The following is a 57,671-nucleotide window of genomic DNA, read 5'->3' on the forward strand; positions in this document are numbered from 1 at the left end:
ATCATTAATTAATATGACGGATTTAGAAATCAAAAAAAATGTAAGTAAGAAAGCTGTGGATTATGGAATACCCACCAATTACTCATTTTTATATGATGATTTATCCGATGATTTTAAAAAGGAGTTTGAAAGTCAAATAAACCGAACCGAATTTGGAATTCCAATAGTAAAATATGGACATCAAAATGGAAATTGGTTAATAGTCGGAACAAAAAAGCTTGCTATAAAAAACGAAAGGCTTAACTTGATTGGAATTGAACACATTAAAGGGTTTGAAGTACCGAAATCTGAATTAGAAAAAACAAAACGAAATCAACCTGACAAAATGATTAGAAAGTTTGAATACGAAGTATTGACTATTAATAATCATAATCGGAATTCAATAGATGTTTGGTTGAATAAAAAGGTTGACTACTATGGTTTTTGGCACACAATGATACGTCTTCTGAATTTAAAAAAATAATGATAACACGATATATGTGATCATAGCAGTTAAGCGATCAATCGAATGGTTGTTGTATTTTTGGTAAGGCGCAATGCTCGCAGAAAGTAAAAGTTAGCAACCAATGCGCAGAAAAATAGAAAGGCAAGGTAACATTTTGCCCTGCTACAACACATATATTAAACGTTAGGCAATATTAAAAAATGACAAAAGAAGAATTCTTATTTCATCTACAAGGAGCGAGTATAGTAGCTCTTAAGTTTGCCGAAAACTACGTCAAAAATAAACTGACTACTAACTTCAAATATAATGTTATTCTAAACGCATCAACTGACAATCCAAATTTGACACAATTTGACATCTATCCTGAAGACACTGGCAAAATGCAACTTGATTTAACGGATAACGAAGTAGTAGATTTATTATATAGAAAAGGTAAAGTTCCTGTATGGATCGATATAAATGTTCTAAAATCTAGTAGAAAAAGTACAACTTTTAACCTTCTTTGTGCAGGAAGATATTCGGACGATAAAGAAGAATTTTATTATAATCACAATGGATCTGGACCATTCGGAATTAAAAGCCCTAAGTTACCTGTTGGATATAAAGAAGGCGGAAAATTTAAATTATATTGAATAAAAACACACTAAATGGGTGAAAAACTTAAAATATTTGATATATCAGAAAACGAACTTAAAGAATTGTATACCAAATATTCAACAGACTTTTTAGGTTCAAGTCAATCACAAAATGTTAAAAGAGACATTGCTAACTTGGCTCATAATGAATTGGTAAGAAGGTCAAGCAATGAATTCGCAAAAAAATCTAACAGATTATCTAATTATGTCTTAGCTTTATCTATAATCGCAATTATTTTATCAGGTATAGGTATTGTTTTCGCTAGTATCGATTATAGAGGAGATCAAAAATGGCAAAATGATCAAATTGACTTACTGCAAAAGTTAAACGAAAAATTAAATACCAAAAACCAGACTATAAAGGAGCGAAATAATTTGCTTGAAACTCAACTAAATTCATTGAATAAAAAAATAAATTCTGTAGAAAAAAAGTTGGATAAAAAAGTAAAGTAAAACATTGCCTAACACTATGTATGTTTCATTTGGCAAATAGTTTATCTCCGCTAACGCTACGTAAACGATTTATGCCAAACGATAAAAAACATACATCTAACGTTGCCAACAATATGAAAAAACACATTTTAATACTTACAATCTTATTTCTTAATTCAAGTTTTATTTTTTCTCAAGAAGTTATAACTGAACTGAATGGATTTAAGTTAAGACAATTTAAAGATGCTGTTAAAAGTGAATACAAAGAACCTTTTCAAGTAAAAAACTTTGATGATGGATTTATAGCAGAAATCTATTTAATAAAACCTGACAGTACAGCTTATGTCATTTTCGAGTATCCGAGTTGGAATAAAGAAATTATATTTTCAATCCAAATATATGGCGCATTTAAAGATATCGACCCAAGATTTCAAAATCTCAAAATGGGAATTTCAGAAAATGAATTAATTGAAAAAATAGGAAAGCCATCTAATTCTAAAGACATTGGTGAATATGGAAAGGTGCTCGAATATGAAAACACAAATTATTCTTTTGAGATTAACAACAATGGAAAATTAGCGAGTATAAAAATAGTAGATAATTACAACGAATTATTTCCTGACCCAAAAGTCGAAAAAATACCTAGTTTAGAAAAAATCAAAGAAGTATTAAACAGTAAGAACCCAAAAATCATTTCTGAAATATTATCGCCTGAATTAGAAATATATTTAGATAACACAACTTTATTTTTTAAACAATCTTGGGAAGATGAAATTAATTCTGACTCTTCAAAAATGTACAAAACCATAAGTGAAATAATAAAAGGAATTATTGAAATTGATGCTTCTGATGAAAATCAATATGAGGAAAATATAAGACTGACTCATGGAGAAAATCCTAAACACGTCCTGAAGTTTAAAACAGGAATAAAATTAAAAGAGATTGTTATGAAATGGGAGAATGGAAAATACCTAATTTGGGAGATTAAAACATAAAATACTGTTGGCAACAACGTGTATAAAACATAGCTAATAAGTGCTAAATCGAAAGGTTAATGTTTATTTGCAAAAACCGTCAAATTTTTAATTTGGCTTTAAAAATTGAACAATTAAATCAAAATATAAAAAAATGGCTCAGTGCTAAACCCAAAATGTAGTATCTTTTAGCACGCTACGTTTCATACACTAGGCCGTTGTGCCCAATTTCGCTAATGAGAAATATTGAAAAGTTAATAAAGGAAATAATACCACCACCAACTCGCGAAGAACGGGAAGGCTTTACTAATGATAAAATCATTGCTGGACTGAATAATGACGAATTTTTGGCAGTTGAAAAAAGACTGATTCAGGAACTGGATGAAAATGATGACCTCTTAATTGGACAAACACTAGTTGAAATGAAATCCGAAAGTGCTTTGCCAGTTCTTTCAAGAAGACTTAAGAAAAAAGATTCCCATTTTGAAAAAATTACATGGGCAGCACTAATTAATGATTTGAAAAAAGGAGATTCCGAAATGGAAAAAATAGCTTTTGAAGAATTTGAAAAATTGGAGTTCATTTATGCTGTGCAAGGTGTAATTTTTATGGACTTAATAAAGTTCAACAGCCCAAGAATAAATAAACGGATCGAAAATTTTGTTGACCACAAATATGACTTGGTTGCTCACCACGCTAAGATGGTTCTGAATTATAATGGTTATGCAGATTCATATGATAACAGTGAGTACAAAAAATGGTGGGAAATTTGGAAATAAAAACTGGGCACAACAACATATATGTGGCCATAGCAGCTAAGTGATCAATCGAATGGTTGTTGTATTTTTATGAAGGTGCAATGCTTGCAGAAAGTAAAAGTTAGCAACCAATGCGCAGAAATATCGAAAAGTAAGGTAACAATTTGCCCTGCTACGACACATATATTAAACGTTATAAGCAATCCCTCATAATTTTCAAAACCTGTTAGTACTATGCTTACATCAAAAGGCAAGAAAAGTGGGATTTTTAACAAACTTAAAAAAACTGAATATCAATAAAATGACTTGACGTTAGTCAGAATTTCCCAAAAGAATAAGGTAACATTTAATAAAAAATAAACACTTACTTATATAATTAATAAGACAAAAATGAAAAAAATAACGATTTTAGTAACTCTAATTGGGATTAGTTTAGGAGCAAATTCCCAACACAATTACGACAACCAAAACATGATTTATTCGAATATTGGTAAAGTAGGTATTGGTACAAATACACCTTCAGAAAAATTACAAATTTACGATAATGTGAATGGTGCTGTATATCTGGGGGTTTATAACAACAATACATCTAGTAATTCCATTTCGGGGATAAGACTTGGAATGGGCACTTCTTATGATATAGGAACAAATCTATATCATAAAAGAAGTGATAATACTTTTTATTTTGAGAATTTAGGAGCTCCTAATTCTAAATTTGCATTCTTAACAAGAAAAGCTGATGGAACTTATGGAATTTCTTTAAAAATAAATGAAAATGGAAATATTGGAGTTGGAATCTCAAACCCTAATCAAAAATTAGAAATATTTAATCCTAATCCATTTAATTCGAATATGGAGGCTGAATCTCAAGATCATATATCCTTATCATCTAATGACCCTGGAAACGGTAATTATTTTGGAGGAATTACTTGGAAAACAGGAGACAGAAGAAGAGCTTCAATTGTTGCGACAAGAGAACATTCTGACTCTGACTATGTTGGGCTTGCATTTTTCACCAAAGGAACAGATGGACCTGGTCCAATTTACGAAAGTATGAGGATAACTCGATATGGAAACGTTGGAATTGGAACAACAAATCCGGATATGAAATTAACCGTAAAAGGAAATATTCACGCAGAAGAAGTGAAAATTGACCTTAATATTCCTGCTCCGGATTATGTTTTCAAAGAATCTTATAACCTACGAAGTATAGAAGAAGTAGAAAATTTCATTAAAAAGAATAGTCATTTGCCAGAAATTCCTTCTGCAAAAGAGTTTGAACAAAATGGAGTGATGCAAGCCGAAATGGACATGAATCTTCTAAAAAAAATTGAGGAATTAACTCTTTATACTATTGATCAAGAAAAGAAAATTAAAAAACTTGAAAGAAAAAACGAAGAGTTGAACTCCATTAATAAAAAACTTATTGAATTACAATCAAGGCTTGAAAAGCTGGAATCTAAAAAGTAAAAGCTTATAACACTATATAACAAAACATAGCTGCCCTTCGGGACAGCAACGTTTGTTATATTTAACGTTATACCCAATCCAAATGAAGAATGTAATTATTCTAGATTTAGATGGAGTTTTAATATTAACTCCTAACTGGAAATCTGACGAAATGCACTCTGACGGTTATTCGGAATTTAATAGTGATTGTGTACGGAATTTAAATTCTTTATTGGATAATCTGGATGCTGAATTGTGGTTAAGTTCAACAAGACGATTGAATAAAACCTTAAAGCAATTTCAAGAAATTTTTAAAAATCGGAATATTAAAGCACCTCTTGTTGGCTTTTTACCGGGAGGAACTTTAGGGACTGAAAGGAAAATAGAAATTGATACGTTTCTTGATCATGAACCCATTCGGAATTTCCTAATTATTGATGATGACAAATCCTTAAACGGACTTGAATCGGACAGAAAACAGTTCTGGGTCCAAACTGAACTCTTAATCGGACTCAATACTGAAAAGCTAAACGAAGCGATAGAAATAATTAAAAAATGGGTATAACAACATATATGTGGTCATAGCAGCTAAGTGATGAATCGAAAGGTTCGTGTATATTTGGTAAGGCGCATTACTTGCAAAAAATTAAAGTTAGCAACCAATGCGCAGAAAAATCAAAAAGCAAGGTAACATTTTGCCGTGCTACGACACATATATTAAACGTTATCGGTAATTACAAAAACTCATCAATTTTAATATGAAACAATATGACTTCCTAAAAAACAAATACGGTAAAAACTTATTAGTTGATTTGGGGAGAATTGAAACATTAGAAGGATATGTACTTTCTAATGAACAACATTTCATTACATTTTACGAAGTCTTATTCATCTCAGAAGGTAATGGATTCTATAGTTTGGATAATCAAAAAGTTCCTTACAAAAAAGGAACTGTTATAGTTACACTCCCTAACCAAATACGAAAATGGGAAGTTAGCAAACCCACTAAAGGTTTTAGTTTTTTCTTTGAAGGAGAATTTTTAAACACATTTTTTAGAGACGATGTGTTTTTGAATCGCTTTATAATATTTTCCTATAATCGTCCCTCAATTCAAGTCCAATTAAATAAATCAAACTTCAAGAAATGCCAATGGGTTTTTAAAGAAGTAGAAAAAGAATTTAATTTACTAAAAGGAGACAGTTCACATATTTTTAGAAGCTTGCTTTATTATTCCATTAGCTTAATAGATAGAATTTACCGTGAAAAAAATCAAACTTACAAATCTGATTATAATCAAATTATATACAGGTTTCAAAAATTATTGGACAAACATATTATTGAATGGCATACTGTTAGTGAATATGCTTCGGCTCTTAAAATAAGTCACAACCTATTAAATAAGTTATGTAAAAAATATTTATTAAATACTGCACTACAAATTATACATGAACGCTTAATGATCGAGGTAAAAAGAGAGGTGCTATTTTCAAACAATACGGTTAGTGAGATTTCGAATCGGCTTAATTTTTCTGATGTTTCAAATTTTAATCGTTTTTTTAAAAAAATGACAGGTCAAACTGCAAATCATTTCAGAAAAACAATCTGACCTAGCAACCTACTGTTTTATTACATTTTTTATAATACCACCATCAAATGCTAATATAGGATTCGCATCACCGTATTTGACAATAACTGATGAAGCACAAGTGTTTGTATTAAAATTGTAGACTAGAGTTATAAAATTTTTCAATTTTGGTTCATTCCAGTTAACCATATAAACTCCAGAATCTAACTTTCTTGATTTATAAACATAAGTCTTTGGTGGCTTCCCAGCATTTCTTCCTGCAATCCATTGATAGGTTAATTTTCTTCCATTAAATGAAATATCGACAGCAGCTCCTGTCTGATATTGATAAGTAAAATTATATCCGTCTAACAAATACTCTTCTTTATCCAAGCTATTCGATGTTTGAGAAAAAGAGAAAAGACTAAAAACAAGCATTACTAAAAACAATATTTTTTCCATAACTATAAAATTTAAATTAAATGATCACAGCAAAGAAATGAAGGTTTGAAAAGAAAAAACAGGTCAATTTTCAATAAACACTATCTATTTTATGTATTAGAAAAAAACCGATAATGATAGTTCTAATTAATTATGGTTTCTGTCCTAGCCGAAATGTTTGTTAATTTATATTATAATAAAAGATTTTTCTTATACCAGATTTACCATCCTTTAATTCTAAATAACAACATAATAATAGCCCAATTAAAACGTAAACAAACGTCAACTTTTCAAAAACCAATTGAACTAAGCTAAAGATTGTTTTATCAAAATAATGAAAAAGCAACCCTATTAAAAGAAAACTAGAATTCATCAATTAACTTTAGATGTTGTGAAAATTCTTATTTGATATTTTTTCTTAAATAGATATTTAAATATTATTTCACTTCTAATCTTTTTTTATTTATTATTAATTAGCGCTATTAAGATTATAATACTTTAAGGAAAAATAGTTCTAAGTTTTTTCTGTGCTTTTAATTCTACAAAACGATGTGTTAAATATGAAGAACTAATTGTGGCGAAAAATAAAACAGTGAGCCAAATAAAATGATCTACAGAAGTGGGCTCACTCTCTGGATAATGTGGTTTATAATATAACTCAACCCACATTCTTCCGAATCGCATCAACCAAAAAATGTGTATTAAATAAATGGAATAGGAAAGATCACCTAAAAACACAAAAGGTTGTGCATTCAGTATTCTAGATGGCAAACCATTGTTTAATGCAGCACACAATAAAAAAACCGAAAAAAAAGGAATTATTAAAATTAAATAAATATCAAAATGTAAATTAAGTACTACTCCAATTCCAATTAAAAACATCATCCAATCACTAGCCCAAATGGATTGAGTGTTGTTGAGACTTTTATAGAATTGATAGATAGATACGCCTATAGAAAATTCGAATAAGCAGCGAAAAGTACTAGTAATTCTCCAAATTGGAGTACCTGCTGCATATTCTTTAGTAAAATGGTGTATTAATATTAAAGCAAAAAGACTTACAACAAGCGCTAAAGCAGTAATTGTATTTTTATTCTTATTAATAAAAGGGATAACTAAAATAGCTAATAGGTATATCCACCACTCCGAAGCTACTGACCAAGAAGGTACATTCCAAGACCATCCATCAATAAGACCTATGGCATCAAGGAAAAATAATTGCAAAACAAAATCATTAAAACCAGAAGGTGGTTTTAATTTATCTGCAAACTCAGGAACAAAGACAAGTAATGCTAAAAAATGAATTGCAAATAAAATCATGATGAAAAAATGCAATGGATATATTCGACTAAATCTTGCCCAAATATATTTTTTAATTACCTTTTTGTTTAAGTTACTCAATTGTTGACTGTACACATGACATATTACGAAACCACTTAGAATAAAGAAAAAATCTACCCAAAGGTCACCACGAGCTATAAAAAAGGTGCTATTTGTCGATATCAACCTAGGAAAACCTTGCATCATTAAAAATGCATCATAGTGAAAAAACATTACCATAATTGCAGCAATACCTCGCAATGGTGTGAGAGAATCTATAAATTTTATTTGTTTCATTTTGCAATATTTTTATTCATATAGTTAACTCAATTCATAAACTAATGGACTAGATTTAACAGAAGCCTCACAATTATCAAAAAGCAAGCGACAATAAAAAAAATTATTATATATAAAATATTAATATACCAATAGTTACCTCTAATAAATGAAGATCTTAAAAGAATAAACAGGTCAATTTTCACTAAATACTATCTATTTTAGATTTATTAGAAAAAAACCGATAACAAGGGCTATAATTAATACGGGGTTTGGGGTTTAATCCAAAGTTTAGCGTATTTTTATAAAGTCCGCCAAATCTTTTTGATTTAGCATTAAAATAAAAAATTAAAGCAAAATAAAAAGTTTTGGCTAAGTGCTTAATCGAAAGTTTACTACTTTTAATTCCCGTACTAACCATAGCCGGAACGTTAACCACAACTGTAAAAAATGAAATTAAAACTTATACTTCTTCTCTTTCTTCTGATTCCTCTTTTCGGAATTGCTCAATGTGAGGCAATCATAAACTGGAAGTATAACGGAGAGATTGCTGTTTATGAAAAGCCTGAGGGTAAAAAGATAGTATCTCTTAAAAATGATCAAAAGAATGAAAATTTCTTATCCTTAGAAATAATAGAAGAAACTGATAATTTCTTTAACGTGAATATCTCACTTGCTATGACTAGCAAATCTTACAAAGGTTGGATCAAGAAAGATAAATATATCGGAGCAATAGCAAGGCAAGAAAAAGAATTTATGAACTTAATTCTTTATGATAAGCCAAGCCAAAAAGATTCGAAAAAAACTGAACTGGATAAGTGGAAATCTAAATTTATTACAATTGTTAAGTGTGAAGGGAACTGGACTTTTATCTCCATTAGTTATAAAGGTAAACGGACAGTTGGTTGGATAGAATCTAACAAACTATGCGCTAACAACTATTCTACTTGCAGCTGAAAAAAATAGTGGTTAACACCATATATGTGATCATAGCAGCAAAGTGATCAATCGAATGGTTTCTGTATTTTTGGTAAGGCGCAATGCTTACAGAAAGGAAAAGTTAGCAACCAATGCGCAGAAAAATCGAAAAGCAAGGTAACATTTTGCCCTGCTACGACACATATATTAAACGTTAGCATTCATTGCCTATGAGTGACGAAATTAAAATAATAAATAGCTACAAGCTATACGAAATATTAGATTATATCAGAATTAGACCTCTAAATGTTCTGACATCCAAATCTATAACTGCTTTGGAAAATTATTTATGGGGTTATTGGGTTTATGGAACAAAAAACTACAGTGATCAAATTTATAACGAAGGAGATCCAGATTTTAATGAGTTCAAATGGTGGTTAAGCGAACAACCAAATATTCCTTTATCAACAGCTCCAAGGTTTTATAAACTCTTGTTGGAGAAATGCGATGAAAATGAAGAAAAAGCATTTGACTTGTTTTTTGAAAAACTTGACGAATTCAAAAAAATGAAACAATAATATGGCTAGTGGATTTATTGAAATCACTGATAAGAAAAGCTTTGCTCCAAGATGGACTGGTTTTGACGAAGTCATAAAGATCTTAATACGAGAATTAAATAATAACTCTGATAAAAACACTTCTGAATTAATAAAACATCTTGAATCTATAATTCCTCCTGAAAATTTTAATGAAGAATTAGAAATGGGATGGGGTTTTATTGATGAACGAATTGATGGAACTACTTCAAGAGTATTAGAACTAAAAAAAATGACGACTGAAAATCTGGAATTATTTTGGGAAGCGGTTAAAAACGGATATGATAACCTGATTAAATTTGGAACCGAATACTCAACACTCTATCCTGAATTAATGAAGGAGTTATTGGAAATGAAAGAATAAACGAAATGCTAACAATTTGTATATTGCATATGCATCCGCCTGAGGCGGAAAGCAAACGCATCATACAATAAACGTTGGCAACAATTAAAACAAATGAATACAATTAAAGTTTCGGAACTAAAAACATTATTCGAAAGAGTTATTGAAAAACTAGAAACGGAATATAGTTCTGACACAGAAATGGAACTAAAAACAATAATTTACAGACTGATTCCAACCGAAAAGTGGAATAAGTTTGAGAAACCTGAAGATTGGTTTTCTACATCTGAAATTGACCAAGGTGACTTACAAGACGATGTAATGGAATTAAAAAAATTGATTTCTGATAAAGAGCGCATTGCCACATTTGTAGATTTTGATAGACTTGCAAGCGTTTTGAGAGAAATCAGCCAAGTTGAAAATCCGATAGAATAGAGAAATGGGAAATAAGCGAAAAGGTCAATTAACAACTGACTCTGAATGGCATAAACATTTACGGAAAATTGGAAAACGTTTTTTCTGGAAAGGCGAACGATTGGCTGAAAAGAAAATGATTGAGCAAAATATGTCGGAATTTGAAACTCAAACCATATCAGAATCGGAAATAGAAAGCGCTGAAAAACTTTATGAATATCTGAATCCGAAATTACCAAACTCGCTGAATTATGAGGAATTATATAATTTATACTATTCTTTATTTTGCACGCTCGACATTCTGCCTAAAAATCTAAAATCACTAAAACTGACAAAAGAAGCTCTAGCTCTGACTTTTGTTAAATTATCAACCGAAAAAAACATTACTGAATTACTTAATCAATATAATTCTGAATTGATCACAATTAATAATATTCAAGATGAGAAATATTGGATTGAACAAATTGCTATTTGTATGAAAGCAGATAAATGGCCGAATCAGGAAAACGCTAGAATATTAATCGAAACAAAATAAAAACTGTTGCCAACAAGGGCTATAATTAATACGGGTTTTGGAGCTTAACCCAAAGTTTAGAGCTTTAAACCAAGTCCGCCAAATCTTTTGATTTGGCTTTAGAACAAAAAAGATAAAACAAAATAAAAAGTTTGGCTAAGTGCTTAATCGAAAGTTTACTACTTTTAATTCCCGTACTAACCATAGCCGAGACGTTGTAACTAATTGAGATAAAATGATTAAATCACTAATTCAAAAACTTTTTACTTCAAACAAAAAAAGGAATGAGTTAATTGAAGAATTGAAAAGTATTCCAGGATTCAAAACCAAGGAAGAGGTTGGATTAGCTAATAATGCTCAAACAAAGTCTAATAAGTTTATACTTGAAAAAGGAAAAACATTACCTGTGTTACTTCCTGAATTTGGAAATCTAAGCAATTTCAGGGTTGTGAGATGGCACTTTAAAACAGGAGATTTAGTTAAAGAAGGGAATGTCATATGCGAAATAGAAAATGAAAAAATCACAATGGAATTTGAAAGTATAGCGGATGGGAGAATCAGTAACATATGCCCAACTAATAAAATTCTGAAAACCGGAGAGGAACTTTGTAAATTGGAAGGAATATAAAACTAGTTACAACACTATATATGTGATCATAGCAGCTAAGTGATGAATCGAATGGTTGTTGTATTTTTGGTAAGGCGCAATGCTTGCAAAACGAAAAAAATAGCAACCAATGCGCAGAAATCGTCGAAAGTTAGGTAACATTTGCCACAGCTACGACACATATATTAAACGTTGTAGCACATTACTCAAAAAAAATATAGAGATTGAAAATATATGGAATAAGTGGACTTGGTGCTGACAAAAGAGTTTTTGATTCTTTATCATTGGAGTTTGAATTTATTCCCATTGATTGGATTGATCCACATAAAAATGAATCTATTGAAAATTACTCTAAGAGGTTAAGTGTTGTAATAGATACTAAAAATGATTTCTGTTTAATTGGAGTTAGTTTCGGAGGATTAATAGCAAGTGAAATAAGTAAGATTCTCAATCCTAAAACAACAATTCTGATTTCTTCAGCTCATACAAAAAATGAATTAAGAACAATATTCAGGTGGTTTGGAAAAACGAAATTGATAAAACTGATGCCTACTTCTCTATTCGACCCTCCAAGGTTAATTGCTAAATATTTATTTGGAGCAAAAAACACCAAATTACTTAATGATATTTTGGATGATACTGACCTGTTGTTTGCTAAATGGGCTGTTAATGAATTGACAAACTGGAAAAATATAACTCAATTAAAAAATGTCCTAAAAATAAATGGAACGAAAGACAAATTGATTCCACCTAAAGGAAATACTAAAATGGAATTAATTGAAAATGGAGGGCACTTTATGATTGTGGATAAAGCTGATGAAATAAGTAAAATAATAAACAATCAAATAAAACGTGCTACAACACGGTGTATAAAACATAGCTAAATAAGAGCTTAACCGAAAGGTTTGTGTATATTTAGAAAGTCCGCCAAATTTTTAATTTGGCTTTTAAAAAGAGATAAATTAAAAACAAAATAAAAAGTTTTGGCTAAGTGCTTAATCGAAAGTTCAGCACTTTTAATTCCCGTACTAATCATAGCCGAGACGTTACCACACATCACATGGAAATCCAAGCGGAAATAGAAAATTATGAAAACCCGATTAAAGAATTAATTGGAAAATCCATTTCTGACGTCAACTATTTCGAAATAGATTACGGAAAACCACTTTGGGATGAAACTGATTATCATTCACTTGATTATGGAGTTGAATTAATAACTACTGATGAACAAGCTTATTATTTTGTTTGGGGAACTGAATTCACCCAATATGATGTCAAATTTCGCAAAGGAAATATATTGACTGAATTCAGTTCCGAAAATGGAGCTAAAAAATATAATGCAAATAGTAACCAAAAATGGACTGAATTAATCGGAATAAAAATCAGTGAAATTGAAAGCTGTTGGTCTTATTGGAGTTTGATTAACGAGGACAAACGAAATTACTATCCGCAAGATGTTCGAATTGAATTTGAGAATGGAAAAGAAATCTGGTTTTCTGCTCTCGAAATAACTGACGGAAAAGCAATGGGAATGAAAGATCACTTAACAATAGTTTTTGATCAAAAAGTTGCGGATAAATATAAAATTGGAATAAAAAACGTGTGGTAACAACACCTATGCGATAATGCGGTTTTTGGTTTAACCGAATGGTCATTGTCTATTTGGTTTGTCGCCAAAGATTTAAATTTAGTATTTTAGAAAATATAAAAACAAAACATAAACTTTGGCTAAGTGCTAGCTCTGAGAACCTGTGATTTTCTGCTCCCGCACTACGCATAGCTAAACGTTATAAGCAATCCCCTATAAAAAGATACTCTATTAACTTCTTTTGCTAACTAGTTAAATCTTATGTAGGAATTTTATAAGAAATTTAACCATTACTCATAATTTCTAAAACATTGAGGTAACATTTTACAGATAGAAGACACTTAATAATAGAAAAAACTATAAAAACAACAAATTGAAAACAAAAAACAGAATGAAAAATGTAGTATTATCAATTGTATTATTAGGAATTACATTAATTACAAAAGCTCAAGATGAAACTGTTAATGGTAAATTAACTGTTAACGGACATATATATGGGCAATATTTGCATACTACGGACAATAATGCAACTGGAGCTCTATTTACTTATCCTGCTAATCAAAATTTATACTTAGGAGCTGGAAAAGATCAAAATGGAAACAAAAATGAAATCATATTATATAATTTAAGTTGCGATGGAGGTTGTAATGTTCCAAAAATTCAGTTACTAACTGACCAAGTTTATACGACAGGGAATTTTTATCAAAAAATTTCTGGAACTCCTTCGAATTGGCTTTACCTTATCAAATCCAGTAATCAAAATAGCGGATTTTGGGCTAACAATGGAAATCCCGCAGTTTATCTTAGGAATACTAATGGAGACCTAAATGTTGTTCTCAGACCAGATGGAAATTCTTATTTAAATGGTGGTAATTTAGGTATAGGAACAACTAATATTGGCTCTTGGAAACTAGCTGTTAATGGAAAAATAAGAGCAAAAGAAATAAAAGTAGAAACAGGTTGGTCTGATTTTGTTTTTTACGATGATTATAAATTACCAACACTTCAAGAAGTGGAAAAACATATTGAGGAGAAAGGACACTTAAAAGATATTCCAAGTGCTAAAGAAGTTAAAGAAAATGGAATTTTACTTGGTGAAATGAATTCTAAATTGTTACAAAAGATTGAGGAATTGACACTTTACACCATCGAACAAGAAAAACAACTAGATAAGCAATCAGAAGAAATCGCGGAGTTAAAAATACTTGTTAAAAAGCTACTTGAAATAAAAAAATAAAAGCTTATAACACTATATAACAAAACATAGCTGCCCTTCGGGTCAGCAACGTTTGTTATATTTACCGTTATGTGCAAGCGGAAAGAAACATCGAGATTAAATGAATGAACAGTTTATAGAAGAAAAAACATTTAAAAAAAAGGACTTTTCGGAAAATGGACTTGAAAAAGGCGAATATGAATTATGTACTTTTTTAAATTGTAATTTCTCGAATTCTGATTTGTCGAAAATTAGGTTTATAGACTGCGAATTTTATGACTGTAATTTAAGTTCAGCTCATATTTTACAAACAGGATTTCAAAATGTACTTTTTAAAGATTGTAAAATGTTAGGTTTACAATTCGATAAATGTAACGACTTTGGATTTTTAATAAAAGTTGACAAATGCCAATTAAATCATTCGTCATTTTTTAAACGGAAACTTTCAAAATTTTCATTTCAGAAAACCAAACTTCAAGAAGTTGATTTTACGGAGTGTGATTTGAGTTTATCCGTTTTTGATGATTGTGACTTACAAAATGCAATATTCAAAAACACAAACTTGCAAAATACTGATTTTAGAAGTTCTTACAACTTTTCAATTGACCCAGAAAATAATCAAATTAAAGGAGCTAAATTTACTTTAGAAACGGTAGTTGGACTTTTAACAAAATATAATATCAAAATAGAACCCGGCTTTTAGAATACAATCGAGAATAGTGCTAATTACTGAAAATATAGAAACGGACAATTTGAACTCTGATAAAGTAATACCTGCACATAACAAGGTATAAAAAACATAGGGCGGTTTATGCTTAATTTGAAAGCCTGTGCTTCTTTATGAGGTCGCCAAATTTCCAATTTGGCATTTAGAGAAAAATAAAAGCAAAATATGTAAATTTGGCTTAGTTATAATCCGAAATGTAGTGCTTATCCTCTGCCCTACGTTCCTTATACTAACCGTTACCCAACATTTGAAAAAAGTCACGAAAAATAATCTCGTACTGAATTTAAAAGAAGCTACTTCTACTCTATTAGAAATGGTTAGAAGCTCTTGTTGGAATGAAATTTCGGACAATACAGTTTATATTATTTCAGAAATAGGAAAAGATCTACAGAACAGAACGGAACGAAAAAAAGAGAACAATGGAAAAGAACCTAAATCACTTAATGAAATAACAACTGAATTAAAAACTATTTATGAAAATCTTTATGACATAAACTTGCATATCTACAAGAGTAAAAAAAAGAAAACTATAATCGAAATTCAGTACTATCCGAAATCATCTCTCGAATTAGATTTTTATGAAACCGTAAGAGACGATGAACCTATGTTACATTGTAAAATTGGAATTCCAAGCTATCGAAAAAATGACTCTGAACAATTTGATGTTAATTGGGAATTGGGTGGAATTCGACATGAGTGGAATAGTTTCTTAGGCAAGATGAGATTCAAAACTTGGGAATACAATTACAATAAAAATAAAAAATTAAAAAATAAAAACGTTGGATAACAATTGAATAATAAGGTAAAGTATATACTTCTAATTCTAATTATTACGGCACTTGTATTGTCCGTTTATAATCATAACAACGAATTGACTGGGACAAGTTTTGATTCTGTTGAATTAAAATATGCCAAAAGATTTTTTGGAATAGGAGTTTTGTGCACTGGATTATATTTTTTCAATAAAAATTGGCGAAACTTATTAGTCAAAATTATGATTGGAACATTCAGTATATCTTTAGCACTGAATTTATATATATTTCCTGGTATTTATGAAAGTATTCAGATTAACAAAAAATATGCTGAATACTCTGAAATAAAAACTTGTAAAGAAATGGAAAAAAGATTTCTAACTGACTTAAAAAATGAAGAAATCTTTTATTTCCAGTTTGGCATTGGATACGATATTGAATTAGCAAAGACACTTATGGAAAAGTATGAAATTGAAAGTGTCGGAATGGGATGCATAATTCAACCTGAGATGGAATGCTATAACCAATTAGTAAATAAATATCTGAAAGAAAAATACAACGACGGAATAATTGACTATTAAAAATAAAAACGTAGGGTAACAAATTGTATGTTGTATATGCCGCCTTCGGCAGGCATATACAACATACAAGGACCGTTACCCAATATTATAAATGACTGAATTCACTCCACCAATATCTGAACGTAAAACTGAGGAATTAATTGAAATTGTATATTCAGGAAAAGAGCATTGGAATGAAAAAGCTATTCGGCAATCAAAACTGGAACTTGAAAAAAGAAATGTTTCTAAAAAAGAGCAAGAAAAAGTAATTTCTAAGTGGGAAAAAGAAGCAGATGATTATATTGTTGAACTAGAAAACACTTTAGAACAAAATAAATCGGAAGGATACTCTATTCTAAGAATGTTATACATTTTTGCCGTTGCTCCATTTATTCTTGTTGGTAAGTGGACTGTTGGTAAAGATCTTATCGAATTGCGGAATGAAAACTTTAAACTAAAATTCAAACAACGACTTATTTTACTTTTGACTGGAACTTTATTTTGGATAGGAATTTTTGTTTACTGGTTTAATGCATCTGAAAAAGAAAGGTTAAAGCTTTCTCCTGAAGAAGAAATTGAAATATCTGACTGGAAAAAGAAACACGGATATGAAAAATAAACATTGGGTAACAACACCTATGCGATAATGCGGTGTTTGGGTTGGACCGAAAGTTTATTGCTTATTTGGTTTGTCGCCAAAGATTTAAATTTAGTATTTTAAAAAAGGTAAAAACAAAACATAAACTTTGGCTAAGTGCTGATTCGAAGATTAGTAATTTTTTGCTTCCGCACTACGCATAGCTAAACGTTACTTGCAATTTCCTCTATTTCCTGAAAAATTAATTACAAAAACATTACTCTGAATAGGTAACAATTTGTCTCGCCACGACACATATATTAAACCTTACTATACATTCCCTCTATTTCCTGAAAAATTAATTACTTTGAGGTAACTTTTTACGGAAGAAATGGAATAAAAAACAATTGGTTTTTAATTAGTTACAAAAACGTTACTCAAAATTTTATAAAACAAAACCTATGAAAAATAACTCAATACAAAGAATAATAATTCTTATATTTTTATTTTACTCTATTTCATCTACAGCTCAAATTGATTTTTCGGACGAAACAGTTCAATTATCCAAAGCAAATTATACAATTCCGCAACCCAATTTACTTGGAAGAGGTAAAATAAATAGTATTTCTAAACTTTACGGGAATGATGGAGATCCTTTTCCATATCTACCACATTTATTTATTCATAAACAAAAAGAAGGAAGTAATAATGTGCCAGAAAATGAATTTATAATAAAATCATATTATCATCCTGCTATCATTGTGGATAATATTAATACTGAATCACAAAGTGATGCGGAAGGAGGAACTAATTTAATTAATGGTAAGGGTTGGCAAACCAGTTTGCTATTTAGAAGAAAAAGTAAAGCAGCATGGCAAATATCTAGTGATTATCAAAATAATGGTAATATGGGTTTTTCCATAAGACAGTGGGATGAATTTGCACCATTTGGAAGTAATACAAATTCAACGGAGAGATTTATAATTAACCCAGTTTATGATGTTTCCCAAATAGGAATAGGAGAGAACACTAATACAAGCTCTTGGCAAAATTTCATTAACGGAAATACTCACATTAGAGGTTATTTAAATATAAAATCACTTAATTCTTCAAATGGCACCGCAGCTATCGGAATGGAAACTAGAGGAAATGGTAATGCAGGAGATGGAAATAAAACTTGGATTAGACTTGCAAATACTCACGATATTGAATTCAGCAGAAATCGATCTGGAAATGATATAACTTATTGGGCTTTTAGAGAAGATGGCAGCATATCTAATGACAGTAATAACCTTACATTTAGAGGTGTTAATGCACAAATGACTACTTTAAATAATGATAATTCAAATAACCTTAGGCTCATAATGGGTGCTAACGAAAATGAAACATTTTTGAAACAAAATTATAGTTTGACCAGCAGACCTTTTAGTTTTTACGTTGGTAATGGAAAAGTAATGACATTAAGCACAACAGATAATTATAAATTAACCGTTCATGGTAATGCCTTGGCAACAGTTTGGCAAACTTCTGACAAAAGGTTTAAAAAAAACATAAATAGCATTAACAAAGCTATTGATAAAATATCAGAAATTAACGGAGTTTCCTATAATTATAAAAATAATCAGTTTAAAAATAGAAAATTTAATACAGGGAGGACATATGGATTTATTGCACAGGAATTAAAAAAGACATTTCCCGAATTAGTAATGGAAGACAAAGAGGGATATCTAGCTGTAAATTATACAGGTTTGACTCCAATTATTGTAGAAGCTGTAAAAGAATTAAAAAATGAAAACGAATTATTAAAAAATGAAATAAATACTCTTAAAGAGAAACTAAAAAATGTTTTGGATAATTTTGAAACAACTTACAATAATGATTTTGTTAATAAAGACAATGTAATTCTTTACCAAAATACACCTAACCCTTTTAAAAATGACACTTTTATTAAATATTCAATTCCTATAAATTCCAGAAATACATCATTATATATATTCAACCTTAATGGGAATTTACTTTTAGAATTTAACAACTTAAAAGGAGGAAATAAATATATCAAAATAAATGGAGGAGATTTACAAGCAGGATTATACATATATAAGTTAATATCAGATGGAAAAGAAATAGGTACAAAAAAAATGATCTTATCCAAATAAAAAAGCAAGTAACAATGTATAAGAAAACATAGGGCATTTAGGTTTAATCGAAAGGTCTGTGTTTATTTGCAAAGGCGCCAACTATAAAATTTGGCGTTTACGAGAAAGAGATAAAAGCAAAATATTTATATTTGGCTTATTACCAATCCGAAACGTATCACCTATCACCTGCCCCTACGTTTCTTATACGAGACGTTAGCAATAATTATGAATCAAATTAAATATATATTAACTCTTTTCTTGATTTTAAATATTAATAATCTAGTAGCTCAAGAAAAAATTGGATGGAAAGAAGTATATACTGCCGATCATAATGATTTAACGTATAAAATATCCAACGATGAAATTTTTACTGGAATAGTTCAATGGAAACATAAAAATGGGCATTTGAAATATGAAGAGGAATACAAAAATGGAATTATTCTGTGTAGCAATTTATACTACAATGGAAAAGAAAAAAGAGTCTCCAATAAAACCATTTACAATCCGAATAAACCATCAGTTCTTTTAAAAGAACATAAATATAGTCTCGAAAATGAAATTTTTGAAACTACAACTTATAATGATGACGGAATAAAGATCCTTGTAGAACAATTTACAAATGGAAAACTAACATATAGTTGTGAATACTTGAATAAGAAAAAACACGGAAAGGAATTCTGTTATGCTAAGAATGGAGAATCGATAACTGTTCACTATAAAAACGGAAGGAAAATAAAGTAACAATTGCTAACACCAAGTATAATGTCATAGCAGCTAAATGATAACCCAAAGGTTCTTGTATATTTGCTACGGCGCAAAGATTTTAGAAAGAGAAAGTTTTAAAATCTGCACAGGAAAAGTCGATGGCTTGGTAACATTTTGTTCTGCTACGACATATACTTATAACGTTGTACACCATTTACGAAAAAGTGAAATTAGGAGATATTTATAAAACAGGATTTGATGAAAGACCATTTCGAATAATTGGATTTGACGATTATGAAGTTTTTTATGATTGTCTTTGGTCGGATAAGAACTGGACTTTTTCGGACAATTTTCGTGTCAAAACTATTTTCTACCGAATGTCATTGGAGATTTTCAAAAATAAATCGAAATTGATTGAAAATCTGCCATTAACAGAAAAGGAATTACAATATTTTCGACCTGATTTACCGATGAGATTTGGGAGAACTAAAAATGTGAATTGGAATTCTTTTGACTCTAGCGAAATTGAAAACTTGAAATCTGAATTTGGAAATCAGAAATTTAATGCAACAAAAATTGTCGTTGTTCCTTTTGGTCCAAAAGGTGGGTTAAAAAAAGGAGAAATCCTTGAAAACAAATCGGAATGGACGGAATTTGACATAATTCAAAAGGCTAAAAAAATCCAAGAATCGGCGACTGAACGAAAAAGTAACGGTATTGGATTTTATCGGTTGGGTTACGAAAAAGGACTTCCAAGATATTCGATTGGCGAATACTTTGACAGAGCTGGAATAATGAAAAAATAAAAACAGCGTACAACAACATATATGTGATCATAGCAGTTCGGTGATGAATCGAATGATTATTGCATTTTTAGTAAGACGCAATGCTTGCAGAAAGTAAAAGTTAGCAACCAATGCGCAGAAATATCGAAAGTGAGGGTAACATTTTGCTCTGCTACGACACATATATTAAACGTTGGCAACCATTTGATAGAATCTAATGAAAACTATTTTATCCATATTAATTCTAACATTTTTAATTTCATTTGGACAAAACAAAAAAACCGAATTGAACGGAAAATATTATTCAGTTGATAATGATTTTGAAAAATGGTCAATTATGGAATTAAAAGTAAATGGAGTTTTTAAATATAAATACGGATTGGGTGCTTGCCAAGCAGAAATAACTGGAACTTACTCTGTTGAAAACCGAAAAATCAGGTTTAAAAATGACAGAGAATTTACGGAGAATTATTTAGAATCTGTACGAGATTCACTAATCAAATCTGACTCAACTTACTTCGGAATTGGAATACCAATCTATCCCGATTTGAGTTTAACGAAATGGAAAATTAAAAAGAACTCAATAAAACCGATTTCGGAAATTGATTGTGGCTGTATAGTTGAAAAAGGAAAACATAAGAAACGATAAAAAACGATTTGCCAACAACATATATGTGATCATAGCAGTTAAGTGATGAATCAAATGGTTCTTGTATATTTATAAAGGCGCAATGCTTGCAAAAAGTAAAAGTTGGCAACCAATGCGCAGTTTTTGTCTAAATCAGAGTAACATTTTGCTCCGCTACGATACATATATTAAACGTTATGTGTAATTAAAACTATCGAATGAAAATAAAAATATCACTTATTTTTACAGTCTTGATCTTGATATTTGGATGTAAAGAGTCTGTTTCGCAAAATGCAACTACTAACGAACAATACACCATCGCAAAAACTAAAAGTGATGGAGGGAAATTCTCATCTCTGGAAAGGGATGAGTTAGATGAATTATTAGATTCGTTTTACAAAGAAACATCTAAAAATCTTGATATGGAAAAGAAGAGAATTTTGTTATTTGACGTATTTGAGAATAATACTAATTATATCTGGTATGCCGCTGACCAGAAAACGGATTCCTTTTTTAGATTTATCTCCGACCTAAAGATCGAAAAAGTTAATTTTGAGAAAATAGAAAAATCAATTATCAAAAAAAAATTGAATTCCTTAACTGAAAAATAAAAAAAACACATAACACTATATATGTGTTCATAGCAGCAAAGTCATCAATCAAATGGTTGTTGTATTTTTGGTAAGGCGCAATGCTTGCAGAAAGTAAAAGTTAGCAACCAATACGCAAGAAAAATCGAAAAGCAAGGTAACATTTTGCCCTGCTACGACACATATATTAAACGTTAGCCACAATATCGAAAAACCGAATGAATAAAATAAAAACACGCTTAGCGGAGAAAAAAGATGCTGAATACATTGCTCTTCTTGCAAGAATAACTTTTACTGAAACTTTCGGCCATTTTTTTCGAGATAGGCAAGATTTACTTAATTATTATGATTCAACCTTTTCAGTTGAAAAAATAGAAAAAAGTATTTCTAAATCTAATAACATTTACTGGATTTCTTTTATAGATAGATTACCTGTTGGGTATGCAAAACTCAAACTGAATTCGAAATCTGAATTTATCGAATCGGAAAACATATGTCAACTTCAAAAAATATATGTGCTAAAAGATTTTTTGTCAATGAAAATTGGGTTGGAATTACAGAATCTACTCTTGGAGAAGGCAAAAGAATTGGAGTTTGAAAAAATTTGGTTGTCAGTCTTAAATAGTAATGAAAGGGCATTAAACTTTTATAAGAAAAATGGATTTGAAAAAATTGGGAATCACGACTTCCAGATTGGAAAAGAAAATTTTGATTTTATGGCAATGGAAAAAGAATTATAAAAATACAGTGGCTAACAATGTGTATAGTTCATTGCCAGTTAAGGTTTACAACGGAAATTCCTGCGGAATTTCCTCGTCGTTTTGTACTTGCTAAGTATATCGCTAAATTCACGCAACAAACCATACACGAGACCGTTAGCGGCAATATGAAAAAGGTAATTCAATATATTAGTTTATTCTTAGTTTTGGTAAGCTGTTTTCCTAAACAAAAAGATGCTGTTACCGAAATTGAATTACTTAATGATATATTCGTTGAGCTAATTGGAACGGAGTATTATTATGAGAAACTTCCAATTCCTCCAATCCCTCTACAATATGCTAAAAACTGGCAAGATTCGATAAGTCACAAAAATCAAAAGGATAAATTTGACGAAGCTTTTAATAACCCTAAATTGGAAACAAAAGAATTGGTATTAGGTCTCGACCCTTTTCATCTTAATTCAAAAAAGGAATTTAGAGGTTGGAATATTAAAAAATCATCATTCCCAAGAATGTACTATTCAGATACTCTACACTCATTGGATTTTGACCAACTCTTCACTCAATTGGTGGACAGTACAACATTTAAGAAAGGTAAATTGGAACTGAATAAAATATCCCAAACAGGAAAATATATCATCAAGGATTTAAGAAAACTGGAAAAACAAAATAAAAAGTATTGGAATAATACAGATTATAGGTTCATTGGGGCAATAAGATTCTCTGATTTTAAAATAAACCCAAAAAACGATAGGGCGGTTTTCTACTTTAATTTTACTTGTGGAAGTTTATGCGGATCAGGCGAAATAATATTCTGTCTCAAAGAGAATGGAAAATGGAAAATTGTGGATAGGAATACGCTTTGGGTATCATAAAAACAACCGCTAACAACATATATGTGTTCATAGCAACTAAGTGACCAATCGAATGGTTGCTGTATTTTTGGTAAGGCGCAATGCTTACAGAATGGAAAAGTTAGCAACCAATGCGCAGAAAAATCGAAAAGCAAGGTAACAATTTACCCCGCTACGACACATATATTTAACGTTACCTACAATTGTGAAAAGTAGTTAACTAAATGAAATGAATAGTTTACTCAATTTGAGTTTTCTAAATCTAGAGGGCTAATTAGATTTGAGAAAACTAATCGAATATGAAAAATAAAATTCTTCTCTTTTTACTTCTTCTACCGACTTTGTTAATCGGACAAAATAATTGTAATAAATACATTAAAAATTACATTCCTACTGACTTATCTGATGCTATAGCATATTTTGAGTGCAAAACTCCTGAAAAGATACTGAAAGAGTTTGAAAATAAAGAAGAAACAGAAGCAACTTCGGGTTTACACTTCTCAACCGGTATGTCCATAAGAAACAATTGGAATCTTTGGTCTGGAACTTCAAAAATATCTAAACACTTTAGAGAATTAGGAATTCATCATCCAGATGATATGTCTGGCATAATTCTAACTTCACTTCATAGAAAACTAAATGGAAAGTCAATTGAGTTAGACAAGCAAATAAAATATTACCAAAACTATTGGGCAGAATCCGAGAGAAAAGAAACTGAAAGTAAAATTGAGGAGTTTAGTGAATTCGAAATTGGGAATATCGTGGAATTCTTATATGATTATGATTTCATATCAAAAAAACAAGAAAAAAAATACGAGGAAGATAAATGTATTGCACACGGAATTGTTACAGAACTAAACAAAGAAAAGTTTGAGATTAAAGTTAAACTTAAAGAGAGTTGCGACAAACAAGGAATCATAATTTTGGAATATGATGTTTGGGATCAAATAAATGGTGAATATCAAAAAATAGAAGAAGATAAAATTGAGATCATGAAAAAAGGAGAAAATAAATGGTGTTCATATGAATTGTGGGAGGTTGTAGAAAAATAAAAGTGGGTAACACTATATATACGTCATAGCAGCCAAGTAATCAATACAATGGTTGTTGTATATTTATAAAGGCGCAATGCTTACAAAAGGTAAAAATTAGCAACCAATGCGCAGAAATATCGAAAAGCAGGCTAACAATTTGCGCTGCTACGACACATATATTAAACGTTAGCGTGCATCCAAAAAAAAAAATGAAAAGAACGCATAAAATACTGAGTTCTATATTACTCGTAATCATAGGTTGGTTAATGATTGGTGTTGGTTTTACAATGAAAATGGGTCATCCCGTAAATACATTTCTGTTGCTATTTGGGATTTTAGCTTTTATTGTTGGGGCTATTTGGTTCATTATATGTATCAAAAGATGACGGAGAATTTAAAAATCGGAAATATCGTTGAATATGATAATGAGTACGGAGTTGTAATCGAAATTCCAATAACTGATGATAATGGAAAATATGTGTCTGGAGATTTACTTGTTAGATGGGATACTGATAATGAAAATGATATAGAAAGTTGTCTTGGGAATTTAGAAGGGTTAATCAAAAAAGTAGAATATTTTGAGCTAAACTTCATTGATGAGAATGGAAATACGAAAGAAAATTAAATTATGAGCCGATCGAAAAAGAAAACAAAAATTCACGGAAATACAACTGCCACATCTGAAAAAGAAAATAAACGAGACGCAAATAGAAAATTCAGAAGAGTTGTAAAGCAAAAAGTCAAATTGGACGAAACTAAATTACCTGAACTTCGTGAAGTTTCAAATGTCTGGTCTTTTGACAAGGATGGTAAAAGATATAATTCAGAAATGACTGAAAAAGATCTGCGAAAATAAGAACGACACGCTAACACTATATATGTGATCATAGCAGCTAAGTGATGAATCGAATGGTTATAGTATTTTTGGTAAGGCGCAATGTTTGCATAAAGTTAAAGTTAGCAACCAATGCGCATAAAAATCGAAAAACAAGGTAACATTTTGCCCTGCTACGACACTTATATATAACGTTATAAGCAATTTTCTCAAAATATAGTGGTAACATTTTGTGTAATTAAGACACTTACTCCTATAAAGTAATTATAAACAAAACGGAAATGAAAAGAATTATTATTTTAACATGGTTTTTATTAATTGGAATTAACTTAGAAATTCAAGCTCAACAGTTCAACGAAACTAGTAATCAATTACAAACGACTAAAGAAATTGTTGCTCCAGTAACATTATTGAGTAATGAATTAAGGATAGCTAATACATTTGTACCTTCAGATCCTGCTATTGGAACTCTAGACAACTCTGGGTTTGGAATCAATATCCATAAAACTAATGGTATCGGATTCGCTTTTAACGGAGTTCATAAAACAATAATAAAACCAAGTGGAGAGATTATTTCTCCTGTAATGTTATTAGATAATGAATTAAGGATAGCCAATACATTTGTACCTTCAGATCCTACTATTGGAACTCTAGACAACTCTGGGTTTGGAATCAATATCCATAAAACTAATGGTATCGGATTCGCTTTTAACGGAGTTCATAAAACAATAATAAAACCAAGTGGAGAGATTATTTCTCCTGTAATGTTATTAGATAATGAATTAAGGATAGCCAATACATTTGTACCTTCAGATCCTGCTATTGGAACTCTAGACAACTCTGGGTTTGGAATCAATATCCATAAAACTAGTGGTATTGGATTTGCTTTTGATGGAACTCATAAAATGTTATTCAAACCAAATGGGAATGTGGCAATTTTTGGGAAATTAGAATCCAAAGAAATAAAAGTTACGCTAACTCCGACGGCTGACTTTGTATTTGACAATAATTATAATTTACCTACCCTAGAATTTATCGAGAACCATATCAAGGAAAAAAAGCATTTACCAGAAATAGCTTCAGCTAAAGAAATGAAAAAAAATGGAGTAAATGTTGGTGTATTTCAAATTCAGTTACTACAAAAAATAGAAGAATTAACTCTTTACACAATCCAACAGGAGAAAAAAATTAAATTGTTAGAAAAACAAACTAAAGAAATTAAAGAGTTGAAATCTTTGGTTAAGCAATTACTAGAATCCAAAGAATAAAAGCTCAGGATACTGATTTATATAAAAAGTATGAATATGAAGATTTCTTAAAGGTAAAAACTATTGATAGTGGATATAATTATGTAAAAACAATACTTAGAAAAATAAATACTGATTACGATTATAGGAAAAACCAAGAAGATGTAATTGTTAGGGTGTTATTAATTAACAATGGAGATAATAAAAAAATTGAAATAATACCTATTGACAAAACTAATAATTTTCGAAAAGACATAATTCGGACTTTGACTATAGCGAACGAAGACTTGATAAAAAATGACACTGAAAAGTATATCACTGAGTTTGACATAACTTATGATTATGAACCTCATATAGAAAATTGGCAATGGAAAAAAGAACTGCCAAAAATTCGATTACCTCTTTATAAAACCAAAGTAAAAACTGTAACTATAAGTTGTGGATTTGATAAAAAGACTGGAGAACGATTTTGTAAACAAGAGGTAAAAGAAAAGTAAAGTGTGTAACATCATATATGAAATCAGAGTAAAATTTAGAGCCAGATCTAAAGGTCATTTCCTTTTTGTAATGGCGCTAGATTTTTATAAATTAAATAAGAAATAAAAATGCGCATATAAATCGATTGGTTCAGGTGTGTTTGCCCTGCTACGACACATATATTAAACGTTATGTGCAATTTGAAACCATTTTCTGAAGCAACCATTTCTTGATTTTTTACGTCTCTAAATGTCTAAGACATTCCAAATTTGATCAAAATAAAATATCTCTAATTAAAACTTATGAATAAGAATATATTTTTAACCTACTTACTATTTTTTGGAGTGTTTTCATCTGTTTTTTGTCAGTTAAGAATAAAAGGAAGAGTATTAGACAAAAAAAACAATATACCAATTCCCTATGCTAACATTGGTATAATTAATACAAGTAATGGAACAATTTCTAATAGTGATGGAAGCTTTACTCTTAAGGTTTCTGAAGAAAACTCAACAAAGGAAGTCTTGTTTTCTGCTATTGGTTTTGAACAACAATCGATTCCATTAGCTGCGTTGATTAATAGTGAAGAAAACACAATACGCCTTAAAGAAAAAATAACAGCTTTAGACGAAGTACTGATTACAAGTAGCTCAAAAAAATATAAAAATGAATGGTTGGGTAATCGAAAACGGCATTTGATGGTTCAAGGTGTTATGCAAGTAGATTCTGTCTCAGCAGGCGGAGCAATGGCACTGTTAATTGATAAAAAGAAAAATTTTAATTATGTGCAGAACGCTGCCTTATTTATAACTCGAAATACAAGACCTGAATTTAAAGTTCGATTACGTTTTTTAAGTGTGGATAAGGCAAATAATAATATGCCAGGAGAAGATTTGTTTAATGAGAGTTTTGTAATAAAATCTAGTATACAAAGAGGTTGGCTAGATTTTGACGTATCTCAGTATTACTATCGCATCCCACAAGACTCTTTTTTTTTAATGTTCGAATGGATTATAGAAGATATAGATCGCGTTGAGATGTTTATGACTTTGAAAAAATATCAAGAACAAAATCCTGATAAGATTAAGAAGGATAGCGTTTATGTCGATGGTAATTTAGTAGCAACACAAGAGCTGTCTACTAATGCACCCATTCCAATTATTGCTTTTGGCACTACAAAAACTAAGTCCGATTTGAGAAAATATAAATGCTATTCACGCGGAAGTAGTTTTGCTGAATGGAATAGGTCAACTAGTATTATTTCTGCTAAAGTATTGATGAGTACTACACCTTCACAACAAGTAAGTAGTGATGAGAGCACGTATGAGACTCAAGAAGAAACCATCATATCGAAAATTGAAAAATGGGGCGAGGCATTTCGAGAAAATTATAATATTCCTGGTATGCAACTCTCGGTTAGTGAGAGAAAAAAAACGATATTTTCAAAAGGTTTTGGGTATTCAGACGTTCAGAATGATGAGAAAGTTACTTCACAAACACGATTCAGAATTGCAAGTGTTACAAAGCCTATGACAGCAACAGCTATTATTAAGTTAGCTTCAGAAGATAAATTAGATTTAGATGTTGATGTACGAAAATATGTACCGACTTTTCCTGAAAAGAAACATACGCTTACAACACGTCAACTAGCAGGGCATTTAGGAGGAATCCGTGATTATTACGAAATTAGCATCGATGAAGTGATTGGAAATCCACATTTTGAGAATGCAACTGAAGCCATTAACGTATTTAAAAATGATACATTAATGTCTAAACCAGGAGATCAATATTTATACTCTTCTTTTGGGTATAATTTAATCGGAGCTGCTATTGAAGGTACATCAGGACAAACCTATTTAGAATATATGCAAGAGCATATCTGGAATCCGCTTTTAATGTTTAATACCTATGGTGATATTGCAGATAGTACAATGGTTAATAAGAGTAAATTTTATTATCCAAATGAAGAGGAAGCAGAACCTTATGATTTAAGTTATGGTCACGCATCAGGAGGTATAATCTCTACAACTGATGATTTATTGAAATTTGGAATTGAAATGATATATGGCAACTTTATTAAATACAATTTCAAAAAACAAATGTTTAAAACACAATACACTAAAGATGAAAACCCAACGCCTTATGGATTAGGATGGTATATTGGAAAAGATATGAATGGAAAAAAAATCTGGTACCACGTTGGGCAAGAACCTTCTTCAGGAGCTATTTTAATAGTATATCCAAAAGACGACATCGTCATATCATTGCTTTCAAATACACCTATTTTAGTCAATTCTGATGATGGCTTGCCTATAGAAGTACTAAAGTTAGCAAAATTAATTTATCAAAAATAGAAAACCGCATACAACACCGTATATAATTTATTGCTAGTTCTAACTTATTTACGAAAATCCTCGTTGATTTATTATTTGTTTTGTATTTGCTAAATTAGATACCTAAAATACGTAACTAAGCATACATAAACACGTTGGCAACAATTTCAAAAAAATGAAAATTAGATTCTTAATTATTCTCTCTAGCTTTCTTTGTTCTTTAACTGCTTGCTACAACAGTATAAAAGAGGACACTTATTACAATAAATACCATTCAGAAACCATATTGGCAGAAGAATTAATTAGCCAAGAAAAATTTGAAGATGCGTTACTTAAATATGAAAAATTATTTAGCGAATATGACTTCATTTTTCTTCGTGACTATAAAGTCGCTTCTCAGATCTCTTTACTAATTGGAGAAAAGGAAAAAGGGCTGATTTATATTAAAAAAGCTATATCCAATGGATGGGGATTAGCAAATCTCAAAGAACAAAAATTCTTAAGTAAAAATCTACTTGATTCTGATTGGAAAAACATTGAAAAACAATATAAAGATTTGCGTAGTCTGTTCTTAAAAAGAATTGATTCAACACTTAAAAATAGAATTAACTTGATGATTGATAAAGACCAGAAACTCGCATATGAAGCCTATATTATTGAAGACGAACAAGAACAAGAAAAATTTATTTTAGAAAATTTCCCCAAACACAGTGAAGAACAATTGATAAATCTAATTGAGATTATGGAGATTAATGATTATCCAGGAGAGTTTCTTATAGGGAATGATTTCTGGGTTTCAACGATTTTAAGTCATCACAATTCCCAAGGAGCAGATTATGTTAGAAAAGACACCTTGTATAATTTCATAAAACCGGAATTGATTAAATCCTTAAAGAAAGGATATATATCACCATATGAAATTGCTCTAGTTGAAGATTGGAAAAAAACAGTTACGTCAGAATGGAACGAATCTACATATGGTTACCTTACCCCTCCTACCACATCAAATATTTCCAAAATAAATAAAGCAAGAAAAGCAATTGGATTAAGGACTGTGGAATTGAGAAATAAATTGATAGATATTGAAGTAAAAACGGGAATGAATTTTTATTTACCAGATTGGGTTGATGGAAAAATAAAAATCGAAGAAAAATAAAAAGTTGCCAACGACGTTGGCAATAACTAAAACGAAAAAATGCAGAAAAAAAATTGTTCACTTATTTTGATTCTTGTCTTAATACCTTTCGTTTTATTTTCTCAAAAGGAGACTTTGATGAAAACAAAAGGTACATTATTAATAATGGGTGGTAACTGCACTAATGATTTTTTTATATCGGAATTTGCAGGCTTAGCAGGTGGAATTGAAAGTAAGGTAGTTATTATTCCTACTGCAATGGAAGATAAATATATCGATTCGGTAAGCGATTTAAATTTTTTAAAAAAACCTTTTATAGATTTTGGTTTTAAAAACATTGATATTATTCATACAAGAGAAACAAAAGTTGCTAATAGTGATTTCTTAAACAAAAAACTTTTAACAGCAGATGCTGTTTGGATTGCGGGTGGCAGGCAATGGCGTTTAGCAAAAGTATATAATGGCACGAAAATTCAAAATTCATTAAAAACTCTTCTAAATCAAGGAAAAGTAATTGCAGGTACTTCTGCAGGAGCTTCTATAATGGGGGATGTTCTTGTTCGTGGAGATTCCAAAAACCATACTATTATGCTTGGAGATTATAAAAATGGATTTGGATTTGTAACCAATTTGGCTATAGACCAACATCACATTGCCAGAAATAGACAATTTGATATGTTTGAGTTGAAAAAAGAAAGACCTAATGTGTTAGGTATAGGAATTGATGAGAATACAGGAATTGTTCTTCACAAAAATAAATTTCGGGTTTTAGGGAAAAGTTATGTCACTATTTACGATAATACGAGATGGTCGGAAGAAAGAGACACAATTTACCAATTAGATGCAAGCGAAAAACAATTTTACACGCTAACAAATGGATATGAATATGATATTGTTAGACGGAAAGTCATTCAAAAAAATGACAGAAAAAAATTACCTTACAAGGAGGATATACTAAGAAAAATAACAGGTACCTATCAACAATCTAAAGGATTAAAATTTGGTCAAGATTTAAGAATAACGATTGTATTAGAAGAAAATGAACTCTACTTTGAGCAATCCTGGAACAAAGTAAAGTATAGAGTTGATTATCATTATTTAAATACATTTTTTAGACCCAATAGCATTTCGACCTATCATTTTAATAAAGATAAAACAGGAGCTTTTAGTTCTTTTTTGTTTTTCCAATATGCATATGGTGTATCAAATTGGGTTAAAATGTAAAAAATTAAAAATAACTATTGCCAACAATGACTATAAGTAATTGCTTGTTCTTACCTATTTCTGAAAAGCCTCATGGATTTTCAGTTTGGTGTACTTGCTAAGTTAAGTGTTAAACCACGCAACTACTCATAGCCGAGATCGTGTATCATTAAACAGAATGGGAAATAAGTGAAAAAGTTAATCAAAATTGTAAGAAACTCTTACGAAGAACCATATCATATAAATTTGATTTTTAATGCTTCAAATGGAGAGACTTCTGGACAACTAGAAATTTATGATCACGCAGAAAAATTAAAAATATTAGCAGATGCTTTAGAAGACTTCCCGTTTAACTCTAAAAATGCATTTCTTTGGGAATTAGGTTCAGAAAATCCGAAAGACAATTTTGCCTTTTACTTCAAATGCGAATTCTCACTAATCAAACATTCAAGCGAATGTTTTATCAGAATTAGACTTAATAATAATCGTAACGGAATTGAAAAATCGATTTCTGAATTTAGCATCCGATGCTACCCTACTGAATTAAATAAATTGGGGAAATTGTTTCGGGAATTTTCTAAACTTGAAAAGCATACTCTAATTTGGAATGGATTAGAAGGAAAAATAAAATAAAACGATACACAACAAGATATATGATGCCACAGGAGCAAAGTAATCAATTGGATGGTTATTGTATTTTTGGTTAGACGCAGTGCTTACAAAAAGTAAAAGTTAGCAACCAATGCGCAGAAAAATCAAAAAGCAAGGTAACATTTTGCCCTGCTACGACACATATATTAAACGTTGTAGAGCATTTAAGAAAATGAAGAACATAACCACAATCATACTTCTGACTTTAACTTTGAGTTGTTTTTCTCAAGCGAAACAATCTGAATTAGTTCTTTTAGCAGAAGCTTATCATAATTACCATCATACGAACAATATAGACAATTCGATTTTTGAAAAAATTTATAAAATTAGTTCACCTGAACTTGAAAAAGAAAAAGAATTCATTGCGGAATTAATTAAACCAAATAATGATATTCTGAATATCAAATTCTTAACTAAACCTGACATAAGCACTTTAGAAAACATATTTATGATTAGAGCTTTGAACTACAATATGTTCAAAGACAATCCAATAAAAAACAAGGAAGTAATTAAGCAAGTGAAATCTGACCAAATCAGTTATCAAGAAATGTTAACTGCTTATTACAATATGATTTTCGGAATTTTAGTAAATAAACATGAGGATTTGAATTTAGAGCAAATGAGTTTTGACTTAAATAATCTGAATTTATCAACGAAACAAGAAAAGGGAATTTTCTTCTTAACAAGTATGGAACGATTTAGTTCTGACATTTGGGGATATATGAACATTCTACCTACCGACTACGATAGCGCATTAGAAGTTATTAATCGATATCCAAAATACAATGGAGAAGAATATTACAAATACAATGATTTTGATTTTAGTGACTTCCTTATAACTGTGGATATTCGAAATCCAAAAGTTAATTACAAAGACTATTATTTGAAAAAATATTTTAACACATTAGGTTATCATATGGAAATTTTAGAATTTAATAAACAGAAACAACCTATTGAAAAGCAATAAAAAACGCTCTACAACACGGTGTATAAAACATAGCTAATTAAGTATTCAACCGAAAGGCTTTTGTTTGTTTACAAAGACCGCCAAATTTTTAATTTGGCTTTAAGAATAGAAAAATTAAATCAAAATATAAAAATTCGGCTCTGTGTTTATCCGAAAATTTAGTATCTTTTTACACGCTACGTTTCATACACAAACCGTTGTAGTACACTACTAAAAAATCTGATAATCTAACAAAATAATTAAGACAAAAATGGGAGAAAAATATGAAGACCTGAACGAAGAAATGTATAAAAATTATTACAAACATTCGGGAAAAAGTAATCTGTTGGTAAAAATATGGTCCGAAGCACTTAAAGAAAATTATCCTGGTAGGCTTAACAATTTTGGGTTCGTAACAAATAAGGATTTAGAATTGATTATCCGATATATAAACGCAGAATCAGGAACCACCCTATTGGATATCGGTTGTGGAAGTGGAGGACCGGGCTTATGGATTGCGGAACAAAACAAATTGAAATTAACCGGTATAGATATAGTTCCGGAAGCGATTGAACAAGCAAATATATTTATGCAAAATTTCGATTTACATTTTGATGCTAAATTCAAGTTAGGAGGATTTTGTGATATTCCATTGCAAGATTCTTCGATAGATAATATTATTAGTGTTGATGCATTCTGGATGGTTCATAATAAAGTGGATGCATTAAAAGAGATTAAAAGAGTTTTAAAGAAAGGTGGTAAATTTATTTTCACAACCTGGGATAGTATCCTAGATGACCCATCCCCCTTATTTGAGGAATGTGGGTTTACTATAATTTCAAAAAATGAAACAGTAGATTGGAAAAAGTATCAAATGCAAGTGTATAATGATATCTTAAAGTATAAAGATGAGCTATTAAAAGAAATTGGAGAATCAGCAAAGATATTAATCTCGGAGGCATCCACTGTCCCACCGATGCTTGAAATTACTCAAAGACGACTATATCACACTCAAATCCTTTAGAATATGGTATAATTTATTTATAAAATAATAACGCACTACAACATGCGGTCATAAAACAGTACGAGGAAAGTGGTAAATTTAATCTATATAACTTCTAATAAATCGTTCGGTACTTTGATACTAAATTGCTTTGAATTGCACATCGTTTCATACCGTTTGGCGTTGTATTAAATAAACCAAACTCTTATGAAAAAAAACTTAACTCTATTATTAATACTCGCCCTTATTGGGTTTGAAAATTCTTCTGCTCAAGAAAAATTTATAGAAGTTATGGTAAAAGATACGATAAAATTAAAACCATTATCATATGAGTATCAAGTCTCTATTGGGCTCAAATTTGAATACGATTATGAAAATCCAAATACTAAAAATGAGTTTTCTTAAAAGCTCCGAAAATCAGAAGAAAAAATTGTATCACTTTTAAAAAAGTGGGGCTATGAATTTATCCCGAGTGGAAATCCAGAGGCCAATTTTACGAAGGAACTGACCAATAAAATGAACTATATTGTGAAAATTAATGACCCTTTACAAAAAGAAGAATTTAAATCCAGAATGAAACTGGAGAACATAAATTTCTATATGACCAATATTAAATATGAAAACAAAGAAACGAAGACTCGAAAAATTTACATGAGATTATTGAAAAAAGCACGTAAGAGAGCTGAACTCATTGCCGAATTGAGTGACTATAAAGTCGAAGATGTTATTGAGATTTCAGAATCAAAATCTGAATTCAGTATAATTTCTAGTTTTATTGAGAATTTTGCCTATTCCCGTTCGAACGGAGCTACAGCTACTTCTTTTAAATTCAATTCTGGAACGTTAGAAAAAAGCATTCTTGTTAAGTATTCAGTTCAATAATATACATCGTACACCACCTTGTATAGTTCATTACTAAGTCATTTAAGAGTCTCTCGAGGATTTCTACCGAAAACCTAAAACCTCGATCTCTTTTACCATTTTAGTTCCAAATTGCAACGAAACCATACACACAAGGTTAACCACCATAAAAAAGACATTCTGATGATAACGAAAATTCCATTTATAATAATCACTATCTCGTTTACAATTCTATCCTGTAAAAAAATCGAAAAAGAAAAAACCAAAGAAACTGTATTATTCGAAAAGACAATGCAACACCAAGATTATATCTTCTCTACCTTGGTTTCTAAAAATGGGAAAATTGTTTTTGAAGAATATTATAATGGAAAAACTAAAGATAGCCTTTGCGATGTGCAGTCTTTAACAAAAGGAATTATGAGCATTCTCATTGGAATAGCAATTGACAAGGAGTACATAAAGAATATCAATGAACCTATAGAAAAGTATTTTCCAGAAGAATTTAAAAATTTGACGGATAATAAAAAGAATACTATTACAATTGAACACCTTTTAAATCAGACTTCGGGGCTTTCATGGAAAGGATATTTAGAACACCAAGAATGGTTAACTAATGAAAATCCTATTTCTTTTGTCTTGAAAAAGAATTTAGAAAACAATCCTGGAGAAAAATATAACTATAACTCTGGAGCTACTCATTTATTATCTGTTATCATAAGTAGAGCATATGGAAATTCGACATTAGATTTTGCCGATCAATTTTTATTTAGCCACTTAAACATTTATGATACAAATTGGCAAAAAAGAAATAAAGGATACTATGACGGAAGTGGACTTGGTCTCAAAATGAAACCAATTGATTTGATGAAAATAGCTCAATTGTTAGAAAAAAATGGAAACTGGAAAGGAAAACAATTAGTTTCTAAGGAATGGATTCAAAAACTATTCGATAAAAATGAAAAATCTTCAACTAAATGGGGTTTGAGAAATTCTAAACATGGATTTTGCTGGTATCAATCTGAATTTAAAGGTAATAAAATTGATTATGGAATGGGTTATGGTGGACAATTTATAATTATGATTCCTAGTAAAAAAATAATTATTGTTACAACTCACAACCATGATACACCAAACGGAATTGAACAACAGATTAAATTCTTAAATGGAAAATTACCAATACTGATAGAAAAATACGATAGTTAACACACTGCTTAACAAGTATTCAATCAAAAAAATATAATCATTTACAGAAATTTCTAAATTATTTATATTTGGTTTTCAGAATAAAAAACAAAAAAATTCGGCTCTGTGTTAATCCGAAAATTTAGTGCCCTTTTGAAAGCTACATTCCATACTCTAACCATTAATTGCAACAAAACAATGATATGATGAAAAGATACTTTGTCGTAGTCCTAACTTTAGTTTTCTTTCTTGATTTATCAGGACAGGAAACCAAATATAAACCTGTTAAATATCCTGTAACTTATGAAGCTAAAATTGACTTAATTTATACTAAAATAGATGATTGGGAAGGGCGCATGGATATTTATTTTAATCCCGTTTCTCAAAAACCTACTCCAATTGTGATTAACATCCATGGAGGAGGTTGGAATCATGGTGTTAAAGAATCTAAAACTGGCTTTTCTAGTTTTTTTAAAGAAGGGTTTGCTGTTGCAAATGTAGAATATCGTTTAGTTAATATTTCAAAGGCTCCTGGAGCAATTGAAGACATACGATGTGCTCTACTCTATTTGCATAAACACGCTAAAGAATTAAATATTGATACTCACAAAATTGTTATCATGGGTGGTTCTGCCGGAGGACATTTAGCTCTCATGGCGGGTTTGTTGAATAATAATAGAAAGTTTGATAGAAACTGTATATATGATGGTAATATTAAAATAGCCGCCATTATTGATAAATATGGACCGACCGACCTAACTCTACTGAAAAATAAAGGTTCTGTGAAAAAATGGTTGGGTGATGGTTCTAAAAATAGAAAGTTTATTGAATCTGTTTCGCCATTGTATTATGTAGATAAAAACAGCCCTCCTGTATTGATAGTACATGGCACTAAAGACCCAATTATTCCTTATGAACAGTCATCTCTTCTTTATGAAAAATTAAAGGCACATAATGTTAAAACAGAATTCATATCAATTGAAGAAGGAGTCCACGGTAAATTTTCAAAAGAGCAGCGCTTAATGTTAAATAAAAAAATGTGGTCGTTTTTAGAAGAACTTGAATTAAAAAAGAATCAATAAAATTCATAAGAGACATTAAAACCACACTCGAACAAAATAACCTGGAACGGCAACTTATATAATTAATTACTTTGAATAGTATTTATTTAGGAAATTTCGCAGAACTATTTTATAGCTTACAAATGTTTACTAAATTAGTTGTTTACAGGGTCACTAACTATATGTGACACGGTTCGAATAATTTAGAAAGTGGCTAAAAAAGAACTCCTAATTCAAACAAAATCTAGGAATAAGAACTTAGGAAAAAAAATCAAAAACGAGCTTGAATTGAACTATAACCAATCACATACACTAATACTTAATAATGTAGCGAGGTTTATTGATTTAACCGAGTTAGAAAAGCAAAAATATCTTTCGTTACTTACAGAAATAAAAGTTAAAAAGAAGACATTTTTAATGCAAGCAGGTGATATTACTAAACATGAGTACTTTATCACCAAAGGGTGCTTAAAAGTTTACACCTTAGATGAAGATGGTGCTCCACATATATCCATGTTTGCTGTAGAGGACTATTGGACTGGAGATATGGCTAGTTTTATGACTAATGAACCTACCTCCTATTTTATAAAGACAACTGAAGATTCTGAATTATTAGCCATCTCTAGAGCTAATTATGATTTACTATTTAAAGAAATACCAAAATTTGAAAGGTTTTATCGTATTCTTTATCAAAGATCGCTTATAAGTTACATAAGACGTTCTAATCATGGTATATCCTTAACTGCAGAAGAAAGATACATCGAGTTCAAAAAGAAATATCCAAAAATTGTCAACAGAATTACTCAAAAAGACTTAGCCGGTTATATCGGCATTACACCAGAATTTATGAGTAAAATTATTACAAAAGTCAATAGAATGTAAAAATCTTAAACTAGTTCATTTTTTTTCATGTATTCCTATCGGAATTTTGAAGCATGAAAAAAATAATCCTCATTACCTTCATTTTAACCTTTGGATTTGCAAACTACCTGCAAGCACAATTTACGCAAGTAGAACTGTTTTCTGGTTTTGATAAAACAGATTTTATAGTATTCGCTAGTTATACAATTAACAAGAGTAAGAGCTTTAGTATTAACACACTGGCTTTCTTTCAAAAATTTAGAGATGAAGAAAACCAAGTTTTTGATGAGACAGGTGTACAACCAACGGTATTTTGGAATATTAATGAGAATATCTCCATTGGTCCATCTTTATATTACAATAGTTTTTCTGGGTATTCAGAACGTTTGTCAGCAAAGTTCGCTATAAAAAATTCACGAGTATTATTTGTAATTATCCCAACAGTAGCACATTCTGAGCAAAAGGAAGCTAGCTATACCGAAATATTTGCACAGTTTGAGTTTAATACTCCAATAAATAAAAAAGCATCTCTTTGGTTAAACGGTCAGTTTTTAACCGTATGGGATGAGTTTAAAACTCATTCTAGAAGTTTCCAACAATTACGTTCTGGTGTATCATTCAATAGGCATCAGTTTGGTATTGGTGTGGACCTTGATCAATATGGACATAAACCTATAAAAAAATCATCTTTCGGACTGTATTACCGAACAACTTTATAAACAATTTTAAACAGTAAACCTTATGAAAAACTTGATAAAAAAACTTTTAAAAACGCACCCAAATATTGGGTTTAGCATCGCACGATTAACACTTGGTTTAGTCATATTTCCTCATGGCGCACAAAAATTATTAGGATTCTTCGGGGGTTACGGGTATTCAGCAACTATGGAGGCATTGACTACACAAATGGGTTTACCTAGTATTGTAGCTGTCTCAGTAATCATGATTGAGTTTTTTGGGGCTATTTCGTTAATCATAGGAATCTTAAGTAGGTTTTGGGCAATATCACTTGCGGGAATGTTCCTAGGCATAATTTTTACCGCGCAGTTAGAACACGGCTTTTTTATGAATTGGTTTGGTAATCAAGCAGGTGAAGGTTACGAATATTCTCTTCTAATTATCGGTCTAGCCCTAACAATAATAATACATGGTAGTGGAAAATATTCCATAGATCATCTAATCTCTAAAAAACAATAATTATGAAAAAAATAATCACAATAGCAGGTACTAATAGTCAAAAATCAATCAACAAAAGTTTACTATCCTATACCTCTAATTTATTAGAAAATGTAAAAATAATTTCAATCGACTTAAACGATTATGTTTTACCAATATATGGAGTTGATTTTGAAGCCGAAAATGGAGTACCTACTGCAGTTAAAAGATTAGATGATCTACTGAATATTGCTGATGGTTTTATTATATCTCTTGCCGAACATAATGGGACTTATGCGGCAGTATTTAAAAACACCATCGATTGGTTATCTCGAGTAGACATGAATATATGGCGAGAAAAACCTATGCTTTTAATGGCGACTTCACCTGGCGATAGAGGTGGTACTACAGTTTTGCAAGCTGCTAAGACATACTTCCCCTATTTAGGAGGTAAAATAATTGCAGATTTTTCATTAGCCAATTTCTATGATAATTTTTCAGAAAACGGAATTTCTGATAATGAATTAAAAGAAGAATTGAGTCGAAAAACCCTTCTTTTTGAACAGAAATTAAATAACTAGTTTCAATAACTAAAAAACTATTGTCGCCATCGCTAACCATCACACAAGTCTATCTTTTAAAAAAATAAAGTGATTATTGCTTTTTACACAATTTTTAAGTTGTTGGTTTTTCAGTATCAATAAGTTCTTTGAAATTATGAAAATTACTTGCTTAGATTAAAAACATAGTCTCGCAACAGATTCACAGTATACAACTAGTTATTAGTTGGCAAAGTGAATTCTTAGGATTTTATTACCTTTAATCCTATGTTTGGACAAGACATTTTAAAAAATTAAAAAGTTGCAATTGTCAGTTCAGTAAGAAAAATGAAATACTTTTCTATAAGTCTATACCTCAAGATAATTAATTGCGCCATAGCAGAGGGCATGTCTAGGGATGATTTTATCGATTTACCTACTTCAATAGATGCAGCAAAGCATTTACAGGTTGTTGCCGCTGAAGAATTTCTAGATTTACACGAGCTACTAGATGATAAACTTGGACCAGGATTTGGGGTTCGGGTAGGCCAGCAAATGATTATTGAGGATTATGGTGTATTAGGACTATCATGGCGTACTTGTTCTAAAGTAGGAGAAATCTTTGAACGTAGTGATCGTTATTTTAAACTCCTCTCAAATACATTTGTATGGAAAATTAAAAAAGAAGGAAACATTTCTCATGTTATACTCAATAGAGAAGCACATCGAAGAGGTATGGAATTGTCTACAGAAGCTAGCTTATCTGCCACAGTAGTGGTACTGCAAGCCATGTCTGAAAAAGATATCTCTCCGATCCAGGTTAGTTTTAAACACAGCCCGCCCCAAGACTTAACCAGTTATAATGCTGCTTTTAAATGTCCAATACTTTTTAATCAATCTCGCTATTCCATAAGTTATAAAACGGCTGACTTAAATTTAAGAACTGCAAAGGCAGATGTCAGTATAAATAATTACTTACTAAAACAGGTAGATGAAAACACTAAAGGCATCAAAATACCCGGTAATAAGTTTGTACGCGATGTAGAATCTCTAATTAAAGATGGGCTTCCGACAGGTATCCCTGCGATTCAAAATATCAGTGAACTCCTAGCCATGAGTAACAGAACACTGACCAGAAGGCTTTCTGAGGCAGGTGTTACCTATAGGGATTTAGTGAAAAGAACTCAAGAAAAAATCGCTAAAGACATGCTACATGATAAAAATCAAAGTATTGGTGATATCGCATTCTTAACAGGTTTCTCTGAACAAAGTGCTTTTAATCGTGCTTTTAAAAAATGGACTAATCAAACTCCTTCAGAATTTAGGAAAAATAATTAAAAAATCCTTTTTGGCGTAAAATGTCAAGAGATTGTCTTTAAGTATCAAAAAACTCTTTTGAACACTTGGCACCTTTGTATCATCAAATTAATAACACCATATAATGATGATAACAACAGTAAAATTAATAATAGGATTTTTTACAGTACTAACTATTAATTCAAAAAACACTTACGAATTGATTAAAGAGAATACGGAATCTATTTCGGTATACACTTTAAATTATGTAGTAAAAGATTCTAAAGCTGAAGCATTTAAAATCTTAGAAAGTAAATGTAATGTTTGTCATTACAAAAAGAATAAAAGACGTGTGTTCACATTAGAAAACATGAATTCTTGGGCTAATGATATCTACAAGCAAGTCTTCATAAAAAAAAGAATGCCTAAGGGCAAAAAAATAAAACTCAACTCTAAGGAATATCAAGAATTATTAACGTGGATAACTTCTACAAAAACATCAATTAATGGAATTTAAACTAAAATTTATCGTGTTAATGCTCGGTTTACTATTTACTGGTCTTACAGCTGGTTTATGTTTTACTTGGTCTAATGCTGTTACACCTGGTATTGGTCGACTAGACAACTTAACCTTCTTAAGGTCTTTTCAATCAATGAATAGAGCAATTATAAATGTCCGTTTTATGGTAGTATTTTTTGGTCCTATCATACTACTCTTTGTAAATACCTATTTATTTAAAAACAACAATATAAGTTTCTGGTTATTCCTTACGGCTGCAATACTGTTTTTTGTTGGCATCGGCTTAGTAACCATTTTTGGAAACGTTCCATTAAATGAGGTTTTGGATACCTCTAACTTAGAAACTCTTTCAAAAATTGAATTGCACGAGCTTCGAAACAAATTCGAACAACCTTGGAATCGTTGGCATACCATAAGAACAGTATCATCATTTAGTGCTTTTACACTTTTAATCATAGGCATGCTTTACACAAAATAAGACAAGGTATCAGCTTAAAAAAATAATCAATCAAAAAACGAACAATCATGAAACAATTAAGAGCAATAAGCATTGGGGTTATTATCTGGATTATTGGAGTAAGTATTTACACAATTTCATTCTACATCCCGATTTTAGAGGACCCAGAATTTCAGGCAAATATTTTATTGTCCTTAGGAATTCTACCTGTAGTGTGGTTAGGAGCAAAACTATATTACAGAAAAAAAAGTACTATAAAAGGATATTGGTTAGGGGTGATTTTCTTCTTAACCGCAACGGTTTTAGATATTCTAATTACTGTACCTTTTTTAATAGTTCCTAATGGAGGATCCTATTATAGCTTCTTTGCTGCTGCTGGTTTTTGGCTCATTGGAGTAGAGTTTATAGCAATGAGTACCACGTATTGGTATACTAAAGTTTTTAGTAAAAACAAATACTGCAAATTGCTTATAAAAGTAAAATCAAAAAAATTAAATAATTAAAACACAATTAATATCAATTTAAAAACGAATAGAAATGAAATCAGAAAACATTTTAGTTATCGGAGGAAACGGTAAAACCGGTCGCCGAGTTGCAGAAAATTTAACAGAATTAGGCCATAACGTACGCGTTGTTGGACGAAAAACAACCCCAATGTTTGATTGGGAAAACACAGATACCTATGACGCGGCTTTAAAAAATATGGATAGAGCCTATATTGTGTATTATCCGGATTTGGCAGTACCTGGTTCAAGAGACGCTATCAGTACACTTACTAAAAAAGCTCTACAAGCTGGCTTAGAAAAAGTGGTGTTACTTTCTGGAAAAGGTGAGACAGAAGCCGAAGCTTGTGAGGATATCGTAGCAAACTCTGGTTTAAACTACACTTTGGTTAGAGCATCGTGGTTCAATCAAAATTTTAGTGAAGGTGCTTTCTTAGAATTTGTACTCAATGGTACTGTTGCATTACCAATGCCAGATGCAGAAATCCCATTTGTCGATGTCAATGATATAGCGGATGTAGTTTCTAAAGTCATCGTAGATGATAGTTATAATGGACAAACCATAACTGTAACAGGTCCTCAAAAAAGAACTTTTAAGGAGGTGGTTGAAATTATGGCTGAAGCTAGTAACAAGCATATTCAGTTTGTACCAATTTCTATTGATGAGTTTAAGGAAGGTATGAAACAAGCAGGATTACCTGATTCGTATGTATGGCTATTCGGTTATTTATTCCAAGAAGTATTAGGAAATCCAGAGAACCAAGAAGTATCTGACGATGTCGCCAAAGTATTGGGTAGACCAGCTATAGATTTTGAAACCTTTGCTAAAGAAACTGCTGCAACTGGTATTTGGAATCAAAGCGTCACGCAAACATTGTAATAAAAAACAATCATACAATAGGGCCTTTAAGTCAATTAACAATTAAATTATTGGCCCTGTTGTTAATTGTAGATGAACAGTAATTATCAATTGAATATAGAGTAGAAATAATAAAACACATAACATGAAAAAGAAAGATAAAAAATTAGGTCTTGTTTTTGGAGCAGGGATTGGACTTTCTGCAGGAATCTTAACCGGTAATATTGCTATTGGATTAACGCTTGGAGCTGGTGTAGGTTTAATTTTTGGAACCGTTATTAAAAATCACAATGAAAAGATTTATTAAATACACCTCGCTATCGGCTGCCCTAATTGTTTTATGGACAGTAATGATTTTTTTAGGTACCGACCAAGGTTGGTGGCATACACCATTCACTGAACAAAAAGAGTCTACAAAATTTATAGCATCAGTGCACAAAGAACTTAAAAAAGAATTTGTAGGCAATATGGCTATGGCTATATTTAAAGATGGAGCGTCAGTAACGGAATCTTTCCATTCAAAGAATACTTCAGTTAACCGAAATACAGTGTTTCAAGTAGCTTCTCTTTCAAAATTTATCTCGGCTATTGGGGTTATGCGATTAGTTCAAGAAGGGAAATTAGATTTGGATGTTCCCGTATCTAACTACCTTAAACGTTGGGAATTACCACCTAGTTCGTTTGACAACAATAAAGTTACGGTTAGAAGACTACTTAGTCATACTGCAGGATTGACCGATGGACTTGGATACTCTGGTTTCGAAAATTTAAAAGATGTGCAGTCTTTAGAATCTTCACTTACCAAAGCAAAGGACGCTGACCAAGGTAGAAATGGTAGCACGCAAGTAGGCATCTTCCCAGGAAGCGAATGGCGATACTCTGGAGGAGGATTTACATTGCTTCAACTCATTGTAGAGGAAGTGAGTAGACAATCTTTTGATCAGTATATGAGAATAGAAATTTTTGAACCCTTAGGAATGCAATCGTCTTTCTATCAATGGGATGAAAAGTTTCGTAACAAACTCTGTGATTTTTACAACGCAGATGGTTCCAAAGCGCCTCATTTTTATTACACCTCTCTGGCTGCAACATCATTATATACAACATTAACCGATTTAGAAAAGCTTTTCGCTCTTTTTAATATAGAAAAAAGCACTCTAAAACCATTACAGCCAAAATATCAAAGAATGATGTGGCAAGCTGAAGCAAATAAACTTGGTGCTCCTATATATGGTCTTGGCACCTTCCTTTTCGCAGAAATTGATAATGGACAATTTATAATAGGACATGATGGTCAAAGCAATCCACCTATTAATACAGCCTTTCGATATAATCCAACAAATGGAGATGGTATTATCATTTTGACAACTGGAAACTCCAATTTTGCTACCCGAATTGCAAGTGATTGGGTATTTCTAAACACTGGAAAAGTAGATACTTTACTATTTGCGATGCAACAAAATAAGATGGTCAGTAATGTAATAATAGGTAGTGTAGTAATCATACTGCTAATTATAACTATTTCCCTTTCGCGAAAGTACTATAAAAGAAAAGTATAACCCATAAACATAAAATTATATCTACGTCAAACGCAATATGACGTTTGCAGAAAGAAAACCTATAGAAAAAAAATAATGCACGCTCTAATGCATTTGCTGATTTTACTAATGATTATTTTAAACCTAGTAAAACACTTAATATTAAAGAATTAAAATTAAAAAAAACTTGGAATGTTTCTGATAACTAAATAAATTTTAAATGGAATTTTTAAATTAGCTAGATGAAACATTTCAAAACACTATCATCCTTCTTAAATTATATTGAACTCCCTCCTCCAGAGCATCCTATGCTCAGTGTTTTCTCTACTAAAGGTGAAGGTTTTTTACCTTGTCCGAAAGAAAGTTCGCCTCCTATTACAAATGATTGCTATTCCATTAGTTTGAAGAAAATCGTAAAAGGTGATTTAAATTATGGAAGAACAAATTATGATTTTACAAATGGTGTTTTGTTTTTTATTGCTCCAAGACAAGTTTTACAATGGGATAATAGTGTATTCTATGAACAAAAAGGTTTTTCTCTAAATTTTCATGAAGACTTTCTGAAAGGAACAGAATTGGCGAAGCAAATTAAGAAATATAGCTTCTTTTCATATTCTGTAAATGAAGCGTTACACCTTTCGCCAAAAGAAGAAAAACAAGTAGAATCCATTGTAGAAAATATTAATATTGAATACCAGAATAATCAGGATGAATTTAGTAAAGAAATTATCATTTCTCAATTAAGTACACTTTTAAAATACGCCAAACGCTTTTATGAAAGACAATTTTTAAATCGCAAAGAGCTATCAAATAATCTACTAGAGCAATTTAATCAACAATTATCAAAGTATTTTGATTCGGGGCAATTGCAAGAAAAAGGTATTCCAAGCATAGAACAAATTGCAGATCAACTATCCGTTTCGCAACGGTACCTGAGTGATACGCTCAAAAAAGAATCAGGAAAAACTTCTACTGAACATTTGCAGTTGTATTTAATTGATGAAGCCAAGAATGTGTTACTAAATCCCAACAAAACAATTTCTGAAGTTGCCTATGAATTAGGTTTTGAATACCCTCCTTATTTTTCAAGATTATTTAAAAAGAAAGAAGGTATCAGTCCTAAAGAGTATAGAAAAAAATACAAAATGAATTAAAAAATGAAACACGCTTTATTTGTAATATTAACTCTTACAATTTTGATTTCTTGCAAATTAAATCAGGAAAAAAAAGAACAACAAGAACCAAATGGACAACGACCATCTTCTGCGCAATTAATGGATGAATTAGACAGTAACAAAGATGGAAAATTATCCAAAACAGAAGTTAAAGGACCAATTGCAGATAATTTCAATAATATTGACAGTAATAATGATGGCTTTTTAACTTTAGAAGAGTTAAATAAACAAGAGAATAAGCCATCAAAAATAGCAAATACAAATAAGGATTTGTCTAATGAAATTGATTCCTCTATGAAGGTAATTCCTGTAAATACAGATTACTTCATTTCAGAAAATATAATTGACAGTATTAAAAAGGAAATGGTTGAATTAAATGGCATTAAGACACTATGCTACGTCATTAAAACAAATTCTCAAGCAACTGAACATGAAATGGGTCCTTGGTGCCCTCGACATATTGAAGATGGGATGGAGAAAGCAGGAATTTGGTTTAAGGATGATAAAGTTTATGATGTTTCGGGACACTTTATTTCCAAATTGAACGAATTTTATAGTGATGACAAATGGAAATTATATAGAGAAGATGGAACTATTAAAGTTACCGACACCGAAGAAGGTTGCTTGGCGGCGGCAAAACCACAAGTAGAGGAAAAATATCATAACTATTGTGTAGAATGTTTGCCAGAATATTTTAAAGATCAAGTAACAACCTTTGTGATTCCGGTAACACCAAAATATATAAAAACTACTCAAAATTTTGGAAGAGGTGGAATAGGCATTGCTTTCAATGGAGTTAAATATGACCCACCTGCTCCAACACATGCAATATTAGCGGCACATACCATTGCTCCTTTGGACGACCACGGAGGTCACGTAAATCCACATGGAGGTTATCATTATCACGCAGTCACTGGCTCTACTAAAGAAATTACCCAAACTAATTCGCACTCCTCTATGATTGGGTATGCAATTGACGGTTTTGGAATTTATGGTTTGATAGATAAAAAAGGTAATAAATCCGAAAATTTAGACGAATGCGGTGGCCATTTTGATGATGAACGAGGATATCATTATCATGCGGGCGAACCAGGAGGAAACCAAATTATAAAATGTTTACACGGATTACCTGGCTATACGCAAACAAAAGAATAAAAAATATGAAACGAAGACTTTACATATGTGCATTAGATAAGGTACCGTAACCAAATCGTTAGCTGCAATGTCTAATATCTGGAATTAATAAAAAAGGTAATGAACGAACTTTATACCAATTTAGCCGAAGTTTATGAAGCAATGTACTCCTCTTTTATTGATTACAAGAGTGAATTCGAATTTTATGCAAGCATTCTTAAAAAAAACGATAAAAAGCAAGTACTTGAATTAGGAAGTGGAATCGGGCATTTGGGTAATTTCTTTCAAAAAAATGAATTTGAATATTCAGGTATTGATTTAAGTGAAGGAATGGTCAAAATTGCCAAAAGAAAATATCCCAAGTGCAAATTCTCAAAGGAAGATATACGTTCTTTTAAGTTGGATAAGCAAGTAGGAAGTATGCTAATGGTAGGCAGAACTATCAGCTATCTATTGACTAATAAAGATGTTTTATCCACTTTTCATAATGTATACAATAATCTTAAAGAAAAAGGAATATTTAGTTTTGACTTTATTGATGCTGAAAAATTTATACCTTCAATTCGGCATAGGAAAGAAGTCTTTCATAATGCAACTTATGAGAACGAGGAATATCTAAGAAAAAGTATATGGAATATAGACTTAGATAAAGGAATGACCTTTAACTGGGAATCTCACTATTTCAAGAAATCGAAAGATGGCTTAAAAGAAATCGGAATAGATAAATCAGTGATTAGAACTTTTACTAGGGAGGAAATTAGAATATTTCTAGAGCTTAATGATTTTAAAATAAAAGAAATCATATCGAAAGAATCCTACGCATTTCCAACATATATAATCGTAGCAGAAAAGTGATGTATTATGCACATAAAATAATTTCTTTTAAATCTTTTAATTTTATATTATTTTCTTCAAAATCAATTACGGAATTACGTTTTGTTTAGATTTAATTTAATTTTATTCTAACAATATATTTTTTTCAATTTTAATTCGTTTATACGTTAAATTAAAAAGCTGCATTTGCTGTTTTAACCTTAAACCAACTAAAATAACCTCAATGAAAAAGATCACACTTCTCTTGGCAATTATTACATTATCTGTAATAAAATTAAATGCTCAACTTACTCTTCCATATACTTTTGAAAATAACTCAAGATATGCAGATGAAGATATTTATATTGGATTAGTTGGTAAGATGGAACCTACTGGTGATGTTTGGATGAATATAACTAATAGTTCTTTAGTAGCTATGTCTGCTGATGATAATACTGTAGATGGACCGGAATGGAGCGAACCTGCAGGATGGAAATACCCAGATATTTTTACCAAATTAAGTGAGATTACAGATAAAAAAATTCTAATCCCTCACGGCTTATATGCTTGTAGAATTTTTATTTCCTTTGAATCGCCTATGTATTTACGTTTTCATGAAACAGGTGGTTACGCGGGTGCTAATTTAAATTCAGAATCAGACCCTAATGATGGGATTCGTTGGGAATTGGTTGAATTAACTTGGGGAGATGCTGGTTTATGGACCAATACTAGTCGTGTTGATGCGTATCAATACCCAATGGGATTAGAAGTACATGGGTTTTCTGGCGGTGTTACAGGAGAAACTTACGAAGACTCCTATAACGACGCTGTTAACGGAAATGGAACTCCTCAATTTAAAAAAATTGGCGAATTATTATCCCATGATGAAATTTTAGCCGCTTGGGATGAAAATGTGAGTACTGATTATTTGGTTGCCAAAACAATAAAAACGCATTCTTATGATGGAGAACCTATAATAGAACAACCATCTAAAGTAGATGAATTCCCAAAAGATGTTTTAGACGCATATATTGATGATATTTGGGAGACTTATAGTATTCATGACTTACATATTAATATTGGAGACCGAGGAACATGGGTAGGTAGGATTAATAATGATAATCAATTTATTTTTACCGATCCGGCTGATGGAACTATTGCCACTATTTATGACAAACCTACAACGGTAAATGCAATAGAAGGTTCTGGCTATTTAGCTTATACTCCTCATGATGCTAGTGTAAATACTGAAGCGTATAATGAAGATTTAATGATTCAGGCACAAATGGCCGCTGCCATAAGTCGACATGCTATTTATACAAATATCACAGATGAAACTGTTCAATATTCTCATGATGCAACTCGTTTTTTTCAAATAGAACCTTATAACGAATACGTAAGCTTTTTTCATGATGGCGTCATTAGTTTTGAATCTCAAACATATGCATTTGCTTATGACGACGTTGGTGATCATTCATCTACAATTCAATCTACATTCCCAACAGAAGTAAAAGTAATTATTGGTGGATATTCTGAAGATAATGTTTTATCTAATGCCGAAACATCAATAAATGATGAGTTAATGATACTATATCCAAATCCTACAAATGGAAACAATATTATTCTATCTGGTATAGAAAATGATGTTATGATAGATATTTATACTATTGAAGGAAAACTCATTAAATCCGAAGAAGCTATAAGCACTAAAAATATCCAAATCGAAACCTCTAATTTAACTAATGGTCTATATCTAGCTGAAATAAATAGTAAAGACAATAAGTATACTAAAACATTCAAGTTTTTAATAAACTAATAAAGTATATAACATCCTGTTTGTAGCAATTCTTAGAATCCTATTTAAAATCATCCACTTGGATATTAAATACCGGTATTAATATTAATATTATTTTAAAATCGTTTTGGTGGGATTTTAAATCTGTATTGACTGAGGAATTGATTTTTCGCGGAGCACTATTATATATTATAATCCAAAAAATTGGCTCTAGAAAAGGTGTTTTAATTTCTGCAATTTCATTCGGAATTTATCATTGGTTTTCTTTTGGTATTTTAGGAAATATTGTTGCCATGATTTTAGTGTTCATTGGAACTGGATTGATGGGATACGCTTGGGCTTGGGCCTTTTCTAAAACTAAATCTATCTTATTACCTTTTGGACTTCATTTAGGTTGGAATTTTATTCATAACACCATATTTTCAAGAGGTCCGCTTGGTGAATTAGTACTAATTTCAAAAGGCGGGACTGAATTAACTGATTGGATATCTTTATTAAATTTCGTCAGTGGTCTGGTGATAGTCCCTATATTGATACTAATCTACGTTAGGTATTTTGTAAAACAAGAAACAGAATTTACATCAATTAATTAATAAAAAGTTTTGCTTAGTGCTTAATCTAAAAATCAGTAATTTTAGTTCTGTATTAACTATAACCTAACTCTTAGAGCCCACTTCTAAAACATCAAATGAAAAAACATATATTAATTCTAGCTTGTTTCTATTTTGTATACGGGATTAAAGCACAGGAAAAAATTATGGTGAATGCCATCAATCGCGAATCCACCTCACTTAATGGTTATTGGAAATATATTGTAGATCCATATGAAAATGGGTTTTACAATTATAGATATGAACCATTTGAAAATCAAGAAAATCCAGGAAACGGTGCTTTCTTTACCAATGCCAAACGTAAATCAAAATCAGATTTAGTGGAGTATGATTTTGATAAAATGGATAGCCTTAAAGTTCCTGGCGATTGGAACTCACAAAAGGAAAAGTTATTCTATTATGAAGGTACTTTATGGTATAAAAAATCGTTCGATTATACTAAAAAACAAGAAGATAGTAGAGTATTTGTCTATTTCGGGGCCTCAAATTATGAAACCGACGTTTATCTCAACGGAAAGAAATTAGGTAAACATATTGGTGGATTTACTCCATTTCAGTTTGAAATTTCCAAATTATTAAAACCTAAAGGGAATTATATAGTAGTTAAAGTTGATAACAAAAGAAAAAGAGATGCTGTTCCTACTTTAAATACAGATTGGTGGAATTATGGCGGAATTACACGAGAAGTAAAGCTTATAGAAACTAGTAGTACGTTTATTTCTGACTATCAACTTTATTTAGACACGGAGGACACTAAAATAATAACAGGTCAAATAGAGTTAAATGGCATTAAACAAGCAGAACAAGAAATTACCATCAATATTCCAGAATTAGGTATTAATGAAAAATTAAAAACAGATCATACTGGTAAATGTACTATTAAATTAAAGTCCAAAAACATTAGATATTGGTCACCAGAATCTCCAAAATTATATGATGTAACAATTAGTACGCAAGAAGATAAAATAGCAGATCAAATTGGTTTTAGAACCATAAAAACAAAAGGGGCAGAAATTCTAATTAATGAGAAAAGCTTATTTCTCAAAGGTATTTCTATTCACGAAGAAAGTCCTATCAACGGTGGTCGATGTAATTCTAAAGAAGACGCAAAAAGGTTATTAGAATATGCTCAAAGTTTAGGTTGTAACTATGTCCGATTAGCGCATTATCCTCATAATGAGTATATGGTTCGATTAGCGGATAAAATGGGGATTTTAGTTTGGGAAGAAAACCCTGTTTATTGGACAATTTCTTGGGATAATGAAGAAACGTATCTTAATGCTCAAAATCAGATTTCGGAAGTCATCAGACGAGATAAAAACCGAGCAAGCGTAATCATTTGGTCAATGGCTAATGAAACCCCTAATAGCTATGCTAGAAATGAGTTCCTTACCAAACTTGCTAAATTTACCAAAGAACAAGATCCTACTCGTTTGATTAGTGCGGCTTTAGAACAGCACGATTATAATGGTAATCCTAATACAAGAACAATTGACGATCCATTTGCTGAAATTGTCGATGTTTTAAGTTTCAATCAATATATAGGTTGGTATGATGGTGAAATAGAAAAATGTCAGCGAATCAAATGGAAAATTACTCAAGACAAGCCTGTAATAATTTCAGAATTTGGTGCTGGAGCTAAATATGGACTGCATGGCGAAAAAGATGATAGATGGACAGAAGAATATCAAGAATTTCTATATCAAGAAACATTAAAAATGGTTGATGGAATAGAACAATTAAAAGGAATATCACCTTGGGTTTTAGTTGATTTTAAATCTCCCAGAAGAGTTCTACCAGAAATTCAAGATAACTATAATAGAAAAGGGTTAATTTCCGAAAAAGGTGAAAAGAAAAAAGCTTTTTTCGTCCTCAAAGAATATTACGAGACAAAAAAATAAGGTAACCAATGAAAATATCATATGGAAAAGCAAAACTAACGGACTCTTTGAGAATATCAGTTTTATTGAAAACAATTTACATTGAAACCTATGCTGTTGATGGAATAACATTTGAGTTTGCAAATTTTATAACTAAAAGGTTCTCTTTAGAGCTTATAGAAAACATCATAAAAGAAAATCCAAATAGACTTATTATTGCTTATCAAAATGAAAATCCAGTTGGTGTTGCCGAAATAATCTATAATAGCACTTGTCCTATTAGAAAAATAAAAGTTCCCGAGTTAAGCAAATTGTATGTTCTAAAAAGATTTTATGGAAAAGGAATTGGATATGGGTTAATTAACGAGGCAGAAAAAGCAGTTAAAGAACATGGATTTACTGAGTTTAATCTTGAGGTTTATATCAAAAATGATAGAGCAATAGCTTTCTATGAAAGACAAGGTTATACATCAATTGGAAATGTAGATTTCCCTATGGAATCTAACACCTATGAAAATCTAGTAATGAATAAAGTATTCAATTAATAAAGCATGGTTATATTCCTATCACTAAACTTTTTTTTAATAAGTATAAAGAATTAAATCATAAAAGAATACACAAGTAATGATATATTCTTCTACCCGATTTTACTGTTAAAAAATAGTAAAACATTTTTCAATTTGCTACACATTATGTAGCTTTGCTATCAATAATGTAGCAAATTAAACTATGTCACTACCCACACCAGGAAAACCAGTTAGAGGTTCAAAATCAGGAAATCATTTAATGGCACTATTTGACTTACTAGGAAGAAGTTGGTCGATGGGAATTATTTGGAGACTACAAGAAGGATCTTGTACATTCAGGGTACTTCAGGACAGGTGTGAATCTATTTCGCCAACAACATTAAATAGGAGACTGAAAGAATTAACCCAATCATTTTTAATTGAAAGAACAGTTGATGGATATGCGCTTACCGATAAAGGGAAAGAAATTTTCTTACTACTAAAACCTTTAGAATCCTGGGCAAAAGATTGGGCAAAAAACTTTGACACCAATGAATAGAATACAATCCTATAGCAATTATGACTTTGATAGAGCTGCTGAACTACGTGAAGTTGACACAAAATTTCGTGAGGTTTCTTATATCCCAATTTTTAAGAATGACTTTTTTATAGTTACATCAGCCTTAAAAGATGAAGTGTTAATGAATATCCCTTTGGAATTAGCTTCTTTAACTAATCAAAAATATTTTCTTGGCGTATCTAATAATAAAGAAATTTGGTGTATTGATTTATCAGAAATTGAGCTTTCGACTATAGCAAATTTTATATCATATTCTAAATTACTATGTGTACGAGATTGTTTCCATCTCATTAATGAAAGAGAAGCTTCGTTACTAGCATATGCTAAAGGAATTACAAACTGGAACAACACGCATCAATTCTGCAATAATTGTGGTTCTACGACAATCAGAGAAGAAAAAGGGCATAGAAGAAAATGCATAAACAATCTTTGTAATTCATTACACTTTCCAAGAATTAATCCAGCTGTAATTGTAATAATAGAATACAAACCAAAAAATGGACCTCCACTATGTCTATTAAATATGCACGAAAAAGAATATGGTTATATGTGTTCTCTATTTTCGGGGTTTTCAGAAATTGGAGAAAGCCTTGAAGACACTGTTAAAAGAGAAATGAAAGAAGAAGTAAATCTAGCGGTCACCAATATAGAATATATCGGTTCTCAACCTTGGTCCTTTCCATCGTCATTAATGTTAGGCTTTTCGGCAAAAACAGAAAGCAAAAATTTTACTATCGATAATAAAGAAATTAAAAAAGCACAATGGTTTTCTGCTAATCAAATCAACAAAATGGTGCAAGAAAATAAACTTGTGATTTCTAAAAAGGACTCTATCTCAAATTATATAATACAATTATGGATCGAAAAAAACAGTTAATCTAAATTAAAAAGAAAAATATGAAAAAAGTTAATGTAACAATCGTAGCTACAATAAATCAACAAGGCAAAGAGGCATTATCTCATTACTTAGAAAAAGTAGGAATTCTATATAAAAAAGTAGATGCAAAGCCTGTAAATAAATTTAAGGTCTCTAAACCTCTTATAGGTGATTACACTCCCAGTTTAGTTTCTATAATGGAATTTCCAGATATGAAATCATTACATGATGTATTTGATAGTGATGAATATAAAGAATTATTACCTTACCGTGAAAAAGCTTTTTCCAAACTAGAAGCTTATATTAGTGAGTAAATCTATTCATATTATATCTATCGTTTAGTTAACATTTAATTCCTTAGAATTCAATTATAAAATGAACAAAAAATTTCCGGTTTTAGAATCTAAAAGAGTAATCTTAAGACAGTTTAATGATTCGGACTTAGAAAACGTTTTTAAAGGGCTTTCGCACCCAGATATAATTAAATATTATGGCATTAGTTATAATAGTTTAGAGGCTACAAGAGAACAAATGTCTTGGTTTGCTGATCTGGAAGAAAATGAAACCGGAATTTGGTGGGCTGTCTGTTCAAAGGATGATGGAAGTTTTCTAGGTGCAGGTGGATTAAATAATATGAGTAAAGAAAATAGAAAAGCAGAAATTGGTTTTTGGTTACTGCCACAAAGTTGGGGAAAAGGTTTCATGACCGAAACAATGCCACTTATTGTTAATTACGCATTTGATACTATTGGATTACATAGAATTGAGGGCTTTGTAGAAACCGAAAACATAAATTGCAAAAAAGCTTTGGCAAAACTTAAATTCAATTTAGAAGGTACAATGCAAGACTGCGAAGTTAAAAATGGAGCATTTATTAGTTTAGATATTTATTCTAAAATAGCTAATGAATGAACTATTCTATCTAATAATAGTTGACCTTTTAGACTAGCAAAAAATTGGAAAGTAATAGACTTGAAAAATGGTAAGAAAAAATAATGAAATAACCCTCGATTTTTTAGATCACGTAGCCATTAGAGTAAAAGATTTGAAAATCTCAAGTGAATGGTATCAAAAAGTATTAGGATTAAAAGAATACAAACCACCTGAATGGGGTGAATTTCCCATTTTTCTGCTTTCCGGAAAATCTGGAATTGCATTGTTTCCGGCTGATTTAGATGATTCTAAACTTAATTTAAATTCTAAAAATGTAAAAATTGACCATTTTGCCTTTAATGTTACAAAAGAAAATTTTGAAAAAGCTAAAGAACGATATACAGAATTAAATTTAGACTTCAACATTCAGGATCATCACTATTTTCATTCAATTTATACAAAAGACCCAGATGGACATAAGGTCGAATTGACGACCATTGTTGTCAATGAGAATGAATTCTATTCCAAATTCAAATAAAAAACCGTGACTAATAAAGATTAATATACTTTTGTCTTTTACCCAAAATAGTACAAGTAATTAGTAAATGGACCAAAAATGAAAATTCAAAAATTAAAGTTATATACAAATAAACTAGATTTAGAAAAACAATTTTATTCAAATACTTTAGGATTTGAAATACTTGAAAGCACAGTAAACCACTTTACATTAAAAATTGGATGGAGTGAATTAACTTTCGAAAAAGCTGAAAAGGATTATAAGTACCATTATTGTTTTTTAATCCCATCCAACAAACTAAATCAAGCAATAAAATGGATGGAAAAAAGGGTTCCCATTTTAGACTTAGAAGACGGAAGAAAGACGCAGAGATTTGAAAGCTGGAATGCTGATTCATTTTACTTCAATGATGCTAGTGGAAATATTGCTGAATTTATCGTAAGACATGAACTGAAAAACGCTATTGATTCTGATTTTAAAATTTCGGATGTATTATGTGTAAATGAAATTGGAATGCCTACAAGTGATGTGAAAAAAATGAATAATCAACTTCAAGAAAAGTTTGGAACAAAATTTTGGAAAGGTGATCCTCTAAGATTTGGAACAAATGGTTCGCAAGAAGGATTATTTTTACTACCAAACTATAACTTAAAAGATTTTTGGTTTCCTACTTCCATTAAAATTAAACCAGAACCATTTAGTGTTACAATAAATAATAATGATCAAACATTCTATCTAGAATATAAGAATGAAGAAATAAAAAAGTACTCCTAAAAAAACAACTATCAATTAATATAGCTTTTATTAATTGGCCCAATATTTTGAGTTATTAACTTCATTGTTAGCTAAGTATTCACACAAAAAACGTGTATATTTAATTATTAGTTCTACATACTGTTAGTAATTAAATTACAACACATGAATAGAACTTTAAACCTTCAGAAAAGTCTAGCCATTTTAGGGATTCCTGTATTGATTATTGTTGTTATGATACTTCTAACAAAATCGTCCATCTTTACAAAAAACTCCAACAGTTTATCTATTGCAATTACATTTGATTTATTATTAACCGTTCCCTTTATATATTTTCTGCAAATTAGAAAAACCAACATTCCGAAAATTACTATTCTTTCATTTGTGATTATCGGTATGGTAGTTTGCACAATCATAATTCCTTCCAACAATCAATATTATTTGGATCTTTTTAAGGCTTGGATATTTCCTGTTTTAGAACTTTCTATAGTATCATATGTGATATACAAGTTGACTAGGTTTATAAAGCGTTATAAAGTAAATAAAAATGGATCTGTAGACTTTTTTACTGTTCTAAAGGATACTTGTAGGGAGATACTTCCTAAAGCCGCTGTAATACCTGTAGTCACAGAAATTGCTGTTTTTTATTATGGTTTTATTTATTGGAAAAAAAGAAACCTCAGTAAAAATGAGTTCTCTTATCATAAAAACAGTGGAACAATATCTTTATTAATTGCTCTTATAGTTATTATTGGGATAGAAACAGTTGTATTTCATATTCTTCTTGCAAAATGGAATCTCGCTGCAGCTTGGATTTTAACTTTTCTTAGTATATATTCTGGTATTCAGATTATTGGTTTTATCAAATCGATGTATAAAAGACCTATTTCTATCGAAAATAATAAATTATTCCTTCGATATGGAATTATGAATGAGAC

At 30.6% G+C, this 57,671-nt stretch carries 71 protein-coding genes (1 of these 71 running past the window's edge); 69 read left to right on the forward strand and 2 right to left on the reverse strand.

Annotated features, from left to right (window positions below; genetic code table 11):
• The 8 genes from J8L88_RS16705 to J8L88_RS16740 all read left to right on the forward strand — a co-directional run.
• The coding region (locus J8L88_RS16705; RefSeq protein ID WP_211061324.1) for a hypothetical protein at positions 1 to 463 on the forward strand (463 nt) is incomplete at its 5' end.
• A gap of 182 nt (positions 464 to 645) precedes the next feature.
• Complete coding sequence (locus tag J8L88_RS16710) at positions 646 to 1,077, forward strand: hypothetical protein (protein ID WP_211061325.1); 432 nt, start codon at positions 646 to 648, stop codon at positions 1,075 to 1,077.
• 15 nt (positions 1,078 to 1,092) lie between these two features.
• Positions 1,093 to 1,533, forward strand: a complete 441-nt coding sequence (locus tag J8L88_RS16715; protein ID WP_211061326.1) for a hypothetical protein — start codon at positions 1,093 to 1,095, stop codon at positions 1,531 to 1,533.
• A gap of 113 nt (positions 1,534 to 1,646) precedes the next feature.
• Complete coding sequence (locus J8L88_RS16720; RefSeq protein WP_211061327.1) at positions 1,647 to 2,507, forward strand: hypothetical protein; 861 nt, start codon at positions 1,647 to 1,649, stop codon at positions 2,505 to 2,507.
• 215 nt (positions 2,508 to 2,722) lie between these two features.
• Positions 2,723 to 3,265 carry a hypothetical protein gene (locus J8L88_RS16725; RefSeq protein WP_211061328.1) on the forward strand — a complete coding sequence of 181 codons (543 nt, stop codon included), beginning with the start codon at positions 2,723 to 2,725 and terminating at the stop codon, positions 3,263 to 3,265.
• Positions 3,266 to 3,634: 369 nt separating this feature from the next.
• Positions 3,635 to 4,714, forward strand: a complete 1,080-nt coding sequence (locus J8L88_RS16730; RefSeq protein WP_211061329.1) for a tail fiber protein — start codon at positions 3,635 to 3,637, stop codon at positions 4,712 to 4,714.
• An 82-nt stretch (positions 4,715 to 4,796) separates the two neighbouring features.
• Positions 4,797 to 5,258: an HAD domain-containing protein gene (locus J8L88_RS16735; protein WP_211061330.1), complete on the forward strand. Its 462-nt coding sequence runs from the start codon at positions 4,797 to 4,799 to the stop codon at positions 5,256 to 5,258.
• A gap of 193 nt (positions 5,259 to 5,451) precedes the next feature.
• Positions 5,452 to 6,300, forward strand: a complete 849-nt coding sequence (locus tag J8L88_RS16740; RefSeq protein WP_118385764.1) for an AraC family transcriptional regulator — start codon at positions 5,452 to 5,454, stop codon at positions 6,298 to 6,300.
• A gap of 9 nt (positions 6,301 to 6,309) precedes the next feature.
• On the opposite strand, the gene J8L88_RS16745 is transcribed toward J8L88_RS16740, so the two are convergent.
• On the reverse strand, positions 6,310 to 6,720 hold the full coding sequence (locus J8L88_RS16745) for a hypothetical protein (protein ID WP_120650662.1): 411 nt from the start codon (positions 6,718 to 6,720) through the stop codon (positions 6,310 to 6,312).
• A 477-nt stretch (positions 6,721 to 7,197) separates the two neighbouring features.
• A complete protein-coding gene (locus J8L88_RS16750; protein WP_118385762.1) occupies positions 7,198 to 8,316 on the reverse strand; it encodes an acyltransferase in 1,119 nt (372 codons plus the stop codon).
• A 429-nt stretch (positions 8,317 to 8,745) separates the two neighbouring features.
• On the opposite strand from J8L88_RS16750, the gene J8L88_RS16755 reads away from it, so the two are divergent.
• From J8L88_RS16755 to J8L88_RS17060, 61 genes are all read left to right on the forward strand, one after another.
• Positions 8,746 to 9,252 (forward strand): hypothetical protein, encoded by a 507-nt coding sequence (locus J8L88_RS16755; RefSeq protein WP_211061331.1) that lies wholly within the window; start codon positions 8,746 to 8,748, stop codon positions 9,250 to 9,252.
• A gap of 191 nt (positions 9,253 to 9,443) precedes the next feature.
• Positions 9,444 to 9,791: a hypothetical protein gene (locus J8L88_RS16760; protein ID WP_027395791.1), complete on the forward strand. Its 348-nt coding sequence runs from the start codon at positions 9,444 to 9,446 to the stop codon at positions 9,789 to 9,791.
• A gap of 1 nt (position 9,792) precedes the next feature.
• On the forward strand, positions 9,793 to 10,173 hold the full coding sequence (locus tag J8L88_RS16765) for a hypothetical protein (protein WP_027395792.1): 381 nt from the start codon (positions 9,793 to 9,795) through the stop codon (positions 10,171 to 10,173).
• A gap of 93 nt (positions 10,174 to 10,266) precedes the next feature.
• Positions 10,267 to 10,587, forward strand: coding sequence for a hypothetical protein (locus tag J8L88_RS16770; RefSeq protein WP_211061332.1), 321 nt, complete (start codon positions 10,267 to 10,269; stop codon positions 10,585 to 10,587).
• Positions 10,588 to 10,591: 4 nt separating this feature from the next.
• Positions 10,592 to 11,101, forward strand: coding sequence for a hypothetical protein (locus J8L88_RS16775; protein ID WP_211061333.1), 510 nt, complete (start codon positions 10,592 to 10,594; stop codon positions 11,099 to 11,101).
• 214 nt (positions 11,102 to 11,315) lie between these two features.
• Positions 11,316 to 11,708, forward strand: coding sequence for a biotin/lipoyl-containing protein (locus J8L88_RS16780; protein WP_211061334.1), 393 nt, complete (start codon positions 11,316 to 11,318; stop codon positions 11,706 to 11,708).
• 203 nt (positions 11,709 to 11,911) lie between these two features.
• Complete coding sequence (locus J8L88_RS16785; RefSeq protein ID WP_211061335.1) at positions 11,912 to 12,571, forward strand: alpha/beta fold hydrolase; 660 nt, start codon at positions 11,912 to 11,914, stop codon at positions 12,569 to 12,571.
• A gap of 176 nt (positions 12,572 to 12,747) precedes the next feature.
• Positions 12,748 to 13,296, forward strand: coding sequence for a hypothetical protein (locus J8L88_RS16790; protein WP_211061336.1), 549 nt, complete (start codon positions 12,748 to 12,750; stop codon positions 13,294 to 13,296).
• A gap of 370 nt (positions 13,297 to 13,666) precedes the next feature.
• Complete coding sequence (locus tag J8L88_RS16795) at positions 13,667 to 14,512, forward strand: hypothetical protein (protein ID WP_211061337.1); 846 nt, start codon at positions 13,667 to 13,669, stop codon at positions 14,510 to 14,512.
• Positions 14,513 to 14,612: 100 nt separating this feature from the next.
• Positions 14,613 to 15,194, forward strand: coding sequence for a pentapeptide repeat-containing protein (locus J8L88_RS16800; RefSeq protein ID WP_211061338.1), 582 nt, complete (start codon positions 14,613 to 14,615; stop codon positions 15,192 to 15,194).
• A gap of 271 nt (positions 15,195 to 15,465) precedes the next feature.
• Complete coding sequence (locus tag J8L88_RS16805; protein ID WP_211061339.1) at positions 15,466 to 16,005, forward strand: hypothetical protein; 540 nt, start codon at positions 15,466 to 15,468, stop codon at positions 16,003 to 16,005.
• Positions 16,006 to 16,008: 3 nt separating this feature from the next.
• Positions 16,009 to 16,551, forward strand: coding sequence for a hypothetical protein (locus J8L88_RS16810; protein ID WP_211061340.1), 543 nt, complete (start codon positions 16,009 to 16,011; stop codon positions 16,549 to 16,551).
• 91 nt (positions 16,552 to 16,642) lie between these two features.
• Positions 16,643 to 17,149 (forward strand): hypothetical protein, encoded by a 507-nt coding sequence (locus J8L88_RS16815; protein ID WP_211061341.1) that lies wholly within the window; start codon positions 16,643 to 16,645, stop codon positions 17,147 to 17,149.
• Positions 17,150 to 17,568: 419 nt separating this feature from the next.
• Positions 17,569 to 19,263 carry a tail fiber domain-containing protein gene (locus J8L88_RS16820; protein WP_211061342.1) on the forward strand — a complete coding sequence of 565 codons (1,695 nt, stop codon included), beginning with the start codon at positions 17,569 to 17,571 and terminating at the stop codon, positions 19,261 to 19,263.
• 207 nt (positions 19,264 to 19,470) lie between these two features.
• Positions 19,471 to 19,986 carry a hypothetical protein gene (locus J8L88_RS16825; protein ID WP_211061343.1) on the forward strand — a complete coding sequence of 172 codons (516 nt, stop codon included), beginning with the start codon at positions 19,471 to 19,473 and terminating at the stop codon, positions 19,984 to 19,986.
• Positions 19,987 to 20,153: 167 nt separating this feature from the next.
• On the forward strand, positions 20,154 to 20,756 hold the full coding sequence (locus J8L88_RS16830) for a hypothetical protein (RefSeq protein WP_211061344.1): 603 nt from the start codon (positions 20,154 to 20,156) through the stop codon (positions 20,754 to 20,756).
• Positions 20,757 to 20,952: 196 nt separating this feature from the next.
• Complete coding sequence (locus J8L88_RS16835) at positions 20,953 to 21,384, forward strand: hypothetical protein (RefSeq protein WP_211061345.1); 432 nt, start codon at positions 20,953 to 20,955, stop codon at positions 21,382 to 21,384.
• Between the two features lie 197 nt (positions 21,385 to 21,581).
• On the forward strand, positions 21,582 to 21,974 hold the full coding sequence (locus J8L88_RS16840; RefSeq protein WP_211061346.1) for a hypothetical protein: 393 nt from the start codon (positions 21,582 to 21,584) through the stop codon (positions 21,972 to 21,974).
• 197 nt (positions 21,975 to 22,171) lie between these two features.
• Positions 22,172 to 22,693 carry an N-acetyltransferase gene (locus J8L88_RS16845; protein WP_211061347.1) on the forward strand — a complete coding sequence of 174 codons (522 nt, stop codon included), beginning with the start codon at positions 22,172 to 22,174 and terminating at the stop codon, positions 22,691 to 22,693.
• Positions 22,694 to 22,710: 17 nt separating this feature from the next.
• A complete protein-coding gene (locus J8L88_RS16850; RefSeq protein ID WP_211061348.1) occupies positions 22,711 to 23,547 on the forward strand; it encodes a hypothetical protein in 837 nt (278 codons plus the stop codon).
• Between the two features lie 278 nt (positions 23,548 to 23,825).
• Positions 23,826 to 24,578 (forward strand): DUF6794 domain-containing protein, encoded by a 753-nt coding sequence (locus J8L88_RS16855; RefSeq protein WP_211061349.1) that lies wholly within the window; start codon positions 23,826 to 23,828, stop codon positions 24,576 to 24,578.
• Positions 24,579 to 24,769: 191 nt separating this feature from the next.
• Positions 24,770 to 24,946, forward strand: a complete 177-nt coding sequence (locus J8L88_RS16860; protein WP_211061350.1) for a hypothetical protein — start codon at positions 24,770 to 24,772, stop codon at positions 24,944 to 24,946.
• A complete protein-coding gene (locus J8L88_RS16865) occupies positions 24,943 to 25,185 on the forward strand; it encodes a hypothetical protein (protein ID WP_211061351.1) in 243 nt (80 codons plus the stop codon). Before J8L88_RS16860 ends, J8L88_RS16865 begins: the two co-directional genes overlap by 4 nt.
• 3 nt (positions 25,186 to 25,188) lie before the next feature.
• Positions 25,189 to 25,416, forward strand: coding sequence for a hypothetical protein (locus J8L88_RS16870; RefSeq protein WP_211061352.1), 228 nt, complete (start codon positions 25,189 to 25,191; stop codon positions 25,414 to 25,416).
• 260 nt (positions 25,417 to 25,676) lie between these two features.
• Positions 25,677 to 26,663, forward strand: a complete 987-nt coding sequence (locus J8L88_RS16875; protein WP_211061353.1) for a hypothetical protein — start codon at positions 25,677 to 25,679, stop codon at positions 26,661 to 26,663.
• A 245-nt stretch (positions 26,664 to 26,908) separates the two neighbouring features.
• A complete protein-coding gene (locus tag J8L88_RS16880) occupies positions 26,909 to 27,139 on the forward strand; it encodes a hypothetical protein (RefSeq protein WP_211061354.1) in 231 nt (76 codons plus the stop codon).
• Between the two features lie 282 nt (positions 27,140 to 27,421).
• Positions 27,422 to 29,470, forward strand: a complete 2,049-nt coding sequence (locus J8L88_RS16885) for a serine hydrolase (protein WP_211061355.1) — start codon at positions 27,422 to 27,424, stop codon at positions 29,468 to 29,470.
• A 154-nt stretch (positions 29,471 to 29,624) separates the two neighbouring features.
• Entirely contained in the window at positions 29,625 to 30,605 is a 981-nt protein-coding gene (locus J8L88_RS16890; RefSeq protein ID WP_211061356.1) for a hypothetical protein, read from the forward strand.
• Between the two features lie 117 nt (positions 30,606 to 30,722).
• A complete protein-coding gene (locus J8L88_RS16895; protein WP_211061357.1) occupies positions 30,723 to 31,808 on the forward strand; it encodes a cyanophycinase in 1,086 nt (361 codons plus the stop codon).
• Between the two features lie 168 nt (positions 31,809 to 31,976).
• Positions 31,977 to 32,420 carry a hypothetical protein gene (locus tag J8L88_RS16900; RefSeq protein ID WP_211061358.1) on the forward strand — a complete coding sequence of 148 codons (444 nt, stop codon included), beginning with the start codon at positions 31,977 to 31,979 and terminating at the stop codon, positions 32,418 to 32,420.
• A gap of 190 nt (positions 32,421 to 32,610) precedes the next feature.
• Positions 32,611 to 33,405 carry a hypothetical protein gene (locus J8L88_RS16905; RefSeq protein WP_211061359.1) on the forward strand — a complete coding sequence of 265 codons (795 nt, stop codon included), beginning with the start codon at positions 32,611 to 32,613 and terminating at the stop codon, positions 33,403 to 33,405.
• A 250-nt stretch (positions 33,406 to 33,655) separates the two neighbouring features.
• Positions 33,656 to 34,408, forward strand: a complete 753-nt coding sequence (locus tag J8L88_RS16910; protein WP_211061360.1) for a class I SAM-dependent methyltransferase — start codon at positions 33,656 to 33,658, stop codon at positions 34,406 to 34,408.
• Positions 34,409 to 34,594: 186 nt separating this feature from the next.
• Complete coding sequence (locus J8L88_RS16915; RefSeq protein WP_211061361.1) at positions 34,595 to 34,792, forward strand: hypothetical protein; 198 nt, start codon at positions 34,595 to 34,597, stop codon at positions 34,790 to 34,792.
• Positions 34,793 to 34,915: 123 nt separating this feature from the next.
• Positions 34,916 to 35,269 (forward strand): hypothetical protein, encoded by a 354-nt coding sequence (locus J8L88_RS16920; protein WP_211061362.1) that lies wholly within the window; start codon positions 34,916 to 34,918, stop codon positions 35,267 to 35,269.
• Positions 35,270 to 35,431: 162 nt separating this feature from the next.
• On the forward strand, positions 35,432 to 36,451 hold the full coding sequence (locus tag J8L88_RS16925; RefSeq protein WP_211061363.1) for a serine hydrolase: 1,020 nt from the start codon (positions 35,432 to 35,434) through the stop codon (positions 36,449 to 36,451).
• A 185-nt stretch (positions 36,452 to 36,636) separates the two neighbouring features.
• Positions 36,637 to 37,512: an alpha/beta hydrolase gene (locus J8L88_RS16930; protein ID WP_211061364.1), complete on the forward strand. Its 876-nt coding sequence runs from the start codon at positions 36,637 to 36,639 to the stop codon at positions 37,510 to 37,512.
• 189 nt (positions 37,513 to 37,701) lie between these two features.
• Positions 37,702 to 38,373 carry a Crp/Fnr family transcriptional regulator gene (locus J8L88_RS16935; RefSeq protein ID WP_233557552.1) on the forward strand — a complete coding sequence of 224 codons (672 nt, stop codon included), beginning with the start codon at positions 37,702 to 37,704 and terminating at the stop codon, positions 38,371 to 38,373.
• 53 nt (positions 38,374 to 38,426) lie between these two features.
• Positions 38,427 to 39,071, forward strand: coding sequence for a hypothetical protein (locus tag J8L88_RS16940; RefSeq protein WP_211061365.1), 645 nt, complete (start codon positions 38,427 to 38,429; stop codon positions 39,069 to 39,071).
• Positions 39,072 to 39,093: 22 nt separating this feature from the next.
• Positions 39,094 to 39,549 carry a DoxX family protein gene (locus J8L88_RS16945; protein WP_211061366.1) on the forward strand — a complete coding sequence of 152 codons (456 nt, stop codon included), beginning with the start codon at positions 39,094 to 39,096 and terminating at the stop codon, positions 39,547 to 39,549.
• A 2-nt stretch (positions 39,550 to 39,551) separates the two neighbouring features.
• Positions 39,552 to 40,088 (forward strand): NADPH-dependent FMN reductase, encoded by a 537-nt coding sequence (locus J8L88_RS16950; protein WP_211061367.1) that lies wholly within the window; start codon positions 39,552 to 39,554, stop codon positions 40,086 to 40,088.
• 366 nt (positions 40,089 to 40,454) lie between these two features.
• On the forward strand, positions 40,455 to 41,384 hold the full coding sequence (locus tag J8L88_RS16955; protein ID WP_211061368.1) for an AraC family transcriptional regulator: 930 nt from the start codon (positions 40,455 to 40,457) through the stop codon (positions 41,382 to 41,384).
• A 103-nt stretch (positions 41,385 to 41,487) separates the two neighbouring features.
• Positions 41,488 to 41,859 (forward strand): hypothetical protein, encoded by a 372-nt coding sequence (locus tag J8L88_RS16960; RefSeq protein WP_120650282.1) that lies wholly within the window; start codon positions 41,488 to 41,490, stop codon positions 41,857 to 41,859.
• Positions 41,849 to 42,340: a DUF1772 domain-containing protein gene (locus J8L88_RS16965; protein WP_211061369.1), complete on the forward strand. Its 492-nt coding sequence runs from the start codon at positions 41,849 to 41,851 to the stop codon at positions 42,338 to 42,340. The genes J8L88_RS16960 and J8L88_RS16965 overlap by 11 nt, the downstream gene beginning before the upstream one ends.
• Positions 42,341 to 42,387: 47 nt before the next feature.
• On the forward strand, positions 42,388 to 42,822 hold the full coding sequence (locus J8L88_RS16970) for a DUF5367 family protein (protein ID WP_211061370.1): 435 nt from the start codon (positions 42,388 to 42,390) through the stop codon (positions 42,820 to 42,822).
• 34 nt (positions 42,823 to 42,856) lie between these two features.
• Positions 42,857 to 43,702: an NmrA family NAD(P)-binding protein gene (locus J8L88_RS16975; protein ID WP_118385724.1), complete on the forward strand. Its 846-nt coding sequence runs from the start codon at positions 42,857 to 42,859 to the stop codon at positions 43,700 to 43,702.
• Between the two features lie 124 nt (positions 43,703 to 43,826).
• Positions 43,827 to 43,988: a glycine zipper domain-containing protein gene (locus tag J8L88_RS16980; RefSeq protein WP_169728182.1), complete on the forward strand. Its 162-nt coding sequence runs from the start codon at positions 43,827 to 43,829 to the stop codon at positions 43,986 to 43,988.
• Positions 43,972 to 45,240, forward strand: a complete 1,269-nt coding sequence (locus J8L88_RS16985) for a serine hydrolase (RefSeq protein WP_211061371.1) — start codon at positions 43,972 to 43,974, stop codon at positions 45,238 to 45,240. Before J8L88_RS16980 ends, J8L88_RS16985 begins: the two co-directional genes overlap by 17 nt.
• A gap of 221 nt (positions 45,241 to 45,461) precedes the next feature.
• Positions 45,462 to 46,373 (forward strand): AraC family transcriptional regulator, encoded by a 912-nt coding sequence (locus J8L88_RS16990; protein ID WP_118385722.1) that lies wholly within the window; start codon positions 45,462 to 45,464, stop codon positions 46,371 to 46,373.
• 3 nt (positions 46,374 to 46,376) lie between these two features.
• Positions 46,377 to 47,549, forward strand: a complete 1,173-nt coding sequence (locus J8L88_RS23595; RefSeq protein ID WP_027391844.1) for a YHYH protein — start codon at positions 46,377 to 46,379, stop codon at positions 47,547 to 47,549.
• A gap of 99 nt (positions 47,550 to 47,648) precedes the next feature.
• Positions 47,649 to 48,383, forward strand: coding sequence for a class I SAM-dependent methyltransferase (locus J8L88_RS17005; protein ID WP_211061372.1), 735 nt, complete (start codon positions 47,649 to 47,651; stop codon positions 48,381 to 48,383).
• 202 nt (positions 48,384 to 48,585) lie between these two features.
• Positions 48,586 to 50,157, forward strand: coding sequence for a beta-1,3-glucanase family protein (locus J8L88_RS17010; protein ID WP_211061373.1), 1,572 nt, complete (start codon positions 48,586 to 48,588; stop codon positions 50,155 to 50,157).
• Positions 50,158 to 50,285: 128 nt separating this feature from the next.
• Positions 50,286 to 50,729, forward strand: coding sequence for a CPBP family intramembrane glutamic endopeptidase (locus tag J8L88_RS17015; protein ID WP_211061374.1), 444 nt, complete (start codon positions 50,286 to 50,288; stop codon positions 50,727 to 50,729).
• Between the two features lie 95 nt (positions 50,730 to 50,824).
• Positions 50,825 to 52,648, forward strand: coding sequence for a glycoside hydrolase family 2 protein (locus J8L88_RS17020; protein WP_211061375.1), 1,824 nt, complete (start codon positions 50,825 to 50,827; stop codon positions 52,646 to 52,648).
• 8 nt (positions 52,649 to 52,656) lie between these two features.
• Positions 52,657 to 53,172 carry a GNAT family N-acetyltransferase gene (locus J8L88_RS17025; RefSeq protein ID WP_027391850.1) on the forward strand — a complete coding sequence of 172 codons (516 nt, stop codon included), beginning with the start codon at positions 52,657 to 52,659 and terminating at the stop codon, positions 53,170 to 53,172.
• A gap of 184 nt (positions 53,173 to 53,356) precedes the next feature.
• Positions 53,357 to 53,692 carry a helix-turn-helix domain-containing protein gene (locus J8L88_RS17030; protein ID WP_027391851.1) on the forward strand — a complete coding sequence of 112 codons (336 nt, stop codon included), beginning with the start codon at positions 53,357 to 53,359 and terminating at the stop codon, positions 53,690 to 53,692.
• Positions 53,685 to 54,590 carry an NAD(+) diphosphatase gene (nudC, locus tag J8L88_RS17035; RefSeq protein ID WP_051335972.1) on the forward strand — a complete coding sequence of 302 codons (906 nt, stop codon included), beginning with the start codon at positions 53,685 to 53,687 and terminating at the stop codon, positions 54,588 to 54,590. Before J8L88_RS17030 ends, nudC begins: the two co-directional genes overlap by 8 nt.
• A gap of 20 nt (positions 54,591 to 54,610) precedes the next feature.
• Positions 54,611 to 54,904, forward strand: a complete 294-nt coding sequence (locus tag J8L88_RS17040) for a DUF1330 domain-containing protein (protein ID WP_118385716.1) — start codon at positions 54,611 to 54,613, stop codon at positions 54,902 to 54,904.
• A gap of 61 nt (positions 54,905 to 54,965) precedes the next feature.
• Entirely contained in the window at positions 54,966 to 55,502 is a 537-nt protein-coding gene (locus J8L88_RS17045; RefSeq protein WP_027391853.1) for a GNAT family N-acetyltransferase, read from the forward strand.
• 67 nt (positions 55,503 to 55,569) lie between these two features.
• Positions 55,570 to 56,001, forward strand: a complete 432-nt coding sequence (locus tag J8L88_RS17050) for a VOC family protein (RefSeq protein ID WP_027391854.1) — start codon at positions 55,570 to 55,572, stop codon at positions 55,999 to 56,001.
• A 78-nt stretch (positions 56,002 to 56,079) separates the two neighbouring features.
• Positions 56,080 to 56,754: a VOC family protein gene (locus J8L88_RS17055; protein ID WP_211061376.1), complete on the forward strand. Its 675-nt coding sequence runs from the start codon at positions 56,080 to 56,082 to the stop codon at positions 56,752 to 56,754.
• Positions 56,755 to 56,898: 144 nt separating this feature from the next.
• Positions 56,899 to 57,671, forward strand: the 5' portion of a protein-coding gene (locus J8L88_RS17060; protein WP_211061377.1) for a hypothetical protein. Its footprint extends 265 nt past the window's final position; 773 of the gene's 1,038 nt are visible here — the first part of the coding sequence; the start codon lies at positions 56,899 to 56,901; the stop codon falls past the right edge of the window.

The organism is Aquimarina sp. MMG015, assembly GCF_018100855.1.
GTDB lineage: Bacteria > Bacteroidota > Bacteroidia > Flavobacteriales > Flavobacteriaceae > Aquimarina > Aquimarina latercula.

Bases quoted from the DNA above. Each gene is read 5' to 3' on its own strand.
- J8L88_RS16925 (WP_211061363.1), top strand. From the start codon at position 35,432: ATGATAACGAAAATTCCATTTATAATAATCACTATCTCGTTTACAATT.
- J8L88_RS16865 (WP_211061351.1), top strand. From the start codon at position 24,943: ATGACGGAGAATTTAAAAATCGGAAATATCGTTGAATATGATAATGAG.
- J8L88_RS16790 (WP_211061336.1), top strand. From the start codon at position 12,748: ATGGAAATCCAAGCGGAAATAGAAAATTATGAAAACCCGATTAAAGAA.
- J8L88_RS16945 (WP_211061366.1), top strand. From the start codon at position 39,094: ATGAAAAACTTGATAAAAAAACTTTTAAAAACGCACCCAAATATTGGG.
- J8L88_RS16710 (WP_211061325.1), top strand. From the start codon at position 646: ATGACAAAAGAAGAATTCTTATTTCATCTACAAGGAGCGAGTATAGTA.
- J8L88_RS17005 (WP_211061372.1), top strand. From the start codon at position 47,649: ATGAACGAACTTTATACCAATTTAGCCGAAGTTTATGAAGCAATGTAC.
- J8L88_RS16795 (WP_211061337.1), top strand. From the start codon at position 13,667: ATGAAAAATGTAGTATTATCAATTGTATTATTAGGAATTACATTAATT.
- J8L88_RS16860 (WP_211061350.1), top strand. From the start codon at position 24,770: ATGAAAAGAACGCATAAAATACTGAGTTCTATATTACTCGTAATCATA.
- J8L88_RS17050 (WP_027391854.1), top strand. From the start codon at position 55,570: ATGGTAAGAAAAAATAATGAAATAACCCTCGATTTTTTAGATCACGTA.
- J8L88_RS16890 (WP_211061356.1), top strand. From the start codon at position 29,625: ATGAAAATTAGATTCTTAATTATTCTCTCTAGCTTTCTTTGTTCTTTA.
- J8L88_RS16965 (WP_211061369.1), top strand. From the start codon at position 41,849: ATGGAATTTAAACTAAAATTTATCGTGTTAATGCTCGGTTTACTATTT.
- J8L88_RS17020 (WP_211061375.1), top strand. From the start codon at position 50,825: ATGAAAAAACATATATTAATTCTAGCTTGTTTCTATTTTGTATACGGG.
- J8L88_RS16800 (WP_211061338.1), top strand. From the start codon at position 14,613: ATGAATGAACAGTTTATAGAAGAAAAAACATTTAAAAAAAAGGACTTT.
- J8L88_RS16735 (WP_211061330.1), top strand. From the start codon at position 4,797: ATGAAGAATGTAATTATTCTAGATTTAGATGGAGTTTTAATATTAACT.
- J8L88_RS16825 (WP_211061343.1), top strand. From the start codon at position 19,471: ATGAATCAAATTAAATATATATTAACTCTTTTCTTGATTTTAAATATT.
- J8L88_RS16845 (WP_211061347.1), top strand. From the start codon at position 22,172: ATGAATAAAATAAAAACACGCTTAGCGGAGAAAAAAGATGCTGAATAC.
- J8L88_RS17040 (WP_118385716.1), top strand. From the start codon at position 54,611: ATGAAAAAAGTTAATGTAACAATCGTAGCTACAATAAATCAACAAGGC.
- J8L88_RS17055 (WP_211061376.1), top strand. From the start codon at position 56,080: ATGAAAATTCAAAAATTAAAGTTATATACAAATAAACTAGATTTAGAA.
- J8L88_RS16770 (WP_211061332.1), top strand. From the start codon at position 10,267: ATGAATACAATTAAAGTTTCGGAACTAAAAACATTATTCGAAAGAGTT.
- J8L88_RS16725 (WP_211061328.1), top strand. From the start codon at position 2,723: ATGAGAAATATTGAAAAGTTAATAAAGGAAATAATACCACCACCAACT.
- J8L88_RS16750 (WP_118385762.1), bottom strand. From the start codon at position 8,316: ATGAAACAAATAAAATTTATAGATTCTCTCACACCATTGCGAGGTATT.
- J8L88_RS17025 (WP_027391850.1), top strand. From the start codon at position 52,657: ATGAAAATATCATATGGAAAAGCAAAACTAACGGACTCTTTGAGAATA.
- J8L88_RS16955 (WP_211061368.1), top strand. From the start codon at position 40,455: ATGTCTAGGGATGATTTTATCGATTTACCTACTTCAATAGATGCAGCA.
- J8L88_RS16855 (WP_211061349.1), top strand. From the start codon at position 23,826: ATGAAAAATAAAATTCTTCTCTTTTTACTTCTTCTACCGACTTTGTTA.
- J8L88_RS16915 (WP_211061361.1), top strand. From the start codon at position 34,595: ATGAAAAAAAACTTAACTCTATTATTAATACTCGCCCTTATTGGGTTT.
- J8L88_RS16885 (WP_211061355.1), top strand. From the start codon at position 27,422: ATGAATAAGAATATATTTTTAACCTACTTACTATTTTTTGGAGTGTTT.
- J8L88_RS16940 (WP_211061365.1), top strand. From the start codon at position 38,427: ATGAAAAAAATAATCCTCATTACCTTCATTTTAACCTTTGGATTTGCA.
- J8L88_RS16760 (WP_027395791.1), top strand. From the start codon at position 9,444: ATGAGTGACGAAATTAAAATAATAAATAGCTACAAGCTATACGAAATA.
- J8L88_RS17030 (WP_027391851.1), top strand. From the start codon at position 53,357: ATGTCACTACCCACACCAGGAAAACCAGTTAGAGGTTCAAAATCAGGA.
- J8L88_RS16730 (WP_211061329.1), top strand. From the start codon at position 3,635: ATGAAAAAAATAACGATTTTAGTAACTCTAATTGGGATTAGTTTAGGA.
- J8L88_RS16720 (WP_211061327.1), top strand. From the start codon at position 1,647: ATGAAAAAACACATTTTAATACTTACAATCTTATTTCTTAATTCAAGT.
- J8L88_RS23595 (WP_027391844.1), top strand. From the start codon at position 46,377: ATGAAACACGCTTTATTTGTAATATTAACTCTTACAATTTTGATTTCT.
- J8L88_RS16765 (WP_027395792.1), top strand. From the start codon at position 9,793: ATGGCTAGTGGATTTATTGAAATCACTGATAAGAAAAGCTTTGCTCCA.
- J8L88_RS16895 (WP_211061357.1), top strand. From the start codon at position 30,723: ATGAAAACAAAAGGTACATTATTAATAATGGGTGGTAACTGCACTAAT.
- J8L88_RS17045 (WP_027391853.1), top strand. From the start codon at position 54,966: ATGAACAAAAAATTTCCGGTTTTAGAATCTAAAAGAGTAATCTTAAGA.
- J8L88_RS16840 (WP_211061346.1), top strand. From the start codon at position 21,582: ATGAAAATAAAAATATCACTTATTTTTACAGTCTTGATCTTGATATTT.
- J8L88_RS16990 (WP_118385722.1), top strand. From the start codon at position 45,462: ATGAAACATTTCAAAACACTATCATCCTTCTTAAATTATATTGAACTC.
- J8L88_RS17010 (WP_211061373.1), top strand. From the start codon at position 48,586: ATGAAAAAGATCACACTTCTCTTGGCAATTATTACATTATCTGTAATA.
- J8L88_RS16980 (WP_169728182.1), top strand. From the start codon at position 43,827: ATGAAAAAGAAAGATAAAAAATTAGGTCTTGTTTTTGGAGCAGGGATT.
- J8L88_RS16850 (WP_211061348.1), top strand. From the start codon at position 22,711: ATGTGTATAGTTCATTGCCAGTTAAGGTTTACAACGGAAATTCCTGCG.
- J8L88_RS16910 (WP_211061360.1), top strand. From the start codon at position 33,656: ATGGGAGAAAAATATGAAGACCTGAACGAAGAAATGTATAAAAATTAT.
- J8L88_RS16780 (WP_211061334.1), top strand. From the start codon at position 11,316: ATGATTAAATCACTAATTCAAAAACTTTTTACTTCAAACAAAAAAAGG.
- J8L88_RS16715 (WP_211061326.1), top strand. From the start codon at position 1,093: ATGGGTGAAAAACTTAAAATATTTGATATATCAGAAAACGAACTTAAA.
- J8L88_RS16835 (WP_211061345.1), top strand. From the start codon at position 20,953: ATGAAAACTATTTTATCCATATTAATTCTAACATTTTTAATTTCATTT.
- J8L88_RS16960 (WP_120650282.1), top strand. From the start codon at position 41,488: ATGATGATAACAACAGTAAAATTAATAATAGGATTTTTTACAGTACTA.
- J8L88_RS16820 (WP_211061342.1), top strand. From the start codon at position 17,569: ATGAAAAATAACTCAATACAAAGAATAATAATTCTTATATTTTTATTT.
- J8L88_RS16870 (WP_211061352.1), top strand. From the start codon at position 25,189: ATGAGCCGATCGAAAAAGAAAACAAAAATTCACGGAAATACAACTGCC.
- J8L88_RS16875 (WP_211061353.1), top strand. From the start codon at position 25,677: ATGAAAAGAATTATTATTTTAACATGGTTTTTATTAATTGGAATTAAC.
- J8L88_RS16905 (WP_211061359.1), top strand. From the start codon at position 32,611: ATGAAGAACATAACCACAATCATACTTCTGACTTTAACTTTGAGTTGT.
- J8L88_RS16970 (WP_211061370.1), top strand. From the start codon at position 42,388: ATGAAACAATTAAGAGCAATAAGCATTGGGGTTATTATCTGGATTATT.
- J8L88_RS16950 (WP_211061367.1), top strand. From the start codon at position 39,552: ATGAAAAAAATAATCACAATAGCAGGTACTAATAGTCAAAAATCAATC.
- J8L88_RS16755 (WP_211061331.1), top strand. From the start codon at position 8,746: ATGAAATTAAAACTTATACTTCTTCTCTTTCTTCTGATTCCTCTTTTC.
- J8L88_RS16815 (WP_211061341.1), top strand. From the start codon at position 16,643: ATGACTGAATTCACTCCACCAATATCTGAACGTAAAACTGAGGAATTA.
- J8L88_RS16740 (WP_118385764.1), top strand. From the start codon at position 5,452: ATGAAACAATATGACTTCCTAAAAAACAAATACGGTAAAAACTTATTA.
- J8L88_RS16745 (WP_120650662.1), bottom strand. From the start codon at position 6,720: ATGGAAAAAATATTGTTTTTAGTAATGCTTGTTTTTAGTCTTTTCTCT.
- J8L88_RS16975 (WP_118385724.1), top strand. From the start codon at position 42,857: ATGAAATCAGAAAACATTTTAGTTATCGGAGGAAACGGTAAAACCGGT.
- J8L88_RS16775 (WP_211061333.1), top strand. From the start codon at position 10,592: ATGGGAAATAAGCGAAAAGGTCAATTAACAACTGACTCTGAATGGCAT.
- J8L88_RS16985 (WP_211061371.1), top strand. From the start codon at position 43,972: ATGAAAAGATTTATTAAATACACCTCGCTATCGGCTGCCCTAATTGTT.
- nudC (WP_051335972.1), top strand. From the start codon at position 53,685: ATGAATAGAATACAATCCTATAGCAATTATGACTTTGATAGAGCTGCT.
- J8L88_RS16930 (WP_211061364.1), top strand. From the start codon at position 36,637: ATGAAAAGATACTTTGTCGTAGTCCTAACTTTAGTTTTCTTTCTTGAT.